The 56,327-nt window shown below is 72.2% G+C and carries 53 protein-coding genes (2 of these 53 cut by a window edge); 19 read left to right on the top strand and 34 right to left on the bottom strand.

Annotated elements, in window-relative coordinates; genetic code table 11:
• The 15 genes from bchI to bchF all read right to left on the bottom strand — a co-directional run.
• Positions 1–746, bottom strand: partial view of a magnesium chelatase ATPase subunit I gene (gene bchI, locus EOE48_RS05300; protein ID WP_246153970.1) — the 5' portion only. It extends 229 nt beyond the left edge of the window; 746 of the gene's 975 nt are visible here — the first part of the coding sequence; its start codon is at positions 744–746; the stop codon falls past the left edge of the window.
• Positions 747–1,182: 436 nt separating this feature from the next.
• Positions 1,183–2,394, bottom strand: coding sequence for a 5-aminolevulinate synthase (gene hemA / locus EOE48_RS05290; protein WP_127727731.1), 1,212 nt, complete (start codon positions 2,392–2,394; stop codon positions 1,183–1,185).
• A gap of 52 nt (positions 2,395–2,446) precedes the next feature.
• Entirely contained in the window at positions 2,447–3,229 is a 783-nt protein-coding gene (gene puhE, locus EOE48_RS05285; RefSeq protein ID WP_127727730.1) for a putative photosynthetic complex assembly protein PuhE, read from the bottom strand.
• Between the two features lie 7 nt (positions 3,230–3,236).
• On the bottom strand, positions 3,237–4,298 hold the full coding sequence (gene acsF / locus EOE48_RS05280; RefSeq protein ID WP_127727729.1) for a magnesium-protoporphyrin IX monomethyl ester (oxidative) cyclase: 1,062 nt from the start codon (positions 4,296–4,298) through the stop codon (positions 3,237–3,239).
• Positions 4,295–4,594 (bottom strand): hypothetical protein, encoded by a 300-nt coding sequence (locus EOE48_RS05275; RefSeq protein WP_127727769.1) that lies wholly within the window; start codon positions 4,592–4,594, stop codon positions 4,295–4,297. Before EOE48_RS05275 ends, acsF begins: the two co-directional genes overlap by 4 nt.
• Entirely contained in the window at positions 4,594–5,043 is a 450-nt protein-coding gene (gene puhC, locus EOE48_RS05270; protein WP_127727728.1) for a photosynthetic complex assembly protein PuhC, read from the bottom strand. Before puhC ends, EOE48_RS05275 begins: the two co-directional genes overlap by 1 nt.
• 10 nt (positions 5,044–5,053) lie before the next feature.
• Positions 5,054–5,737 (bottom strand): photosynthetic complex putative assembly protein PuhB, encoded by a 684-nt coding sequence (puhB, locus tag EOE48_RS05265; RefSeq protein WP_246153959.1) that lies wholly within the window; start codon positions 5,735–5,737, stop codon positions 5,054–5,056.
• Complete coding sequence (gene puhA / locus EOE48_RS05260) at positions 5,734–6,525, bottom strand: photosynthetic reaction center subunit H (protein WP_127727727.1); 792 nt, start codon at positions 6,523–6,525, stop codon at positions 5,734–5,736. Before puhA ends, puhB begins: the two co-directional genes overlap by 4 nt.
• Before the next feature lie 74 nt (positions 6,526–6,599).
• A complete protein-coding gene (locus EOE48_RS05255) occupies positions 6,600–7,871 on the bottom strand; it encodes an MFS transporter (RefSeq protein ID WP_425463623.1) in 1,272 nt (423 codons plus the stop codon).
• A 131-nt stretch (positions 7,872–8,002) separates the two neighbouring features.
• Entirely contained in the window at positions 8,003–8,704 is a 702-nt protein-coding gene (gene bchM, locus EOE48_RS05250) for a magnesium protoporphyrin IX methyltransferase (protein WP_127727725.1), read from the bottom strand.
• Positions 8,704–9,612 (bottom strand): ferredoxin:protochlorophyllide reductase (ATP-dependent) iron-sulfur ATP-binding protein, encoded by a 909-nt coding sequence (bchL, locus tag EOE48_RS05245; protein ID WP_127727724.1) that lies wholly within the window; start codon positions 9,610–9,612, stop codon positions 8,704–8,706. Before bchL ends, bchM begins: the two co-directional genes overlap by 1 nt.
• Positions 9,609–13,334, bottom strand: a complete 3,726-nt coding sequence (locus EOE48_RS05240) for a magnesium chelatase subunit H (protein WP_127727723.1) — start codon at positions 13,332–13,334, stop codon at positions 9,609–9,611. The genes bchL and EOE48_RS05240 overlap by 4 nt, the downstream gene beginning before the upstream one ends.
• Positions 13,309–14,874 carry a ferredoxin:protochlorophyllide reductase (ATP-dependent) subunit B gene (bchB, locus tag EOE48_RS05235; protein ID WP_127727722.1) on the bottom strand — a complete coding sequence of 522 codons (1,566 nt, stop codon included), beginning with the start codon at positions 14,872–14,874 and terminating at the stop codon, positions 13,309–13,311. Before bchB ends, EOE48_RS05240 begins: the two co-directional genes overlap by 26 nt.
• Before the next feature lie 4 nt (positions 14,875–14,878).
• Positions 14,879–16,141: a ferredoxin:protochlorophyllide reductase (ATP-dependent) subunit N gene (locus EOE48_RS05230; protein ID WP_127727721.1), complete on the bottom strand. Its 1,263-nt coding sequence runs from the start codon at positions 16,139–16,141 to the stop codon at positions 14,879–14,881.
• Positions 16,138–16,644 carry a 2-vinyl bacteriochlorophyllide hydratase gene (bchF, locus tag EOE48_RS05225; RefSeq protein WP_127727720.1) on the bottom strand — a complete coding sequence of 169 codons (507 nt, stop codon included), beginning with the start codon at positions 16,642–16,644 and terminating at the stop codon, positions 16,138–16,140. Before bchF ends, EOE48_RS05230 begins: the two co-directional genes overlap by 4 nt.
• 278 nt (positions 16,645–16,922) lie before the next feature.
• Here bchF and EOE48_RS05220 point away from each other — a divergent pair, with 278 nt between their 5' ends.
• From EOE48_RS05220 to EOE48_RS05185, 8 genes are all read left to right on the top strand, one after another.
• A complete protein-coding gene (locus EOE48_RS05220; RefSeq protein ID WP_246153958.1) occupies positions 16,923–17,798 on the top strand; it encodes a cobalamin B12-binding domain-containing protein in 876 nt (291 codons plus the stop codon).
• 80 nt (positions 17,799–17,878) lie between these two features.
• Positions 17,879–19,291: a transcriptional regulator PpsR gene (ppsR, locus tag EOE48_RS05215; protein ID WP_127727719.1), complete on the top strand. Its 1,413-nt coding sequence runs from the start codon at positions 17,879–17,881 to the stop codon at positions 19,289–19,291.
• A gap of 69 nt (positions 19,292–19,360) precedes the next feature.
• A complete protein-coding gene (gene chlG / locus EOE48_RS05210) occupies positions 19,361–20,263 on the top strand; it encodes a chlorophyll synthase ChlG (protein WP_127727718.1) in 903 nt (300 codons plus the stop codon).
• Positions 20,260–21,594, top strand: a complete 1,335-nt coding sequence (locus EOE48_RS05205) for a BCD family MFS transporter (RefSeq protein ID WP_127727717.1) — start codon at positions 20,260–20,262, stop codon at positions 21,592–21,594. Before chlG ends, EOE48_RS05205 begins: the two co-directional genes overlap by 4 nt.
• A 50-nt stretch (positions 21,595–21,644) precedes the next feature.
• The gene (locus EOE48_RS05200; RefSeq protein WP_127727716.1) at positions 21,645–22,820 is read left to right on the top strand and encodes a geranylgeranyl diphosphate reductase; all 1,176 of its coding nucleotides are present in this window, start codon (positions 21,645–21,647) and stop codon (positions 22,818–22,820) included.
• Positions 22,820–23,305 carry a TspO/MBR family protein gene (locus EOE48_RS05195; RefSeq protein WP_425463622.1) on the top strand — a complete coding sequence of 162 codons (486 nt, stop codon included), beginning with the start codon at positions 22,820–22,822 and terminating at the stop codon, positions 23,303–23,305. The genes EOE48_RS05200 and EOE48_RS05195 overlap by 1 nt, the downstream gene beginning before the upstream one ends.
• A gap of 226 nt (positions 23,306–23,531) precedes the next feature.
• Positions 23,532–23,801, top strand: coding sequence for a hypothetical protein (locus tag EOE48_RS05190; protein ID WP_127727714.1), 270 nt, complete (start codon positions 23,532–23,534; stop codon positions 23,799–23,801).
• Positions 23,802–23,821: 20 nt separating this feature from the next.
• A complete protein-coding gene (locus EOE48_RS05185) occupies positions 23,822–25,366 on the top strand; it encodes a c-type cytochrome (protein WP_127727713.1) in 1,545 nt (514 codons plus the stop codon).
• Positions 25,367–25,789: 423 nt separating this feature from the next.
• On the opposite strand, the gene EOE48_RS29085 is transcribed toward EOE48_RS05185, so the two are convergent.
• The 13 genes from EOE48_RS29085 to EOE48_RS05120 form a co-directional block, all read right to left on the bottom strand.
• Complete coding sequence (locus EOE48_RS29085) at positions 25,790–25,966, bottom strand: hypothetical protein (RefSeq protein WP_177303150.1); 177 nt, start codon at positions 25,964–25,966, stop codon at positions 25,790–25,792.
• Between the two features lie 284 nt (positions 25,967–26,250).
• A complete protein-coding gene (gene pufC / locus EOE48_RS05180; protein ID WP_127727712.1) occupies positions 26,251–27,297 on the bottom strand; it encodes a photosynthetic reaction center cytochrome PufC in 1,047 nt (348 codons plus the stop codon).
• A complete protein-coding gene (gene pufM / locus EOE48_RS05175) occupies positions 27,294–28,289 on the bottom strand; it encodes a photosynthetic reaction center subunit M (RefSeq protein WP_127727711.1) in 996 nt (331 codons plus the stop codon). The genes pufC and pufM overlap by 4 nt, the downstream gene beginning before the upstream one ends.
• A 49-nt stretch (positions 28,290–28,338) precedes the next feature.
• The gene (gene pufL, locus EOE48_RS05170; protein ID WP_127727710.1) at positions 28,339–29,163 is read right to left on the bottom strand and encodes a photosynthetic reaction center subunit L; all 825 of its coding nucleotides are present in this window, start codon (positions 29,161–29,163) and stop codon (positions 28,339–28,341) included.
• Positions 29,164–29,261: 98 nt separating this feature from the next.
• Positions 29,262–29,441, bottom strand: coding sequence for a light-harvesting antenna LH1, alpha subunit (gene pufA / locus EOE48_RS05165; RefSeq protein WP_099952105.1), 180 nt, complete (start codon positions 29,439–29,441; stop codon positions 29,262–29,264).
• Between the two features lie 16 nt (positions 29,442–29,457).
• Positions 29,458–29,688: a light-harvesting antenna LH1, beta subunit gene (gene pufB / locus EOE48_RS05160; protein ID WP_127727709.1), complete on the bottom strand. Its 231-nt coding sequence runs from the start codon at positions 29,686–29,688 to the stop codon at positions 29,458–29,460.
• A gap of 178 nt (positions 29,689–29,866) precedes the next feature.
• Entirely contained in the window at positions 29,867–30,085 is a 219-nt protein-coding gene (locus tag EOE48_RS05155; RefSeq protein ID WP_127727708.1) for a hypothetical protein, read from the bottom strand.
• 83 nt (positions 30,086–30,168) lie between these two features.
• Complete coding sequence (bchZ, locus tag EOE48_RS05150; RefSeq protein ID WP_127727707.1) at positions 30,169–31,644, bottom strand: chlorophyllide a reductase subunit Z; 1,476 nt, start codon at positions 31,642–31,644, stop codon at positions 30,169–30,171.
• Positions 31,644–33,182, bottom strand: a complete 1,539-nt coding sequence (gene bchY, locus EOE48_RS05145) for a chlorophyllide a reductase subunit Y (protein WP_127727706.1) — start codon at positions 33,180–33,182, stop codon at positions 31,644–31,646. The genes bchZ and bchY overlap by 1 nt, the downstream gene beginning before the upstream one ends.
• A 2-nt stretch (positions 33,183–33,184) precedes the next feature.
• A complete protein-coding gene (locus tag EOE48_RS05140; RefSeq protein WP_127727705.1) occupies positions 33,185–34,183 on the bottom strand; it encodes a chlorophyllide a reductase iron protein subunit X in 999 nt (332 codons plus the stop codon).
• Entirely contained in the window at positions 34,180–35,115 is a 936-nt protein-coding gene (gene bchC / locus EOE48_RS05135; RefSeq protein ID WP_127727704.1) for a chlorophyll synthesis pathway protein BchC, read from the bottom strand. Before bchC ends, EOE48_RS05140 begins: the two co-directional genes overlap by 4 nt.
• Before the next feature lie 133 nt (positions 35,116–35,248).
• Positions 35,249–36,406, bottom strand: coding sequence for a methyltransferase (locus EOE48_RS05130; protein ID WP_127727703.1), 1,158 nt, complete (start codon positions 36,404–36,406; stop codon positions 35,249–35,251).
• Positions 36,407–36,728: 322 nt separating this feature from the next.
• On the bottom strand, positions 36,729–37,613 hold the full coding sequence (locus EOE48_RS05120; protein ID WP_127727702.1) for a polyprenyl synthetase family protein: 885 nt from the start codon (positions 37,611–37,613) through the stop codon (positions 36,729–36,731).
• Between the two features lie 85 nt (positions 37,614–37,698).
• Here EOE48_RS05120 and crtD point away from each other — a divergent pair, with 85 nt between their 5' ends.
• From crtD to EOE48_RS05075, 9 genes are all read left to right on the top strand, one after another.
• On the top strand, positions 37,699–39,192 hold the full coding sequence (crtD, locus tag EOE48_RS05115) for a 1-hydroxycarotenoid 3,4-desaturase CrtD (RefSeq protein WP_127727701.1): 1,494 nt from the start codon (positions 37,699–37,701) through the stop codon (positions 39,190–39,192).
• A 2-nt stretch (positions 39,193–39,194) separates the two neighbouring features.
• Positions 39,195–40,088 carry a carotenoid 1,2-hydratase gene (locus EOE48_RS05110; protein WP_127727700.1) on the top strand — a complete coding sequence of 298 codons (894 nt, stop codon included), beginning with the start codon at positions 39,195–39,197 and terminating at the stop codon, positions 40,086–40,088.
• A 32-nt stretch (positions 40,089–40,120) separates the two neighbouring features.
• A complete protein-coding gene (locus tag EOE48_RS05105) occupies positions 40,121–40,660 on the top strand; it encodes a phosphate-starvation-inducible PsiE family protein (RefSeq protein WP_127727699.1) in 540 nt (179 codons plus the stop codon).
• Positions 40,661–41,156: 496 nt separating this feature from the next.
• Positions 41,157–42,017, top strand: coding sequence for an ABC transporter permease subunit (locus tag EOE48_RS05100; protein WP_127727698.1), 861 nt, complete (start codon positions 41,157–41,159; stop codon positions 42,015–42,017).
• Positions 42,014–42,709 carry an ABC transporter ATP-binding protein gene (locus EOE48_RS05095; RefSeq protein ID WP_127727697.1) on the top strand — a complete coding sequence of 232 codons (696 nt, stop codon included), beginning with the start codon at positions 42,014–42,016 and terminating at the stop codon, positions 42,707–42,709. Before EOE48_RS05100 ends, EOE48_RS05095 begins: the two co-directional genes overlap by 4 nt.
• A 58-nt stretch (positions 42,710–42,767) precedes the next feature.
• Positions 42,768–43,787, top strand: coding sequence for an NrtA/SsuA/CpmA family ABC transporter substrate-binding protein (locus EOE48_RS05090; protein WP_127727696.1), 1,020 nt, complete (start codon positions 42,768–42,770; stop codon positions 43,785–43,787).
• Positions 43,788–43,821: 34 nt separating this feature from the next.
• Positions 43,822–45,189, top strand: coding sequence for an NtaA/DmoA family FMN-dependent monooxygenase (locus tag EOE48_RS05085; RefSeq protein WP_127727695.1), 1,368 nt, complete (start codon positions 43,822–43,824; stop codon positions 45,187–45,189).
• 9 nt (positions 45,190–45,198) lie between these two features.
• Positions 45,199–46,443, top strand: coding sequence for an acyl-CoA dehydrogenase family protein (locus EOE48_RS05080; RefSeq protein ID WP_127727694.1), 1,245 nt, complete (start codon positions 45,199–45,201; stop codon positions 46,441–46,443).
• A 37-nt stretch (positions 46,444–46,480) separates the two neighbouring features.
• Positions 46,481–48,103, top strand: coding sequence for a rhodanese-like domain-containing protein (locus tag EOE48_RS05075; protein WP_127727693.1), 1,623 nt, complete (start codon positions 46,481–46,483; stop codon positions 48,101–48,103).
• 305 nt (positions 48,104–48,408) lie between these two features.
• On the opposite strand, the gene EOE48_RS05070 is transcribed toward EOE48_RS05075, so the two are convergent.
• On the bottom strand, positions 48,409–49,272 hold the full coding sequence (locus tag EOE48_RS05070) for an outer membrane protein (protein WP_127727692.1): 864 nt from the start codon (positions 49,270–49,272) through the stop codon (positions 48,409–48,411).
• Positions 49,273–49,862: 590 nt separating this feature from the next.
• On the opposite strand from EOE48_RS05070, the gene EOE48_RS05065 reads away from it, so the two are divergent.
• Together EOE48_RS05065 and EOE48_RS05060 are read left to right on the top strand one after the other, a co-directional pair.
• Positions 49,863–51,308 carry a DEAD/DEAH box helicase gene (locus tag EOE48_RS05065; protein ID WP_127727691.1) on the top strand — a complete coding sequence of 482 codons (1,446 nt, stop codon included), beginning with the start codon at positions 49,863–49,865 and terminating at the stop codon, positions 51,306–51,308.
• A 126-nt stretch (positions 51,309–51,434) separates the two neighbouring features.
• A complete protein-coding gene (locus tag EOE48_RS05060) occupies positions 51,435–52,496 on the top strand; it encodes a GGDEF domain-containing protein (protein WP_246153957.1) in 1,062 nt (353 codons plus the stop codon).
• A gap of 6 nt (positions 52,497–52,502) precedes the next feature.
• Here EOE48_RS05060 and EOE48_RS05055 read toward each other — a convergent pair whose 3' ends face one another.
• The 5 genes from EOE48_RS05055 to sufC form a co-directional block, all read right to left on the bottom strand.
• Entirely contained in the window at positions 52,503–52,883 is a 381-nt protein-coding gene (locus EOE48_RS05055) for a HesB/IscA family protein (protein WP_127727690.1), read from the bottom strand.
• A gap of 100 nt (positions 52,884–52,983) precedes the next feature.
• Entirely contained in the window at positions 52,984–53,349 is a 366-nt protein-coding gene (locus tag EOE48_RS05050; protein ID WP_127727689.1) for an SUF system Fe-S cluster assembly protein, read from the bottom strand.
• A gap of 7 nt (positions 53,350–53,356) precedes the next feature.
• Positions 53,357–54,601 carry a cysteine desulfurase gene (locus EOE48_RS05045; RefSeq protein ID WP_127727688.1) on the bottom strand — a complete coding sequence of 415 codons (1,245 nt, stop codon included), beginning with the start codon at positions 54,599–54,601 and terminating at the stop codon, positions 53,357–53,359.
• Positions 54,602–54,668: 67 nt separating this feature from the next.
• Complete coding sequence (locus tag EOE48_RS05040) at positions 54,669–55,991, bottom strand: SufB/SufD family protein (RefSeq protein WP_127727687.1); 1,323 nt, start codon at positions 55,989–55,991, stop codon at positions 54,669–54,671.
• A protein-coding gene (gene sufC / locus EOE48_RS05035) for a Fe-S cluster assembly ATPase SufC (RefSeq protein ID WP_127727686.1) crosses the window boundary here: on the bottom strand, positions 55,991–56,327 show its 3' end. 416 nt of this gene lie beyond the right edge of the window; the window shows 337 of its 753 coding nt (coding positions 417–753); its start codon lies beyond the right edge, outside the window — the gene reads right to left on this strand; its stop codon occupies positions 55,991–55,993. Before sufC ends, EOE48_RS05040 begins: the two co-directional genes overlap by 1 nt.

Below are 56,327 nucleotides of genomic sequence, written 5' to 3'. Positions count from 1 at the left end.
GCCTCCAGCACCGCGTCGGGCACCGCGACGCGGCCCAGGCGCTCGCGGGCCGAGACGATCTGCCGGCCGAGCCGCGCCTCCTCGCCGGCCCATTCGGCGGCGAAGCCGGCCGGGTCGCGCTCGTAGGCGTCGCGGCGCCTCACGATCGTCACCCGGCTCGCGAGGTCGGTCGGGGTCGCGACCTGGACGGCGAGGCCGAAGCGGTCGAGGAGTTGCGGACGCAGCTCCCCCTCCTCCGGGTTGCCGCTGCCGACGAGGACGAAGCGCGCCGGGTGGCGCAGGCTCAGGCCCTCGCGCTCGACGGTGTTGACGCCGGAGGCCGCCACGTCGAGGAGCAGGTCGACAAGGTGGTCCTCCAGCAGGTTGACCTCGTCGATGTAGAGGAAGCCGCGATTGGCCCGGGCGAGCAGCCCCGGCTCGAACGCCTTCTCGCCGGCCCCGAGCGCCCGGCCGATGTCGAGGGCGCCGACGACCCGGTCCTCGGTGGCGCCGAGCGGCAGGTCGACGACGGGCACCGGCACGGTCCGGGCGGCGAGGCCCTGCGGCCGGCGCGCGGCGCACTCGGCGCAGAGGGCGCCGGCCTCGGCGGGATCGCAGGCATACGGACATCCTTCCACCGCCCGCATCGGCGGCAGCAGGGCGGCGAGCGCCCGCACGGCGGTGGACTTGCCGGTGCCGCGGTCGCCGAAGACCAGCACGCCGCCGACCGAGGGATCGACCGCCGCGACCAGCAGCGCGCGCCGCATGGCGTCCTGTCCGACGATGGCCGCGAACGGATAGGGCGGGCGGGCCGCCGCCTCGGCGCGGATTCCGGGCTCCACGACGATCGGCTTCGAGAAGCCCGGCTTAGGAGCCCGCCGGGACAGGGCCGATGGGGTGGGGGCCACGGTGGGTCCTCGCGGGTGGGTCGTGCGGAGCAGGATCGGCCGGGGAAGCGGGATTGTCTAATGAAATTGACGGTCGATTTTGATGACAGCTACAGCACGGTTGCTTGCGAAAGAACCCTCCCCCCTCTGCGGGGGAGGGTGGTCCCTGCGTCAGCAGGGGTCGGGAGAGGGGCGGCGCGACGCTGGTCCAGGGGGAGCCCGTCACCACAGTCGCGATATTTCCGGATGGGTGGTTCCCCTCTCCCGCCCGGCTCCGCCGGGCACCCTCCCCCGCGGAGGGGGGAGGGTCGGGGCGTCACGCCGCCCGCGCCAGCCCGATCCGGCCCCAGATCGTGCCGAGCGCCCGCGCCAGATGGTCGATGTCGGCGTCGCTGTGCAGCGGCGAGGGGGTGATGCGCAGGCGCTCGGTGCCGCGGGGCACGGTGGGATAGTTGATCGGCTGGACGTAGATCGCGAACTCGTCGAGGAGCGTGTCGCTGATCTGCTTGCACAGCACCGGGTCGCCGACCATCACCGGCACGATGTGGCTCGGGTTGTCGAGGAGCGGGATGCCGATGGCCGAGAGCCGCCGGCGCACCGCCGCGACCCGGTCCTGGTGGCGGGCGCGCTCGACCCCGCTGGTCTTGAGGTGGCGGATGCTCGCCGCCGCGCCGGCCGCGATGGCGGGGGGCAGCGAGGTGGTGAAGATGAAGCCCGAGGCGAAGCTGCGCACGAAGTCGCACAGGGCCGTGGACGCGGCGATGTAGCCGCCCGAGACCGCGAACGCCTTGCCGAGGGTGCCCTCGATCACCGTGAGGCGGTGCATCAGCCCCTCGCGCTCGGCGATGCCGCCGCCGCGCGGGCCGTAGAGCCCGACGGCGTGGACCTCGTCGAGATAGGTCATGGCGCCGTGGGCCTCGGCGACGTCGCACAATTCGGCGATCGGCGCGATGTCGCCGTCCATCGAGTAGACCGACTCGAAGGCGACGAGCTTCGGCAGGGCCGGATCGACGAGGCGCAGCTTGCGGTCGAGATCCTCGGGATCGTTGTGGCGGAAGATGTGGCGCTCGGCCCGGCTCGACCGGATGCCCTCGATCATCGAGGCGTGGTTGTCCTCGTCGGAGAACACGACGCAGCCCGGCAGCTTCGAGGCCAGGGTGCCGAGCCCGGCCCAGTTCGAGACGTAGCCGGAGGTGAACAGCAAAGCCGCTTCCTTGCCGTGCAGGTCGGCGAGCTCGCGCTCCAGGAGCACGTGGTAGTGGTTGGTGCCCGAGATGTTGCGGGTCCCGCCCGCGCCGGCGCCGCAGCGGTCGATCGCCTCGTGCATCGCCCCGGTCACCGCCGGGTGCTGGCCCATGCCGAGATAGTCGTTCGAGCACCACACAGTCACCTCGCGGATGCCGTGGGCGCCGTGCTGGGTGGCGTAGGGAAACCGGCCGGCCAGCCGTTCGAGGTCGGTGAAGACCCGGTAGCGGCCCTCGCGGTGCAAGCCCTGGAGGGCGGCGGAGAACATGGCGTCGTAGTTCATCGAGCGTCCCCTTGTACGGTGTTCGTCCGGTCGTGTTCTTGTGGTTGTCGGCTCAGGGCGCCGCGTCGGCGCCGGGACGGCGGGCGGGCAGCCCCCAGCCCCAGAGCGCGGCCGACGGCAGCGGCAGCATCAGGAAGCCGTGCTCCAGGATCGCGAGCGCCATCAGCGTCGCCATCATGGTGTGGCCGGACCGTTTGAACGCCGAGGCGCTCTCGGTGACGGCGGGGTGCAGCAGCACCAGCAGGAAGCCGGTGGCGAGGATCATCGCCACCGGGAACAGCGCGTTCATCGGCGCCCGGCGGAAGAAGCTGCCGAGGTAGCGCAGATGCTCGGGCAGGAACTCGGCGTGCAGGTTGCGCACGCCGAGGAACAGGTTGAGGCGGGCGCTGAGGTTCATCCCCCACAGGACGAGGTAGGTCCACAGCGCCATCCGGTTCGGGCCGCCCGCCGTGAGCCAGCCGATCGCGACGGCGCCGAGGATGATCGCCGCCTCGTGCCACAGGTTCGTCGCCGCCGCGGCGCCGAACCGGGCGAGGCCGCGATCGGTCGGCACGCCCGGGGTTCGGCGGGGGCCGGCGAGATAGCCCATGTAGAAGGCCATCTCCTGCCAGCCCCAGACGATCAGCGCCGCCGTGAACGCCGCGTAAGCCCCCGCCTCGCTCTCCTGCGTCGCGCTCCAGGCCACCACCCACAGGGCGACCGCCAGCGCCAGCGTCGTCGCGCCGAAGCTCCAGGCATGGGTGCGGCGCGGCCGGTGGTTCAGCCAGAGGATCGCCCCGGTCAGGAACCACCAGATCACGACGGCATAGAGGATCGGCGCGGCGTAGTCGGACATGCGGGCGCTACCAGGCGGGGCTGAGGCGGATCTGCGCGGGCATCGGGTTGGCTTTCGCCGGCATCACCATCAGCCGCCCGAAGGCGAAGGCGGCCCGCGCAACGTGGCCGGCATGCCGGAGCCTGCCGACGATCCCGCCCCGTGCCTTCGCCTCCTCGATGCCGCGGGCGCAGGTCAGCAGCCGCTCCAGCCCGGCCCGGAAGCCCGGGTTGTCGATGTCGAGGGTGAGCGGAAACACCTGCCGCGAGATCTCCGACGTGATGGCGAAGACCTGGAAGTCGTACTCCTTCGGGTCCACCCCGAGTGCCTTGTGGAAGGCCGGCCGGCACTGGTCGCGCACGAACATCGTGCAGAACACGGCGAGCAGGAAGAACTTGATCCAGTAATAGTTGATGCCGGTGAGCAGCTTCGGATTGGCGCGCATCAGCAGCGCGAACGCCTCGCCGTGGCGGAACTCGTCGTTGCACCACTTCTCGAACCACTTGAAGATCGGGTGGAAGCGCTTGTCGGGGTGGCGCTCGAGGTGGCGGAAGATCGTGATGTAGCGGGCATAGCCGATCTTCTCCGACAGGTAGGTGGCGTAGAAGATGAACTTCGGCCGGAAGTGGGTGTACTTCTTGGCCCTGGTGAGGAAGCCGAGGTCGATGCCGACCCCGAAATCCTTGAGCGTGTCGTTGATGAAGCCGGCGTGGCGGGCCTCGTCGCGGCTCATGAAGCCGAACAGCTCGCGGATGTCCTTGTTCTTGGCCCGCTTGCGCATCTCGGCGTAGAGCACGCAGCCCGAGAACTCGGCGGTGATCGACGAGACCAGGAAGTCGAGGAATTCCTTGCGCAGCTCCGGATCGAGGCCGGACAGGTCGAGGTCGAAGTCGGAATTGCGCACGAAGTGGCGCTTGTTGGGGTCGCTGCGCATCTCGGCGATCAGCACGTCCCATTCGGCCCGCACCGGCTCGACATTCGTGCGGTCGAGTTCCTCGAAGTTCGTGGTGTAGAAGCGCGGGCTCAGGAAGGTGGTCTCCTGGGCCGACTTCGTGCTCTCGTTGGGGGTCTTCAGGGTCGTCGCGCTCATAGCCGCGTCCTTTCCGAGAAGCTGACTTCGTAGAGTTCGGTGAGCTCGAAATGGCCCGCGATGCGGGTCCACAGGCGCTCGACGGCGCCGGCGCGCACCACCGTGGCGGTGCGGCGCACCACGATCCGGTCGCCGTAGGGTACCGAGGTCGGGGCGTCGTGCACCGTCACCTCGTCGCCCGGGGCGATGAGCAGCCCGCCGTCGAGCGTGACGTGGGCGTGCAGGCTCTCGGCCGTCTGCTCGATCTCGACGGTGCACGGCACCTCGATGCGGCGCTTGCCGCCGAACCACTGCATCACGATGCGCCCCTCCCCTGTTCGAGCAGCCGCGCGAAGGCGGCCGCGTTGCCGAGCCCGAAGGCTTCGAGGTTGATCCGCCGGCCCGACGCCACGTCGTCGAGCGAGAGCGTGCCGTTGTCCCAGCGGGTGAGCCGGAACGGCGGGTCGCGCGGCAGGCCCTCGCGCAGGCGCGCCTGGGCCATCACCCGCAGGGTGGCGCGCAGGAACCCGTCCTCGCCGGGCTGGACCTCCGCCACGAGGCGGCCGCTGCCGGCCTCGCGCAGGGCGACGCGGCCGTCCGGCCGGTCCTCGACCGCGAGGTCGAGCACCTGGATCGCGGCAGCCGGCGGCATGTGGGTGGTGCCGACGCCGCTGGTGCGCCCGAACGCCACCGCGGCGAGCGAGAAGGCGACGAGGAGGCCGACATTACGCAGGAGCGGGCGCGGGACCGGGATGTCGTGGGCCATCGCCTCCCCCTCAGTGGCCGGCGGCCGCGAGGCGACCGGGCAGGACGGGCGCCGCCGCCGGGGCCGGCTGCACGGCCTGGACCGGCTGGCCGTTCGCCTCGGCGAGGGCCGCGGCGATGCGCTTGGCCACCGCCTCGGCCTCGGGCACGCAGCGCAGCATCGGCTCGGGCCGGGTCAGCCGCCACGGCCGGGCATGCGGCCACAGGTGCAGGTAGGCCAGCCGCACCCCGGGCTTGAGCCGCAGCGGCAGGTCGCCGCTGCCGTCGCCGAAGCGACGGAAGGACGCCGCCTCGATCTCCTTGAGCGGCAGGTTCACGTCCATCTGGAGCGCGATGCCGATGCGCAGCATCAGCCGCCGGTCGGTGAGGGTGTAGACCGTGGTGCGGCGCGCGCCCCAGGCGAGGGCGAACAGGATCGCCAGCGCGAGCGCCCCGCCGAGCAGCACCGGCAGGGCCGCGCCCGCCCGGCCGGTCGAGACCGCCTGGAACAGCGCCAGCCCGCCGAAATACAACCCGACGAGGTCGACGTGGAAGGCGCGGCGCGCGAGGCTGAGCAGCCCCGGACGGCCCTGCCACAGCAGGCGCTCGCCGGCGGGCAGCGGCCCCGGCAGGCCATCGGGGATCGGGCCCTGGACCGTGCCTTGGGGGATCGGGCCTTGGGGGATCGGGCGCTGGGGGATCGGCGTCGGCGTCACAGCAGCGGCTCCTGGCGGCCCTCGGTGGCGTAGAGCGTGCCGGCGCCGTAATAGGCCATGACCCGCTCCTCCTCCCGCAGGGTGATGCTGTCGGGGTCGCGCGGCTGCGGCACGCCGGCGAACTGCCGGGCGAGCAGGGCCTCGACGACGATCTTCTTGTGCCGGCTGAAGCGCTGCACGTCCGCGAAGGTCCAGGGGATCAGCACGGTGCGGTCGCGGGCGCCCTCCAGTTCCATCTCGTAGTAGCGCGGCAGCGACTCTCCGCGATCGACCCAGATCTCCGTCACGGTTCCGGCGAGCACGCCGTCGGCGCCGTAGACCGGCATGCCGCGGGGGTCGGGGTCGGACGCCGAGACGGTGAACTCGTCGGCGACGCGCATCGGCACGATGCGGTTCTTGCCCTCCCAGGTCAGGTCGGGGCGCTCGGCGCGCAGCGCGTAAGAGCCCGGGCCGACGCCGTCGGCGAGGCGGGAATCGTCGGTCGAGGTCGGCACGATCGGCGCGCCGGGCCAGGGTTCGAGCTTGACCGCCTTGAGCTCGCCGACCGGACCCTCGTGGGGGCGCGGCGCCAGCACGGTCGAGCCGTCGGCGAGCACGAAGGTCTTGGGGCTCGGCAGGAACAGCCAGTCCCAGCCCTTGAGCCCGCCATGGACCTCGGATTCGAGCGGGTAGCCCTCGCGGCGGTCCTCGCGGCGCAGGTAGAAGACCAGCCCGGCGAAGAAGAACCAGAACGCGTAGAGCACCACTTGCGCGACGTCGATGTAGCCTGTGATGGCACCCTTGGGCATGGTGGCCTCCTTCGAAAGCATTTTCCGGCGAAATGGACACCGTTTCGCCGAAGAAAACGCGTAAAAACAACAACTTAAGGCAGGGCCGGGCGGGCGGAAAGCGCGGGTTGACCGGGCCGGCGCACCAGCGGCCCGATCGCCACCAGGGTCGCGAACAGGAGCCCGATCTCGATGTGATAGACGACGAGGTAGCCGGTCGAGGCTTCGGCCAGCCCCTCGCCGAGGCGGCCCGAGACGGCGAGCGCCGAGCCGAGGTCGCGCAGGATGCCGCTCGCCGCGATGGCGGCGCCGGCGGCGGTGGCCTGGACGGCGCCCCAGGCGCCGAGCGCGAGGCCGGTCTGCTCCGGCTGCGCCCCGGCCATCGAGGCCGTGAGGGTGCCGTGGGCGAACAGCCCGCCGCCGAGGCCGATCAGCGCGACGCCGCAGGCGAACAGGCTCCCCGACCCGAGCGGCGCGGCAAAGACGACGGCCGAGAACGCCGCGATGCCGATGACGGCGCCGGCCGCCGCGACCCGGAAGGGATCGCCGCCGCGGTTGAGCCAGCGTGCAGCGGTGACGAGGCCGATCCCGCCCCCGACCGCCAGCACGGCGGTGAGCGCCGTGGTGGCGGCGACCGGCAGGTGCAGGATCTGGCCGCCGTAGGGTTCGAGCAGGATGTCCTGCATGCTGAACCCCGCCGTGCCGAGCCCGGTGGCGATCAGGCGGCGGCGGGCCAGCGGCTGCGTCGCATAGGACTCCCACGCCTCGCCGAAGCGGCGGGCCGGCGCCGACCGGCGGGAGGTGTCGCGCGGCTCCTGCTTCCACAGGGCGATGCCGTTGAGGACGAGGGTGGCGAGCGCTGCGCCCTGGATCACCTGGATCAGCCGGATCGCGGAAAAGTTCGCCAGCGCCAGCCCGAACACCACGGCGCTCGCCATCATGCCGGCGAGCAGCATGGCGCAGAGCAGCGCCACCACCCGCGGCCGGGCGTGGGCCGGCGCGAGATCGGTGGCGAGCGCCAGCCCGACCGTCTGGGTGGTGTGGAGCCCGGCCCCGACCAGCACGAAAGCGAGCGCCGCCGCCACCTGCCCGACCACGATCGGCCCGGTCGTGTCGCCCGACAGGATCAGCAGCGCGAACGGCATGATCGCGAAGCCGCCGAACTGCAGCAGCGTGCCGAACCACAGGTAGGGCACGCGGCGCCAGCCGAGCACCGAGCGGTGGGTGTCGGAGCGGAAGCCGACCAGCGCCCGGAACGGGGCGGCGAGCAGCGGCAGCGCCAGCATCACCGCGACGATCCAGGCCGGGACGTCGAGTTCGACGATCATCACCCGGTTGAGGGTGCCGATGAGCAGCACCGCCGCCATCCCGACCGTGACCTGGAACAGCGACAGCCGCAGCAGCCGGCCGAGCGGCAGCTCCGCCGTGGCGGCGTCCGCGAACGGCAGGTAGCGCGGGCCGAGTTCGGCCAGGGCCCGGATGAGGCGGCGGGTGCTGCTCATCGGCGCACCAGCTCCAGGGCGTTGGAGAGGTAGAAGCCGGAGGTGATCCGCCGGCTGCGGGCGAGGGCGAAGGGCGCGAGGCCCGGCTCCTCGCCGATGCGGCGGCGCAGGGCGCGCTCCCCGACCGGCTCGATCGCCGGGGCCCGGTCGCCGCGGGGAAACAGCCGGCCGGCGGCGTGCATGGCGGTGAGCAGCGGGGTGCGCGGCGCCACGGTGAACAGCAACGAGGCGCCGGTGCGGCGGCCGAGCAGGTTGAGCGCCCGCACGATGTCGGGGGTGCGGTAGTGGATCAGCGAATCCATCGCCACGACGTGGTCGAAGCGGCCGAGATCGTCGTCGAGCATGTCGCCGACCCGGAAGTCGAGGCGGCCGGGCAGCCGCAGGCCGGCATGACGCTCGTGCGCCAGCCCGACCAGGGTCGGCGACACGTCGACCGCCACGACCTCGGCGCCGCGGCGCGCCGCCTCGACGGCGAGCGCCCCGGTGCCGCAGCCGGCATCGAGCAGGCGCCGGCCGGACAGGTCGGCCGGCAGCCAGGACAGGAGTTCGGCCCGCATCGCGTCGCGGCCGGCGCGCACCGTGGCGCGGATGCGGCTCACCGGCGCGTCCGAGGTCAGCCGCGCCCAGGCCTCGACGGCGGTGCGGTCGAAATAGGTTTCGAGCTGGGCCCGGCGGGTGGCGTAGGTGGTGCTGGTCATCAGTCGAATCCCAGGAACTCGAACAGGTCGCGGTCCTTCATCGGCACCGCCGGCAGCGGCTCGACGCCGGCCCAGAGTTGCTCCGCCAGTTGCAGGTACTCCGCCTGCACCGCGAGCAGCTCCGGCGACGGGTCCATCTCGAACAGGGTCGCCTTCTTGAGGCGCGAGCGGCGCACCACGTCGAGATCGCGGAAATGCGCGAGGCGCTTGAGGCCGACCGCCGCGTTGAAGCGGTCGATCTCGTCGGTGGCGGACGAGCGGTTGGCGATGACGCCGCCGAGGCGCACGCCGTAGTTCTTCGACTTGGCGTGGATCGCCGCGACGATGCGGTTCATCGCGAAGATCGAGTCGAAGTCGTTGGCGGTGACGATCAGCGCCCGGTCGGCGTGCTGGAGCGGCGAGGCGAAGCCGCCGCAGACCACGTCGCCGAGCACGTCGAAGATCACCACGTCGGTGTCTTCCAGAAGGTGATGCTCCTTGAGCAGCTTCACCGTCTGACCGACGACGTAGCCGCCGCAGCCTGTGCCGGCCGGCGGGCCGCCGGCCTCGACGCAGCGCACGCCGTTGTAGCCCTCGACCACGAAATCCTCGACCCGCAGTTCCTCGGAATGGAACTGCACGGCTTCGAGCGCATCGATGACCGTGGGGGCGAGGCGCTTGGTCAGCGTGAAGGTCGAATCGTGCTTGGGGTCGCAGCCGATCTGCAGCACGCGCTTGCCGAGCTTCGAGAACGCGACCGAGAGGTTGGACGAGGTGGTGCTCTTGCCGATGCCGCCCTTGCCGTAGACGGCGAAGACCTTCGCGGTCTCGATGCGGATGTCCGGGTCGAGGGCGACCTGGAGACTTCCTTCTTGGCGCCCTTCGGGCGCGCGCTTCGCCGCGACGGGGTTTCGGATCGCGATGTTCATTCCGCAGCCTCCGCGGTGATGCCTTCGAGCCGGTCCTCCAGGGCCTCCTCGGCCCGGTCGAGGGCGGCGCGGGTCTCGGGGTCGGGGGTCCAGAAGCCGCGCCGGTGCGCCTCGATCAGGCGGTGGGCGACCTTGGCCGAGGCGGCGGGGTTGAGCGCCGCCATGCGCTCGCGCATCGCCTCGTCGAGGACGTAGGTCTCGGTGATGCGCTGGTAGATCCAGGGCGCGACGCCATCGGTCGTGGCCGACCAGCCCACCGTGTTGGTGAGGTGCTGGTCGATCTGGCGCACGCCCTCGTAGCCGTGGCCGAGCATGCCCTCGGCCCATTTCGGGTTGAGCATCCGGGTGCGGGTCTCGAGCGCGACCTGCTCGGAGAGCGAGCGCACCCGGCCCTCGCCCCGGGTCTGGTCGCTGATGTAGACGGGGACCGAGGTCCCTCGGGCCTTCGCCACCGCGCGGGCCATGCCGCCGAGCCCGTCGAAATAATGGTCGACGCTCGTCACCCCGACCTCGACCGAATCGAGGTTCTGGTAGGCGAGATCGACGCCCGCCAGCACCGCCTGCATCAGGGCGCGCCGGGGCTCGGGACGGCCGTCGCGGCCATACGCGAAGCTCTTGCGGCGCGAGAACGTCTCGCAGAGTTCGGCCTCGTCGTCCCAGCGCCCGGAATCGACGAGGTGGTTGAGGTTGGCGCCGTAGGCGCCCTCGGCGTTGCTGAACACCCGCAAGGCCGCGGTCTCGATGTCGATGCCGTGCGCGGCCTGGTGCGCCAGCGCGTGCTTGCGCACGAAGTTCAGCGCCTCGGGCTCGTCGGCGGTGGCGGCGAGGTAGGCGGCCTCGGCCAGCAGCTTCGTTTGCAGCGGTAGCAGATCGCGAAAGATGCCGGACAGGGTCGCCACGACGTCGATGCGCGGGCGGCCGAGGTCTTCGAGCGGGATCAGCACCGCGCCGCAGAGCCGGCCGTAGCCGTCGAAACGCGGCGCGGCGCCCATGAGCGCCAGCGCCTGCGCCACCGGCGCGCCCTCGCTCTTGAGGTTGTCGCTGCCCCACAGGACGAGCGCGATGCTCTCCGGGTAGGCGCCGCCGTCGGCGGCGTGGCGGGCGAGCAGCCGCTCGACCTGGGCGCGGCCGTCGGCCAGCGCGAAGGCGCTCGGGATCCGGTAGGGGTCGAAGCCGTGCAGGTTGCGCCCCGTCGGCAGGATCGCGGGCGAGCGCAAGACGTCGCCGCCGGCGACCGGGGGCACGAAGCGGCCGTCGAGGGCGCGCAGCAGGGCCGGAATTTCGTGGTCCTCGGCGAGCAGCCGGTCGGTCCCGGCGAGCGCCCGGAACGCCGCCAGGGTGGCGTCGTCGGCGCCGGGCCCGGCGGCCTCCTCGGGCGCCGCTCCGGCGACCAGCCGCTCGATGCCGGCGCGGTCGGGCACGAGGCCGTGGACGGACGAGGCGAGCGCCAGCAGCAGGTCGGCGCGCTCGGCCGCCGGGGTTCCCTGCCCGACCACGTGCAGCCCGTGCGGGATCAGGGTGTGTTCGAGTTCGATCAGCCGCACGCCGAGGTCGGCGATGCGGGTCTCGGCCTCCGTCCCCCACCCGTCGCCCTCGGCGAGGTCGAGGGCGAGGGCCTGGCCGTGGATCAGTACCGCGAGCTTGGCCCGCTCGGCGGCATCCTCCGGCGGCAGGGCGCGGCGGCGCTCCAGCGACGCCTTGAGGTCGATCAGCCCGCGGTAGAGCCCGGCCTGGGCGAGGCTCGGCGTCAGGTAGCTCACCAGCGTCGCGGCGGTCCGGCGCTTGGCCAGCGTGCCCTCTGACGGGTTGTTGGTGGCGTAGAGGTAGACGTTGGGCAAGGCCCCGATCAGCCGCTCGGGCCAGCACGCCGCCGACAGCCCGGTCTGCTTGCCGGGCATGAATTCGAGCGCCCCGTGGGTGCCGAAATGCAGCACCGCGTCGGCGCAAAAATCCTCGCGCAGGTAGCGGTAGAAGGCCGAGAAGGCGTGGGTCGGCGCGAAGCCGCGCTCGAACAGCAGCCGCATCGGGTCGCCCTCGTAGCCGAAGGCCGGCTGCACCCCGACGAAGACGTTGCCGAAGTGGGCCCCGAGAACCAGGATCCCGCCGCCGTCGCTCTGGTGGCGGCCCGGGGCCGGCCCCCACTGCGCCTCGATCTCGGCGAGGTGGGCCTCGCGCCGGACGTGATCGTCGGCGGAGATCCGGTGGGCGACGTTGGCCGGCGTGCCGTAGCGGGCGGCGTTGCCCTCCAGCACCCGGGCGCGCAGGGCATCCACGGTCTCGGGGATCTCGACCGCGTAGCCGTCCGCCTTCAGGCCGAGGAGCACGCGGTGGAGCGACTCCCACACCGACAGGAAGGCGGCGGTGCCGGTGGCGCCGGCATTGGGCGGGAAGTTGAACAGCACCACCGCGACCCGGCGCTCGGCCCGCGGGCGGGCGCGCAGGGCGACGAGCTTCGCCACCCGGTCGGCGAGGCGCGCGGCGCGCTCGGGGTGGACGGCCATGTCGCGGGACTGCGTCCCGTCGCGGGATCCCTCCGCGCGGGCGGCGCGGCCGCCGAACACCATCGGGGCGGTGGCGCCGTCGAGTTCGGGAATCGCCACCATCATGGTGGCCTCGACCGGCGACAGGCCGCGCTCGGAGACCTCCCACTGTTCGAGGCTCTGGAACTCGACCGCCTGGGCGGCGAGGTAGGGCACGTCGAGCCGCGCCAGCATCGCGCTCGCGGCGGCCGCGTCGTTGTAGGCCGGGCCGCCGACCAGCGAGAATCCGGTGAGCGAGACCAGCGCGTCGATCGCCGGCCTTCCGTCCCTCAGGAAGAACTTTTCCACCGCCGGGCGGTTGTCGAGGCCGCTGGCGAAGGCCGGCACGACCGAGAGCCCGCGGGCTTCGAGCGCCGCGATCACGCCGTCGTAATGCGCGGTGTTGCCGGCGAGCACGTAGGAGCGCATCAGCAGCAGCCCGACCCGGCCGGCCCTGCCCTCCGCCGGCAGCCGGTCGGGGCGCTCGGCAAGGCGGCCCGGCATCCGCGGGTGGTAGAGGCCGGTCTCCGGATAGGCGCGCGGCTCCTCGGCGGCGAGGCGCTGGCGCCAGCCCGCCCGCTCCCCGGCGGCGTAGCGGCCGGCGAGGAAGCGCACGAGGTTGACGACGTTCTCGTCCGAGCCGGCGAGCCAGTATTGCAGGGTCAGGAAGTAGGCCCGCACGTCCTGGGCCGAGCCCGGGATGAAGCGCAGGATCCGGGGGATCTGGCGGACCAGCGCCATCTGGCGCGCCCCGCCGCCGCTCGCGCCGCCGGGGCCCGACTTGCCGCGCAGGCGCTTGAGGAAGTCGAGCGCGCCGCGCTGCGAGCCGTCCATGGCGAAGCGGTTCATCCGGGTGGTGCGCACCACCTCGGCGGCGGACAGGCAGCCCACCATCGCGTCGCAATGCGGCCGGCGGGCGAGCAGCGCCGGCAGCACCGCCCGGACGTGCTCGTCCATGAACAGCATCGCCGAGAGCACGATGTCGGCCCGGGCGATGTCGGCGCGGCAGGAGTCGAGGGCGGCGGGGTCGGTGTCCCACTCGGCGGCGGCGTGGAAGCCGAGGATCAGCCCGGGGGCGGTCTGCGCCAGCACCCGGCGCGCCCGCTCCACCGCCCCGGCGAGATGGTTGTCGAGGGTGACGACGACGACGCGCAGCTCCGGCAGCGCGCCCGGCCCCTCACCGGCTGAAATGCGCTTTGGCATCGTACAGGGTCTCGACGGTGATGAGCGGGAGCGCCCGCTCGCGGGCGTAGCGTTCGGTGTTGCTCCGGGCCTTGCCGCGGACGAAGAACGGCACCTTCTTGAGTTCGCGCTCGGCCTCGATCGCCCACACCACCGGCCCGGCGGCGGGCGCCGCGGCGAGCACGGCGGTCGCGGCCTCGGCCTCGGCCTCCTCGCGTGGCCGGCCGCCGAGATGCGAGGGAGCCACGCCGAGGTGAGAAGGGGCTACGCCGTCATGGAATTCCGGGTCGTCCCGGAACATCGCGAGAAGATGCTCCTCCAGCCCCATCATCAGCGGGTGGACGAAGGTGTCGAACAGGACGTTGGCGCCCTCGAAGCCCATCTGCGGCGCGTGGCGGGCCGGCACGTCCTGGACGTGCATCGGCGCCGAGATCACCGCGCAGGGAATGCCGAGCCGCTTGGCGACGTGGCGCTCCATCTGGGTGCCGAGCACCAGTTCCGGCTGCGCCGCCGCGATCGCCGCCTCGACTGCGAGGTAATCGTCGGTGACCAGCGCCTCGATGCCGTGGGCCGCCGCCTCCGCCCGCACCTCACGGGCGAGCTCCCGCGAATAGGTGCCGAGCCCGACGAGGGTGAAGCCGATCTCGTGGGTCGCGACCCGCGCCGCCGCGATCGCGTGGGTCGCGTCGCCGAAGACGAAGACCCGCTTGCCGTTGAGATAGGTCGAATCGACCGAGCGGGCGTACCACGGCAGCCGCGACCCCTCGCCGTCGAGGACCGGGGCCGGATTGACGCCGGCGAGCGCCGCCACCGCCTCGACGAAGGCGCGCGTGCCCCTCACGCCGATCGGCGCGGTCTCGACGAAGGGTTGGGCGTGGGTGCGCTCCAGCCACTGCGCCGCGCTGCGGGCGATCTCCGGGTAGAGCACGACGTTGAAGGCGGCCTCGCCCAGGCGTCCGAGGTCGGCCGGCGTGGCGCCGAGCGGCGCCGTCACGTTGACGGCGATGCCGAGGTCCCCGAGCAGGCCGCGGACTTCCCGCAGGTCGTCGCGGTGGCGGAAGCCGAGGGCGGTGGGCCCGAGGATGTTGCAGCTCGCCCGGACCCGCGGCGCGGTGGCGGGCGGGCCGGCGAGTGCCCGCACCAGCCGGTAGAAGGTCTCGGACGCGCCCCAGTTCTCCTTCTTCTGGTAGGCGGGCAGTTCGAGCGGGATGACCGGGATCGGCAGGCCGAGCGCCCGGGCGAGCCCGGCCGGATCGTCCTGCAGCAGTTCCGCCGTGCACGAGGCGCCGACGATCATCGCCTGCGGGCGGAAGCGCTCGTAGGCGTCGCTCACCGCCTGCTTGAAGATCTCGGCGGTGTCGGCGCCGAGGTCGCGGGCCTGGAAGGTGGTGTAGGTGACGGGCGGGCGGGCGCCGTGCCGCTCGATCATCGTGAACAGCAGGTCGGCGTAGGTGTCGCCCTGCGGCGCGTGCAGCACGTAGTGCAGGCCGCGCATCGCGGTGGCGACCCGCATCGCGCCGATGTGAGGAGGTCCCTCGTAGGTCCAGAGCGTGAGCTGCATCGCCTCAGGCCTCCAGCCGCGCGCGGCGCGCGAGGGGGCGGGTGAACAGCCCGGCGAGGTCGCCGGCCTGCTCGTAGCCCTGGATCGGGGTGAACAGCAGCTCGATCGACCACTTGGTCGGCAGGTCCTCGGCCTCGAGCGGGTTGGCGAGGCCGAGGCCGCACACTGTGAGGTCGGGCCGCGCCGCCCGGCAGCGGTCGAGCTGGTCGTCGAGGCTCTGGCCTTCCGTCACCGCGGTGCCGTCGGGCAGCAGCGCCAGATCCTCGGCGAGATGGCCCCGGTGCAGATAGGGTGTGCCGACCTCGATCAGCTCCGCGCCCATCTCCCGCGACAGGAAGCGGGCGAGCGGCACTTCGAGCTGCGAATCGGGGAAGAAGAACACCCGCCGGCCGGAAAGCCGCTCCCGGTGGGCGGCGAGCGCCCGCGCCGCCCGGGCCCGGCCGGGCTCCGTTGCCGCGGCGAGACGGGCGGGCGCCACGCCGAAGGCGCGGGCGGCGGCGGCGAGCCACAGGCTCGTGCCCTCGGCCCCGAGGGGGAACGGCGCCGGGATGCGGGTCGCACCCCGGCCTTCGAGCGCCCGGGCGGTGTCCGTGAGGAACGGCTGGGCCAGGATGTAGCGGGTGCGCGGGCCGACCGGGGCGCGGTCGGCGGCGCGGCGTCCGGGCAGGAACCGCACAGGCCCGATGCCGAGATCGGAGAACAGCCGCGCGAACTGGTCCTCGACCACGTCGGCGAGCGCCCCGACGACGACGAGCGAGGCCTCGTCGGTGCGCGGCAGGTCCGGCACCAGGGCGGCGAGGCAGGCATCCTCCCCTTGCGTGAACGTCGTCTCGATGCCGCTGCCGGAATAGCTCAGCACCCGCACGTCCGGGGCGAAGTCGGCCGAGAGGCGCGCGGCGGCGCGGCCGAGGTCGAGCTTGATGACCTCGGACGGGCACGAGCCGACGAGGAACAGAAGCTTGATGTCCGGCCGGCGCTCCAGCAGGCGGCGCACCACCCGGTCGAGTTCCTCGTGCGCGTCGGCGAGGCCGGCGAGGTCCCGCTCCTCGATGATCGCGGTGGCGAAGCGCGGCTCGGCGAAGATCATCACGCCGGCGGCCGACTGGATCAGGTGGGCGCAGGTGCGCGAGCCGACGACGAGGAAGAACGCGTCCTGAATCTTGCGGTGCAGCCAGACGATGCCGGTGAGGCCGCAGAACACCGCCCGCTGGCCGCGCTCGTGGCGGATCTCGGGGCCGCAGGCGAGTGGGCTCGCGAGCGCCGTCATCGTGCCGCCTCCATCGCGGAGGACAGCCGTCCTTGGACCGGCGCCTGCAACCGGGCGGTGCGCAGCTTGAGCAGGAACTGGCCGGCATTGACGACGTAGGTGGCGTAGGCCGCGAGCGCCAGCAGCATCAGCCCGGAGGTGCCGAGGGCGCCGGTCGCGAGCGCCGCGAGGTAGGCGGTGTGCAGGGCCAGCACCAGCATGCTGACCACGTCCTCCCAGTAGAAGGCCGGCGCGAACAGGTAGCGCCCGAACACCGCCTTCTCCCACAGGGAGCCGGTGACCAAGATCGCGTAGAGGGCGAGGGTCTTGGCCACCACCGAGGCGTTGGCGAGGGCCGCGCCCTCCCCGGTCGAGAGCGTGCGCAGGACGAGCGCGAGGCTGACGAGGAAGATCGCGAACTGGACCGGGGCGAGCACGCCCTGGACCAGGGTCCAGGGCGAGGCGTCCCGGCGTCGCCGCTCGGCCTCGCTGTAGAGAAACGGCCGGTCCGTGGACGTCGCCATCGCGCCTGCCCTCACTTCCGCCCTGTCCGGCCCGCGTTCGCCGTGGATGCCGATGGGAGAAGCCTAGGACCGCCGCCGGCCGAGTGTCAACCTAGGTTGACAGTTAACCCGGATGACATTCCGGAGAGCATGCCGCGAAAGTGCCTTGCGGCAACGCGCCGGAGATGTATCCTGCAGAGAACCCCGGATAACGCCGTCGTGAGGACGACGCTCCCAATCCAGAAAAGCCGACGCAAAGTCGAGCAAAGCCGATTTTCCTGCGCATCGGGGAGGTGCCGGTGGGGGATCAAGCACAATCCGGCACGCTGCCCGGCGCGATGCCGATCCGCGGCGACCGGAGTTTTCGCGACCGGTCTTCGGCCGTCGAGGCCCGGCGGCGCCTGCGCTGGCGGGATGACCTTGCGCAGGTGGTCGAGACCGAGATCATTCCGCGGCTGATGCTGGCCCATCGTGGCGAGGCCCGGCCGCGGCGCGCCTCCACGCGCGTCGCCGGCCCTGACGACGTCGCCCGGCTCACCGCCGTGATGCTGGCGCCCGAGGACCGCGACGCGGTCTCGGAGATCCGGACCCTGCTCGACGACGGGATGGCCGCCGAGGAGGTCCTGACCGGCCTGCTGGCGCCCACCGCGCGCCATATCGGCCGGCTGTGGGAGGAGGATGTCTGCGACTTCGTCCAGGTGACCACCGCGATGGCGCGGCTGCGCCGCCTCGTCCACGACCTCGAGACGCTCTGCCTCGATCCGCGGCCGGTCGACCCGGCGAGCCGGCGCGTCCTGCTCCTGCCGGCTCCCGGCGAGACCCACACCTTCGGCCTGACCCTCGCGGCCCATTTCTTCGCGGCGGCCGGCTGGGAGGTGGCGACGAGCCTCGACGCCCAGCTCGCCGAGGCGCTGGACCGCCTGCGGGGCGAGTGGTTCGACGTCGTCGGCCTGTCCCTGTCCTGCGACGTCTGCTTCGACCGGCTGGTCGCGGCGGTCCCGGTGCTGCGGCGCGCCTCGCGCAACCGCGACCTGCGGCTGATCGTCGGCGGCCCCGCCTTCCACGGCCGTCCCGACCGCGTCCGGCTCGCCGGGGCCGACGCATCCGTCGACGATGCGCGCGAAGCCCCTGAAATCGCACGAAGCTTGCTTGATCTGAGGATTAGAGCCTGCTGAAAGACCTGTTCGATGCGGTCGGCATACGTTGGTGGCCCTTGAACAGACCCGTGAGCCCTGCTGCGAAGGAATCTTTCGCGGTGCTTCGAGACGCCGTCTCCCGCCTCGATCCCCGGACGACGGGCAGCCTCGTCGCTGCAGCCAGCGACGTGTCGCTGGTGGTCGACGGCGAGGGCGTGATCCGCGACGCCGCGTTCGGGGCCGACGGCCTGTCGGAGGAGGCGGGCGAGACCTGGCTCGGCCGGCGCTGGATCGACACCGTCACGGTGGAGAGCCGCCCGAAGGTCGCGAGCCTGCTGGAGGATGCCGGGCTCGGCGCCGTGACGCGCTGGCGGCAGGTCAACCACCCCTCCGCCCAGGGCGGGGCCGACGTGCCGATCCGCTACGCCGCCCTGCGCATCCCCGACGACGACCGCATCATCGTGATCGGCCGGGACCTCAGGGCGCTCTCGGCCCTGCAGCAGCGGTTGGCCGAATCACAGCAGGCGCTGGAGCGCGACTACGCCCGCCTGCGCAGCGCCGAGACCCGCTACCGGGTGCTGTTCCAGCTCGCCGGCGAGCCGATCCTGATCGTCGATGCGAGCACCCGCCGCATCACCGAGATCAACCCGGCCGCCGCCCGGCTCCTCGGCCGGGCGACGAAGCGCATCGTCGGGCGCGACCTCGTCGACCTGTTCGAGCCGGAGGGCGCCCGTGCCGTCCAGGCGCTCCTCGTCGGCCTGCGCCTCACCGGGCAGGCCGAGGACCTCTCCGCCCGCCTCGCCCAGCGGCGGGGCGAGGCGCGGGTCTCCGCCACCTTGTTCCGCGAGGAATCGGGCTCCAGCATCGTGGTGCGCCTCGCCGTCGTGGCGCCGGCCGCGAGCCCGGCGGCGACGCGCTCGGGGGCGCTCGAGGTCATCGAGGCGATGCCGGAGGGCTTCGTCGTCACCGACCGCGAGCGGCGGATCGTCGGGGTCAACGCCGCCTTCCTCGATCTCGCGCAGCTCGCCACCGAGCATCAGGCCAAGGGCGAATCGCTGGAGCGCTGGCTCGGGCGCGAGGGCACCGAGATCGGCACCCTGTTCGCGACGCTCGCCGAGCACGGCTCGGTCCGCCACTTCGCCACCGTGATCCGCGGCGAGTTCGGCGTGGTCGAGGAGGTCGAGGTCGCGGCGGTCTCGGTGCCGGGCGGCGGCAGGCCGTGCTTCGGCTTCACCCTGCGCACCCTGCCCCGGCGCGTCGCCGCGGTGGCGCCGGGCGGGCGCGAACTGCCGCGCTCGGTCGAGCACATGACCGAACTCGTCGGCCGCGTCTCGATGAAGGCGCTGGTGCGCGAGACCACCGACCTGATCGAGCGCCTGTGCATCGAGGCGGCGTTGCGCATCACCCACGACAACCGCGCCTCGGCCGCCGAGATGCTCGGGCTGAGCCGGCAGGGATTCTACGCAAAGATGCGCCGCTACGGCCTCGGCGACCTCGACGGCGCCGAGGAGCCGGAGGAGAGCGAGAGCTGACCGGGGGACCGGCGTCCGCGAGTGTAAAGTTTACTTGACACTCGCCCGGGGCGGTCCCACCCTCCCGGCATGACGACCGAGCGCCTGCCGAAGCCTCTCGCGGTTCCCGCGCCGCGCGCGCTGCTGGAACTGCTCAAGCCGATCACGTGGTTCGCGCCTATGTGGGCCTTCGCCTGCGGCGTGGTCTCGTCGGGGGTCGCGGTCGGCGGGCGCTGGCCGGTGGTGCTCGCCGGGATCCTGCTCGCCGGACCGCTGGTCTGCGCCACCAGCCAGGCGGCCAACGACTGGTTCGACCGCCACGTCGACGCCATCAACGAGCCGCACCGGCCGATCCCCTCGGGCCGCATCCCCGGCCGCTGGGGCCTCGCGGTGGCGGTGGCCTGGACGCTGCTGTCGCTCGCGGTCGCGTCCCTGCTCGGGCCCTGGGTGTTCGGCGCGGCGGTGTTCGGCCTCGCGCTCGCCTGGATCTACAGCGCGCCGCCCCTGCGGCTGAAGCGCAACGGCTGGTGGGGCAACGCCGCCTGCGGCCTGTGCTACGAGGGCCTGCCGTGGTTCACCGGCGCCGCCGTGATGGGCGCGGCCCTCCCCGACGGGCGCGTCCTCCTGCTCGCCGCCCTCTACAGCCTCGGCGCCCACGGCATCATGACCCTCAACGACTTCAAGTCGATCGAGGGCGACCGGCGCACCGGGATCCGCTCGCTCCCGGTCCAGCTCGGGCCGGACCGCGCCGCCCGCCTCGCCTGCCTCGTCATGGCGGCGCCGCAGGTCGCCGCGGTCGCGGCGCTGGCCGCCTGGGGCGCGCCCTGGCACGCGGCCCTCGTCGCCGCTCTGCTCGCCGGCCAGGGGACGCTGATGCGCCGCTTCCTCGCCGACCCGCACGGTCGCGCCGCGTGGTACAACGGCACCGGAACGCTGCTGTTCGTGCTCGGCATGCTGACTGCGGCGCTGGCGCTGCGCGGGGGCGTCGCGTGAGCCCGGCCGCCGCCTTCGGCTGGGGAACCATCCTGCGCCTCGGCCTCGTCCAGACCGCGCTCGGCGCGATCGTGGTGCTCATCACCTCGACCCTCAACCGCGTGATGGTGGTGGAGCTGGCGCTCCCCGCCGCCCTGCCCGGCGGGCTGGTGGCTCTGCACTACGCCGTGCAGGTGCTGCGCCCGCGCTGGGGCTACGGGTCGGATCTCGGCCGGCGGCGCACGCCGTGGATCGTCGGCGGCATGGCGCTGCTGGCGCTCGGCGGCGTCGGCGCCGCCCTCGGGACGACCCTCGTCGCGACGCATCCGGTGGCCGGCTTCGCGCTCCTCGTCCTGTCGTTCCTTGCCGTCGGCATCGGGGTCGGGGCGGCCGGCACCTCGCTGCTGGTCCTGCTCTCCACCGGCGTCGCGCCGCACCGCCGGGGCGCGGCGGCGACGATCGTCTGGATCATGATGATCGCCGGCTTCGTCGTCACCGCGCCTACCGCCGGACACCTCCTCGATCCGTTCTCGGAATCCCGCCTCGTCGCGGTGTCGGGCGGCGTCTCGCTGATCGCCTTCCTGGTCGCCCTCGCGGCTGTGTGGGGCCTCGAGCCGCCGCGGCCCCCCGGCGGGGCCCGGCCCGGGCCGGCGCGGCCGTTCCGCCTCGTCCTCGCCGAGGTCTGGGCCGAGCCGCAGGCGCGCCGATTCACGGTGTTCGTGTTCCTGGCGATGCTCGCCTACAGCGCGCAGGAACTGATCCTCGAACCCTTCGCCGGCCTCGTCTTCGCGCTGTCGCCGGGCGCGACCACGAAGCTCGCCGGGCTCCAGAACGGCGGCGTGCTGGCCGGCATGGTGGTGGTCGCCCTCGTCACCGCCAACGGGCGCGGGCCCCTCGCCTCGCTGCGGCTGTGGACGGTCGCCGGCTGCCTCGGCTCGGCCGGCGCGCTCGCGGCGATCGCGGCCTGCGGATTCGGCGGACCCGGCATGCCGCTTCGTACCTGCGTCGCCGCGCTCGGCCTGTTCAACGGGATCTTCGCGGTGGCGGCGATCGGCTCGATGATGGCGCTCGCCGGCACCGGCGGCGCGCCCGGCGGCGAGAGCCGCCACGGCACCCGGATGGGCGTCTGGGGCGCGGCGCAGGGCCTCGCCTTCGGCCTCGGCGGCTTCCTCGGCGCGGCCGGCGTCGACCTCGCGCGGCTCGCCTTCGACACGGTGGTGCCGGCCTACGCCACGGTCTTCGTGATCGAGGCGGTCCTGTTCCTCGCTGCCGCCGGGCTGGCCCTCGGGATCGGCCGGCCGGAGCCCGGGAAGCGACCACTCGGCGGGTTGGCGATGAGGCACGCGGTCTGACCAACGATCCGGCCGGCGAGCACCGGTCCGGACAACCCGGAGGCACGGCCATGGACGAGGCGATCCTCGATGCGGTGGTGGTGGGGGGCGGTCCGGCCGGGGCGACCGCGGCGACCGATCTGGCGCGGCTCGGCCGCCGGATCGTGCTGCTCGACCGGGCCGGGCGCATCAAGCCGTGCGGCGGCGCGATCCCGCCGCGGCTGATCCGCGACTTCGCAATCCCCGACGAGCTGCTGGTGGCGAGGATCCGCGCCGCCCGCATGGTCTCGCCGCGGGAGCGCGCGGTCGACATGCCGGTCGGCGATGGCTTCGTCGGCATGGTCGATCGCGGGCCCTTCGACGAGTGGCTGCGCAACCGCGCCGCCCTCGCCGGCGCCGAGCGGATCACCGGCACCTATCTGCGGCTGACCCGCGAGGCGGGCGTGGTCACGGTCCATTACCGCGACGCCGGCGGGGCCGAGGCGCGGCTCTGCACCCGCCTCGTCATCGGGGCGGACGGCGCCAACTCGGCGGTCGGGCGCCAGGAGATCCCGGCCCACGCGCGGATGCGGCAGGTCTTCGCCTACCACGAGATCGTGCGCACCCCGCCGGCCGGCGCCTTCGAGGCGGCGCGCTGCGACGTCTACTACCAGGGCGTGCTGTCGCCGGACTTCTACGCCTGGATCTTCCCGCACGGCGACACGCTCAGCATCGGCACCGGCAGCGCCCGCAAGGGGTTCTCGCTCCGCGGCGCGGTCGGGCGGCTGCGCGCCGCGACCGGGCTCGACCGCGGCGAGACCCTGCGCCGCGAGGGCGCGCCGCTGCCGCTGAAGCCCCTGAGCCGGTTCGACAACGGCCGCGACGTGCTGCTCACCGGCGACGCCGCCGGCCTCGTCGCCCCGGCCTCCGGCGAGGGCATCTACTACGCCATGGTCGGGGGCCGCCTCGCGGCCGAGGCCGGCCACGCCTTCCTGACGACCGGCGACGCCCGGGCCCTGGCGCAGGCGCGCCGCCGCTTCCTCAAGGCGCATGGCCGGGTGTTCTGGATCCTGCGCCTGATGCAGACGGTGTGGTATCGCAACGACGGCCTGCGGGAGCGCTTCGTCAGCATCTGCCGCGACCCCGACGTGCAGTCGCTCACCTGGGACGCCTACATGAACAAGGAACTGGTGCGGGCGCGCCCCGCCGCCCACGCACGGATCTTCTTCAAGGATCTCGCCCATCTGTTCCGCTGGGTCTCGCCGTGATCGAGGCGCTCGGAGGACGCTGGGGCCCGATCGCGGTGGCGGCGGCGTCGGCGATCGTGGTCGCGGGGGCGGGGGCATGGCTCACGACGCTCGGCCCCTGGTACGCGAGCCTGCGGGTGCCGTCGTGGAAGCCGCCCGACTGGGCGTTCGGCCCGGTCTGGACCACGATCTTCACCCTCACGGCGATCGCCGGCGTGATGGCCTGGAACGCCGCGCCGGAGGGGCCTGAGCGCGGGTGGCTGCTCGCCGCCTTCGCGCTGAACGGCGTGCTCAACATCGCCTGGAGCGGCCTGTTCTTCCGCCTGGAACGGCCGGACTGGGCGCTGATCGAGGTCGCGGCGTTGTGGCTCTCGGTCGCCGTGCTGATCGTGGCGGTCGGGTGCCATTCCGGCCTCGGTGCGGTGCTGCTCGTGCCCTACCTCGTCTGGGTCGGCATCGCCGCCGCGCTCAACTGGTCGATCGTGCGGCTGAACGGACCGTTCTGAGCCGGCTCGCCATACCGGACCTTGCGGATGCCGCAGCGCCCAAACTCGCATGCTGCACCGCACTTGGCGAGACCAGGGCTCGGCGCCGCTGCGACATCGTGAACCGTGGCGTCATTTCGACGATCCAGCACGATGTTTTGACCTCTGCGGGACTGGAGCCCCGCGTTTTCTAGGTTAGTTCCCCGATCGACTGTGCAAGCCTCGGCATTGCCAGGAGGGCTCGACCGTGCCGGACGTCCTCGCCAGCGGTTCGCTCGTCGACCTCGCGCTCGTCCTGGTCGCGGCGGAGGCCGGCCTGCTGCTGCTGTGGCGCCGCCGGCGCGGACCCGGCCGGGCGGCGCTCCTTGTCAACCTCGCTTCGGGCGCCTGCCTGATGCTGGCCCTGCGCGCCGCCCTCGCGGGCGCCCCCGGATTCTGGCTCGCCGCCGCCCTCGCGGGAGCGGGCGCCGCCCACGTCGCCGATCTCTGGCTGCGGCTGCGTTCCGCCGCCCGATAACCACAACCGGAGGAAGCCCCATGCGTCGCATCACGGCCCTGGCCCTCGGCACCAGCGCGCTCGCCCTCGCCGCCGGCGCGGCGCTGGCGCAAGGCGCGGCGCCCCCCGACCTCGTCGAGAAGGGCCGCTACCTCGCCACGGCGGGCGACTGCGTCGCCTGCCACACCGCACCCGGCGGCAAGCCCTACGCGGGCGGGCTCTACATCAACTTCCCGGGCGGAATCGGCAAGCTGTCGACGCCGAACATCACCCCCGACAAGGAGACCGGCATCGGCGCCTGGAGCGACGACGAGTTCAAGCGCGCGATGCACGAGGGCATCACGCGGAGCGGCAGCTACCTGTACCCGGCGTTCCCGTTCCCCTGGTACACCCGCATGACCGACGACGACGTGCGGGCGATCAAGGCCTACCTGTTCTCGCTGGAACCGATCAACGCACCGCGGAAGCCCGCCGACATCGCGTTTCCGTTCAGCATCCGCGAGGGGCTGCTGGCGTGGCGGCTCGCCTTCTTCACCGCCGGCCGCTTCGAGCCCGACCCGAAGGCGACCGAGCAGGTCAACCGCGGCGCCTATCTCGTCGGCGGCCCGGGCCATTGCGGCGCCTGCCACAACGGCAGCAAGCTCGTCGGCGCCTCGCAGTGGAGCGGCTACCTCGAGGGCGGCTCGATCGACGGCTGGTACGCGCCGAACCTGTCGGGCGACGACAAGGAGGGGCTGGGCCTGTGGAGCGAGGACCAGCTCTTCACCTACCTCAAGACCGGCGCGGCGCCGGGCCGGGCCGGCGTCGTCGCCGGGCCGATGCGGCAGGTGATCGAGGAAAGCCTGAGCAAGATGAGCGACGGCGACGTGCGCGCCATCGCGGCCTACCTCAAGACCCTGGCGCCCAAGCCCACCTACACGCCGGACGTGCGATCCGAGTTCAAGTCCGCCTCGACGGCGCCCGGCGCCGACACCTACCTCAACCGCTGCGTCGCCTGCCACCGGCCGGACGGCCAGGGCATGCCGGGGGCGATTCCGCCGCTCGCCGGCAACGGCGCGGTGCTCGCCAAGGGTCCCGAGACGGTGATCCGGGTGATCCTCGGCGGCCTCGACGCCAAGGGCGACTACGCGGCGATGCCGGCGGTCGGGGTCGGCATGACCGACGCCGAGATCGCGGCGGTGACGAACTACGTCCGCCAGACCTTCGGCAACGAAGCGCCGCCGACCGCCGAGCCCGGTCAGGTCGCGGCCCTGCGCGCCGAGACCCAGACGATGCTCGCCGGCAACGCCGCCTGCGAGACTGTCTCGGATCCGACGCTCGCCGAGGCGCTCAAGCAGGCCGACGCGGCCGGCCAGCTCAAGGACATCAAGGCCGAGCAGATGCTGCCCCGCATCGCCACCCTGCTGCCCGCGATCCGGCAGGCCGCCCCGCAGGCCGGTTCGGCCGCGCTCGTCAACGGGCTCACCGCCACGTTCTGCCAGGTGGCCGACCGCAAGACCGTCGGGCTCGACTGGTCGACGGCGCTCGGCACCTTCGCGGGCGTGGTCTACGGGCAGTTGAAGAACCCGAGCCGGGTGGACAAGTAGGGGTTTCGGCTGCCTTGGATTGTACCCTCCCCCGCTGCGCGCGACCATCCGGGGAAAATTCCTTTTAAGATCAAGCGCGGGATCCCCTCTCCCGAGTGGGAGAGGGGTAGGGGTGAGGGTGGAGACGGCTCCAAAAAGAACACCAACGGTCGAGCTGCGCAGCTCGACCGTTGGTGGATGAATTTGAACCCGAGCCACCCTCACCCCCGGCCCCTCTCCCACTCGGGAGAGGGGAGATGCGCCATTTCTTTTCCCCAGAGCGCCCCCTGCCCTCTGCATGCGAGGACGCCTATTTTCCGAAGGGTGGCGACCCCGTTGGCGGGGGCCATCTGGATCAGCGTCGCGATCCCCTCTCCCGGCTCGCATCCGCTCGCCACCCTCCCCCGACAGAGGGGGGAGGGTCCATATCGGCGCGTCGACCCGCTACCGCGGATCCACCCCCTGGTGCGGCCGCGGCGCGCCGCCGTGGTGATCGGTGAAGCTCGACCGCTCGCCGGTCTCCTTGGCGCGCTGGACCCGCATCCGCTGCCAGATCAGGAACAGGATGACCAGCGCGAAGGTCGTGAAGGCGAGCATGTAGATCAGGCCGGAATCGCCCATGGCCGTTGCCTCCGAAGGCGCCCCACGGGCGCTGGTTGACGGGACGCGCCGCCGGCCGGACGGACCGCCGCAACACGCACCTGACCAACTCGCGGGACCCCGCGACCTGCCGATGCGGCAAATCGTCGTCAGTCGAAGCTGAAGACCCGCGGCGCCGTGTCGAAGTAAACCAGCCGGACCTCCAAAAAATCCGATCGCGCGTCATCGGTTTTGCACGTGCGAAAAGGCCCCGGTTCGGATCCGAACCGGGGCCTTCTGCTTTGTCGGCGTGCCGGAAGCGGCCCTTATTGGGCCGGCGCCATCGGCCCGCCGGCGAGCTCGGGATAGTCCTTGAGCATGCTGGCGCCGTTGAGCGGCTTGGCGAGGCCCTGGTGGCAGGTGGTGCAGTTGGCCTTCGGTGCGTCGCCCTCCGGCCCGAGCCGGGCCTCGGGCAGCACCGGCGTCAGCGGCGTGATGAAGTGGCCGTTGATGTCGCGCACCATCCGGATGCCGTGCCAGGCGGTCACGCGCTTGGGCGTGCTCTCGTGCCAGGACGAGAAGGCGCGGCTGTTGTGGCAGTAGGTGCAGTTGACGCCCAGACTCTCCGACATGTGGATCATCAGGGAGTACGTCAGCTCGGCGTCCTGGATCGGCTTCGACGGGCTCGTCGGCAGGGCCGTGGTGGCGGCGACCCGAACCGCGTTCTGGTCGATGTCCGGGTTGCCGAGCAGGGTCTTGTAGGGGTCGTAGTTCAGCGAGGTCAGGCCGGCCTCGGGCGCCGGGTGGTTCTGTCCGCCGTCCCGGGCCGCGAAGCCCTTCGCGTGCGGCGGGCCGGGATTGTCGTACCACACCGCCTGCGGCACCGGGTTGCCGCGGTGGCAGGTGTAGCAGGTCACGCCGGTCTCGCCGACGTGGTTCTTCCAGTCCGAGTTGATGTGGCGGACCATCCGGAGCATCGAGCGGGCGACCGTCTTGGCGTAGACGCTGTCGTCGGCCATGTTCTCGACGTTGTGGCAGTAGGCGCAGCCCTGCTCGGGCGCGACCCATTCGGTGATCGAGACCATCACGCGATTGAACTGGTCGGCCGTGAGGTCGTTCAGCACCTGCACGTTCTGGTAGACCTGGGTCGCCGGCTCGCCGCCGGGGGGCGCCGGGTCCTGCGGCGCGGGCGCGGCGTTGGCCTCGATCTTCGCCGCGAGGGTGCGGGGGTTCTGCACCTGCACCATGCCGGTACCGCGGAACCCGGTCTGTTCGGAGCGCACCGGCGGGCGCGTCCAGCCCGCGGTGCCGAACATCGCGCCGGTGAGCAGCACCGCCACCACGACGCCGAGGATCTGAAGGGTCAGCTTCATGGCGTGCCTCCCGGAGCCGCGAGGGGCGAGGTGGCCAGGGGATCGACCACCGGCCCGTAGACCGTCGGATAGCTCGGGGCGACGCCGTGCTTGACCGCCCAGAGGTACCAGTTGTCGACCACGGTGCCGGTGAGCAGGATGCCGATGCCGCCGGTCAGCGTGGTCAGGAACGCGAACCACCACAGCCAGCGATGGACCGATTCCATCGTGGCGTTGAAGCCCATGGTCCAGCGCCAGAACAGGGCGGCGCGCTCGGTCGCGGTGCCGCGGTCGACGATCTGCTCGATCTCGCGCTCGCCGCCGTAGCGGCTCACCGCCAGGATGGTGGCGCCGTGCATCGCGAACAGCATCGTCGATCCGTACAGGAACACGATCGAGAGCATGTGGAACGGGTTGTAGAACAGGTTGCCGTAGCGCAGCGAGAACGCCGCGGTCCAATCGAGGTGCGGGAAGATCCCGAACGGCACCGCCTCGCTCCAACTCCCCATCAGGATCGGCCGGATGAAGCCGAGGACGAGGTAGAGCCAGATCGCCGAGGCGAAGGCCCAGGGCACGTGGTAGCCCAGCCCCAGCGCCCGGGCGCGCCGGAACAGCCGCACCCACCACAGCAGGATCGAGGCGGTGAGGAAGAACCCGGCCATCAGCCACCAGCCGCCCTCGGCGAGCGGCGGCAGGATCTTGAGCCCGTATTCGGGCCGCGGCGGCTCCAGGGCGAGCCACGGGAGCTGGCGCACGAACTGCACCGGATCCCAGTTCACCGAGGCCCACATGTTGAGGCCGATGATCTCGATCGCGATGAAGCCGCAGGCCAGCGACATCGTGCCGAGCGTGCCGAGATAGATCGGTCCGATCTGGGCGTTGCCGACGAGGCCGGCGAGGTAGCTGAAGCCGCCCTGGCCGACGCGGTTCTCGATCTCCGGGATCTCGACGCCGGCTTCCGGATGGAGCGGGTGGACCTGCACCTGCGTGTAGATGTTCTGGTAATACCCCATGGCGGCGGATGCCTTCTGACGGGTGACGTCTCGGGAGGACGGGCTGGGCTCAGCGCCAGATCGGCAGGCTCAGCCACCAGCCCCACCATTCGGGCCAGCCGCGGGTCCAGAACGGGCCGCTGATGACGATGCAGACCGCGCTCCAGAACCCGGCCGAGAGGGCCAGGAACAGGCCGAGCCGGTGGATGCCGAGCGTGCCGATCGAGTAGCCGATCGTATCGCGGAAGTAGGTGTCCTCGTGCTCGGGGGTCTTGACCACCTCGCCCTTGCCGGGATTGACCGAGGACAGGATCAGCGAGCCGTGCAGCGACAGCGCGAAGGTCGTCGTGAAGAAGAACGTCACAGCGAGCATGTGCGCGGGATTGTAGTGGAAGTGGAGGTACTGGTATCCGACGTTCGACACCCAGTCGAGGTGGCTGAGTATCCCGTAGGGGAAGCCGTGGCCCCAGGCGCCCATCAGCATCGGGCGGACCACCACCAGCGTCACGTAGGCGGCGATCGCCACCGAAAAGGCGAAGGGGACGTGATATCCGATGCCGAGCTTGCGGCAGATCTCGACCTCGCGCAGGGCCCAGGATCCGAAGGACCCCACGGCGCAGAAGGTGATGATCTGCCACAGGCCGCCCTCGCGCAGCGGCGCCAGCGCCAGCCCGTACTTGAGGTCGGGCGGCGCGATGTTGATCTGCCAGACGTTCCAGGTCGGCCCGAGCGCCGCGCCCCAGACGATCAGGCCGGTGCCGAGCAGGGTGAAGAACAACCCCGTGACCCCGAAGAAGCCGACGTAGAACGGCCCGGCCCAGAAGTCGAACAGGTCGCCGCCGAGCAACGTCCCGCCGCGGACCCGGTATTTCCGCTCGAAATTCAGCATGGCCATGGCGCGGCCCTCCCGTCCGCTCGACGTGCGTGGTGACCGCGGACGGTCGGTCCGTCCGCGGCGCGGGGCGCCCGCGCGGGCGCCCGGTCCCGCTGCCGTCAGGTCGGCAGGACGAGGCTGTGGGCGATCTCGGCCTTCTTGGCCGCGGGCCCCTCCAGCCAGTTGAACCGGTTGGTGCTGAGCAGGATGAAGTGGATGATCAGCGCGAGCACGAACAGGAAGGTGAACAGGGCCACCAGGGTGCGGCGCGGATCGAACAGAAGCCAGACCTTGTGCATGACGGATCCTCCCTCTTCACGCGATGAAGGGCAGCAGGCCGTGGGCGGCGTAGGTCACGCCGTCCGTCAGCGACGAGTAGCCGTTGGGCCCGGGCAGCCAGGGCCGCCACAGCCAGACGAGGAAGTGCGCGACGACCGCGATCGCCGTGAAGATGATGAAGCTGGTGACGAAGATGCCGTGAAACTCCTTCGCCTCCTCTTCGGTGAGTCCTGAGAGTACGCTGGGTTTGTCCATGCCGTTGGCCATTGCCGAACCTCCGGATGCGGGACCGCGCGGGGATTCCCGCGCGGGGGTTGCCCGGCCGTGACGGTCGGGCGGTCTCCCCGCCGCCGTCGCCGGCGGCGGAAACTCGGCCCAGCGGGCATCGGCCCGGGCGGGCTTAGCCCGAGGTGCCTCAGCCCAAGGTGCCTCAGCCCAAGGTGCCTCAGCCCATGAAGGCGAAGGGGATCGCCGAGAGCGCCATCGCGCGGGCCTCGCCGAACACCGAGCGGCGCGGCAGAGCGGCGGCCCCGGGGCGCAGGCGCTGCACGACGGCGGCGACCAGGAAGACCGGGTAGGTCGCCGCCAGGATGGTCCGGAACTGGACCGCCTCGGACCGGGACCGCGACACCGCGACGAACGGACGGACTGCTTCGGATCTCATGGCTTCGGCTCTCCTCCGTTCCCGCCTGCGCGGGAGCCATTGCGGGGTGACCGGCGCGGCGGCCGCGCCGGCCGGCACGGCGGTCAGGCCGCCGCGAGCGAGGCGCGGGCGCGCTCGACGCAGAGTTCGGTCACGCGCTCGGACCCGGCCCGGCTCGCCTCGCGCTCGGCGGCGTCGCGCAGGCGCTTGGCGAACGAGATCCGCACCAGCACCGGGCTCGCCTCCACCGAGGCGTCGAGGCGCTCGCGCGCGTCGTCGTCCCACGGGAGCGCCGAGCCGGTCGAAGAATGCGGCGCGCGGGCCGGCGTCGCCTCGACGGCGTCGAGGTCGCGCGACAGCGGCAGGATGTGGAAGAGCGCGTCGAACAGCGCGTTGCACACCTCCTGCACGAGGTAGGTCGCGCCCGAATACCCCATGAACGGCGTGCCGGTGTGCCGGCGCACCACCGCGCCCGGAAACGAGGCCGGGATGAACACCGCCCTCCCGCCGCATTCGGCGAGGTAGAGCCGCTCGTTGTAGGAGCCGAACAGCACCAGTGGCGGCGTCTCGCGGATCGCCTGCCGCACCGCCGCGTTGTCGGGCTTGGTGCCGGCGGTGCGCGAGACCGCGAACCGGCACGGCAGCCCCATCTCGTCCTCGAGGAAGTGGCGCAGGCCCCGCGCATAGGTGTCGGTCGCGACGATTCCGAAGCTCGCCGAGGCGAAGAAGTCCTGCGTCACCGAGCGCCACAGGTCCCATAGCGGCTTGAGCGTCGTGTGCTTCTCGCGCTCGATGAACGGCTCGGGATCGACGCCGAGGATCTCGCCGAGCGCCCGCAGGAACTTCGTCGTGCTGTGCACCCCGATTGGCGCATGGAGGTAGGGCCGGTCGAGGGCCTCGCAGAGCAGGCGCCCGAACTCGCGGTAGAGGCAGATGTTGGCATCGGCCTCGACGAGGCGCGGGATGTCGGAGAGATGGGTGCCGAGCGGGAAGACGAGGTTCACCTCGGCGCCGATGCCCTCGACGAGGCGCCGGATCTCGGCGAGGTCGGAGGGCATGTTGAAGGTGCCGTAGGCCGGGCCGATCAGGTTGACCCGCGGCTTCACCCCGGGGGCGCGTTCGGGCCGCGGCGGGATCACACCCTTCTTGCCGGCCTTCTTCGCCCCGTATTCGTGCCAGAGCCAGGACAGGGCGCGGTCGGCGGCCTGCCACTGATCCTCGTCGATGGTACGCGACAGGAAGCGCTGGAGGTTGGTGCCCTCCGGCGTCACGCCGCCGCCGATCATCTCGGCGATCGAGCCGGTGACGACGACGCTGGGCTGCGCCGGATCGAGCGTCGCGTGGGCGCGTCGCATCGCCCCTTCGGTGCCGTGGCGGCCGAGTTCCTCCTCGGCCAGGCCCGTGACGACGATCGGCAGCTCGTGCGGCGGCAGCGCGTCGGTGTAGTGCAGCACCGAGGTCACCGGCAGGTTCTCGCAGCCGACCGGGCCGTCGATGACGACCTGGAGCCCCTTCACCGCCGTGAAGACATAGACGGCGCCCCAGTAGCCGCCGGCGCGGTCGTGGTCGAGGACGAGCATCAGGCCATCTCCCCGATCGGTTTCTCGGGTGCGGCGCGCTTCACCGCCGCGCGCTTCTTCGGCACGTCCTGCCAGATCCCGGCGGCGTGGCCCTCGCCGACGCCGGCGAAGAACGACCGCATGGCGTCGAACCGCGCGGCTTGCGCCATCGCCCCGTTCACCACCTGGGCCAGCGAGCCGGCACCGGCGACGCCCATCAGCGGGCGGGCCGAGATCAGGTTGGTGAAGTAGAGCGCGGGAATCGCCCGCTCCTTGGCCTTCTGCACCACCGGGGTGGTGCCGATGGCGAGATCGGGCCGGTATTCCTCGACCGCCGCGAGATCGTGCTCCAGCGAGGCGCGGAACCGCACCCGGCAGCCGCGCTGCTCCAGCCAGTCGCGGTCGGCCTCGGCGAACGGCGTCCGCGGCAGGGCGGTGCCGACGTAAGGCACCTCGGCGCCGCTCTCGACCAGAAGGCGGGCCACCAGCAGTTCCGAGCCCTCGTAGCCCGAGAGCGTGATCCGGCCGCGGATCGGATTCGCCGCGAGCGCCCCCCGGATCGCCGGCAGGAACCGGTTCTTGGCCGCCTCGACGCGGGCGCGGGCGACGCCGCAGGCCTGCCCGACCGCGTCGAGCCACGCGGCGGTGCCGTCGTGGCCGACCGGCGCGGAGCCGAAGGCCGGCCGGCCCGCCGCCTCGAACTCGCGCAGGCACGCGGTGTAGAACGGGTGGATCGCCGCCACCGCCGTGCCGTCCAGCGCCGCGTAGAGCTCGCGCCATTCCCGCGTCGGCACCACCGGGCCGGCGCTCAGGCCGAGCGGTTCGAGCAGCGCGCCGATCTGCACCGGGTCGGCCGGGAACATCTCGCCGAGCAGCGCGACGGTCGGACGCCCGTCGCGGCCTCGCGTCGGCGTCCCTTCGCGGGGCGCCGCGACGGGGCCCAGCTCCGCCTCGGTCCGCGCGACCCGCAGCATCGCGCCGGCGAGCACATCCTTGGCCTCGGCATGGGTCGGCACGCCGAAGCCCGGCACGTCGATGCCGATGATCCGCACCCCGTCGATCTCCCGCGGCAAGAGCCGCAGCGGCACGCCGGAGGCGGTCGGCACGCACAGGTTGATGACCACGACCGCGTCGTGCAGCGCCGGGTCGGCGGTGGCGTGGACCGCGTCGCGGATGTCCTCGAACAGCTTGCCGGTGACGAGCGTCTCGGAGTTGAACGGCACGTAGCCGACCGTGCGGCGCGCGCCGTAGAAGTGCGAGGTGAAGGTCAGCCCGTAGACGCAGCAGGCCGAACCCGAGAGGATCGTCGCGGTGCGGCGCATGCGCAGGCCGACCCGGAGCGAGCCGAAGGCCGGGCACATGCTCTGCGGCTGGTCGTGCGGGCCGGTCGGGTAGTCGCGCTTGAGGGCGTCCAGGGTCTCGCCCATGCCGGCGGCCTGCGCCGCCTCGCGCATCGCCGCCTTGCCGGAATGGCAGCCGTGGCCGTCCTCGCGGGTCGCCGCGAGATTCACCGGGCCGCTCCGGGCGCGCAACGCCGCGATGTCCAGGGAGGCACCCATGGTCACACCGTCTCGTAGACGACTTCGAGGGACGGCCGGATCTCGACCGGGCGGCCGCGCATGTCCGCGTCGCTCGCGGGATCGAGCACCACCCCGCGCCCGACGGCCTCGCCCTTGAACAGGCCGAGGAGCGCGTCCTGCGACAGCGGCGTCGGCCGGTGCGGCAGGGCGGAGCCGATGTTGTCGGCGAGTTCGGCGAAGAGGGGCCCCCAGCGCCCGTCCGGGCGGCCGATGATCTCGTAGTTCGCGCTCTTCCGGCGGATGTCGTCGTCGGCCGGGATCGAGGCGAGGATCGGGATGCCGGCCGCTTCCGCGAAGGCCTGCGCCTCGCCGGTGCCGTCGTCCTTGTTGATGACGAGGCCGCCGACGCCGACGTTGCCGCCGAGCTTGCGGAAGTATTCCACCGCCGAGCAGACGTTGTTGGCGACGTAGAGCGACTGCAGGTCGTTCGAGCCGACGACGATGACCTTCTGGCACATGTCGCGGGCGATCGGCAGGCCGAAGCCGCCGCAGACCACGTCGCCGAGAAAGTCGAGCAGGACGTAGTCGAAGCCCCATTCGTGGAAGCCGAGCTTTTCCAGCAGCTCGAAGCCGTGGATGATGCCGCGCCCGCCGCAGCCGCGGCCGACCTCCGGCCCGCCGAGTTCCATCGCGAACACGCCGTCGCGCTTGAAGCAGACGTCGCCGATCGCCACCGCCTCGCCGGCGAGCTTGCGCCTCGTCGAGGTCTCGATGATCGTCGGGCAGGCCCGGCCGCCGAACAGCAGCGAGGTGGTATCGCTCTTCGGGTCGCAGCCGATCAGCAGCACCCGCTTGCCCTGCTGGGCGAGCATGTAGGACAGGTTGGCGAGCGTGAAGCTCTTGCCGATGCCGCCCTTGCCGTAGATCGCGATGATCTGGGTCTCGCGGGTCGCCGCGGTCGGGACCGGGTCCGGCGGGATCGCGGCCTCGGCGCGCAGGATCGAGGCTTGGAGCGCGGCGCCGTTCAGCGAAGCGTTCATGGCTGTGCTCTCCAGTCGAGGACCATCTTGAGGCAGTCGGCATCGCCGAACGCCGTGCGGTAGGCCGCCTCGGCCTCGCCGGCCGGGCGCCGGTGGGTGACGAGGCCGTCGAGGGACAGGGCGCCGGAGCCCGCGAGCGCCGCCACGGCGTCGAGGTCGCCGGGCTGCCACTGCGCCGCGACGCGGATGCGCGCCTCGCGCAGGAAGGCCGGCGGGAACGCGAACGAGAGCGGCGCCTCGTAGAAGCCGGCCAGCACCACCTCGCCGCCCGGGGCGAGCCGGGCGATCAGGCGGTCGAGGAGGCCGGCATCGCCGCTGGCGTCGATGACGCGGGCATAGGACGTCTCGTCCTGATCCGGGTCGATCACCTTGTAGCCGGTGCCGGCGCCGCGGCGGGCGGGATCGCGCTCCCACACCACCGGGTCGAGGCCGTCGATCCGCGCGATCCGCGCCAGCAGCCGCCCGAGCACGCCGTGCCCGACGATGAGCTGGCGTCCCCGGCCCTCGCTGCCGGCGAGGGCGTGATGCGCGGTGGCGGCGAGCGCCAGCAGGATGCCGCGCTCGCCGAGGGAATCGGGGATCGGCCGCAGCCGGCTGCCGGCGGCGACGAGGTGCGAGGCGGCGCCGCCGAACAGCCCGCGGACCGGGCCGAAGCAGCGCGCCCCCGGCACGAACACCGTCTCGCCGACGCGGCGGCCGGATTCCGGCCCGGCCTCGACCACCCGGCCGATCGATTCGTAGCCCGGCACCAGCGGATAGCCCATGCCGGGAAAGTCCGGCATCCGGCCCGACCACAGCAGGCGCTCGGTGCCGGTGCTGATGCCGCTCCACGCGACCTCGACGGTCGCGTCGGCGGGTCCGGGCGCGTCGAGAGCCAGCCGGGCGAGGCCGAGGCGTTCGGGACGGTCGAGGATCACGGCCTGCGCGTGCATGCGGTACGGCCCCTCCGCGAGTGCGGACGAAAGCCGCTCGAAGCGGCATTCGTCATCCTAAATGGGCGTCTATTGGTGTCAAGTTTACTTTACACTCATGAGACGGAACCGCGGCCTGCCGGTGGGAGGACCATCAGGTCGGCGTGCGAGCCGCGAGCAGGCGCACCAGCATCGGACGCCGGGTCGGGCGCTCGCGGATGCGCGCGAATCCGGCCTCGGCGAGCAGGCCCGAGAGTTCGGCGGCGGTCCGCGGCCGTCCGCTTCCCATCGCCAGGAGGTAGAACCCGAAATAGGCGTCCCCGATCGGCTCGGCCCCGGGCGTGCCGGCCATCGGCTCGGCGAGCAGCAGCGTGCCGCCCGGCGGCAGCGCGGCGCGGACCGCCTTCAGCAGGGCGAGGGCGGGTCCGTCGTCGTGATCGTGGACGACCCGTACCAGCGACACCACGTCGGCGCCGCGGGGCAAGCCGTCATGGAAGCTGCCGCCGAGGGCGGTGGCGCGCCCGGACAGGCCTTCCTGGGCGAAGCGCCGCGCGGCGCGTTCGGCGACCGGCGGCAGGTCGAACAGCGTGACGGCGAGGGCCGGTGCATGGCGCGCCGCCTCGACCGCGAAGGCGCCCTCGCCGCCGCCGACATCGAGGAGCCGGGCGTGGCAGGCGAGCGGGTAGGCGTCGAGGATGTCGCGGGCGACCAGCGCCTGCGAGGCGCCCATGAGGGCGCCGTAGGGCGCCACCGCCGCCTCGCCGACGCCGGCCGGGTCGTCGGTGCCGGCATAGGCCCAGTAGCCCGACAGCCGCGTCGGCTCAGCCTGGCCGCGCAGCAGCGCCACCGGATCGCGCAGGTCGTCGTACAGCATGGCGTGGTGGGCGACCATCGCGGCGACGGACGGGTTGCCGAGGAGCGCCGCCCCGAGATCGCCGAGGGCGAAGCGGCCGTCGCGCAGGGCGGTCAGCAGCCCGAGGGAGGCGGCGGCGCGCAGGAGGCAGAGCGCCCGGTCGGGCGGCAGGTCGAGGCGCCGGGCCAGCGCCTCCGGGGCGAGCGGCCCGTCGGCGAGGAGGCGGAACAGGTCCAGCCGCAGGCAGGCGGCGAGCACCTGGGCGTAGACGAAGCCGGCGCAGAGGTCGAACAGCGCCCGGGCGTTGCGCCGGGCGATGCCCCGGGTCGGCGGGAAGGCGGCGGCGAAACGCTGGAAGCGCGGGCTGGCGATCAGGCGGTGGCGCAGGGCGAGGAGGCGGTCGCGCCAGGGGAGTGACGCGACCGGGGTCGCCGGAAGGGCGTGGGGGACGGGTTTCATCGCCCTCCCCCCTCTGCGCGGAGCCGTCCGGGGAAAGGTGTGTCGCGGGCAATCTCCTCTCCCCGCGGGCGGGGAGAGGGCCGACGACACCTTGTCGTGTCGTCGGCAAGCGGAGGCGGAGCGAGGGTGAGGGGGTGGGGCCGGAAGAGGCTCCTCCGGAAACACCCCCTCACCCTCGCCCTTCGGGCTCGCTGTCTGCACGACAAGGTGCAGACAGCCCTCTCCCCGCCCGCAGGGAGAGGGGACACCCGCGCCTTTTCCTGTCGCCGGATAGCCCTGCACAGAGATGGGAGGGTTCGGTGACGAGCCACCCCGGCTATCCCTACGCCACCAGGCTCTGCGCCAGCCGCGCCGGCAGGAAGAGCCGGGTCTGGGCCAGGATCTCGGCCCGCAGGGCCTCGATGCCGGGACAGTCGGGAATCACCTCCATCGCCTCGTGGGCGAGGTCGGACAGGCGGCGCAGCGCCCCGTCCATGCCGAGCAAAGCCGCCGCGTTGGGGCGCCCGAGCGTCACGTCGCGGCCGACCGGCTTGCCGACCTCCTCCTGGCGGCAGGCGACGTCGCGCAGGTCGTCGGCGACCTGATAGGCCTCGCCGAGATATTCGCCGAGCAGCCGCCACCCCATCGGCTCGGACCCGGCCGCGGCCGCCCCCGTCACGGTGGCGGCGGCGAACAGCGCGCCGGTCTTGGCCTGCTGGTAGACCGACAGGCCGACCTGCGGTTCGGATTCCCAGGCCTGCCCGGCGACGATCCCGGCCGGCGAGCCGACCGCCCGCGCCACCAGCCCGACCAGGGCGGCGAGGCGCGCCGGCGACCGGGCGGCGCCCCGCGCCAGGGTCTCGAAGGCGAGCACGATCAGCGCGTCGCCGGTGAGCAAGGCCACCGGCACCCCGTAGGCGACGTGGACCGAGGGCTTGCGCCGGCGCTCGGCTGCGTCGTCGAAGCACGGCAGGTCGTCGTGGACCAGCGAGGCGCAGTGCAGGAGTTCGATCGCCGCCGCCGCCGCGTCGGAGGCGGCCGGGTCGTCGTCGCCGCAGGCACGGGCGACCGCGAGGCACAGCCGCGGCCGGATGCGGTGCCCGCCCGGAAACACCGCGTAGCGGATCGCCTCGGCGAGGCGCGGCGGCGCGCCGGGCGCCTCGGCGAACGACACGGCCACGTCCAGGGTCCGCTCGATGCGACGACCGTCGTCAAACTGGCCTTCCATGGCGTCTCTCCCGCATCTGTCATTTCGTTTGAACATTACGGAGTGTCATTTTAGATTGACACTTCCCGGGCAGGAGATCAACGGCGTGCCGGACGAACGGGTGGTGGTGATCGGGGCGGGGATCGGCGGGCTCGTCGCTGCGCTGACGCTCGCCGCCGCCGGCCTGCCGGTGACGCTGGTCGAGAAGGAGGCGACGCCCGGCGGCAAGATGCGCCGGGTCGCGGCCGGTCCCTGCCGCGTCGAGGCCGGTCCGACGGTCTTCACCATGCGCTGGGTGTTCGAGGAAATTTTTTCCGAGTGCGGGGCCGATCTCGGCGCCCGGGTGGCGTTGAGCCCGGCGGCGATCCTCGCCCGTCACGCCTGGAGCGCGGGCGAGCGGCTTGACCTGTTCGCCGATCCCGCCCGCTCGGAGGCCGCCATCGCGGATTTCGCCGGTGCACGGGATGCCGAGGGGTTCCGGCGCTTCCGCGCCCGGGCCGGCGAGATCTACCGCACCCTCGAAGGCCCGTTCATCCGCGGCCAGCGGCCGAGCCCGGTCGACCTCGCGATGCGCGCCGGGCCGTGGGGGATGGGCGGCCTGATGCGTATCCAGCCGTTCACGACGATGTGGACGGCCCTGTGCGAGCATTTTCGCGATCCGCGCCTGCGTCAGCTCTTCGGCCGCTACGCCACCTATTGCGGCTCCTCGCCGTTCTCGGCCCCCGCGACCCTGATGCTCGTCGCCCATGTCGAGATGGAGGGCGTGTGGACCGTCGAGGGCGGGCTGTCGCGCCTCGCCGCCGCCGTGGCGGACCTCGCCGCCGAGCGGGGAGCGGACCTGCGCTACGGGGTGGGCGCCGAGCGGATCGAGGTCGCGGGCGGGCGGGTGGCGGGCGTGACGCTGACGACCGGCGAGCGGCTGCCGGCGACCCGGGTGGTGGCGAATGCCGACGCCGCCGCCCTGGCGGACGGGCTGTTCGGGCGCGAGCCCGCCCGGGCGGTCGAGCCGGTCCCGGCGTCCGAGCGCTCGCTCTCGGCGGTGACCTTCGCGTTGGCGGGCCGGCCCGACGGCTTCCCCCTGGTGCGCCACAACGTGTTCTTCTCGCCCGATTATGCCGCCGAATTCGCCGACCTGACCCAGGGCGCCCGCCTGCCGCGGGATCCGACCGTCTACGTCTGCGCGCAGGAGCGCGGCGATCACGGCCTGCCGGATCGCGGCGACGGCGCATCCCCCGAAGCCCTGCTCTGCCTCGTCAACGCGCCCGCGCGCGACGCCCCGCTATCCCCGGAGGAGATCGCCCGATGCCACGACACGATGAGCCGACGGCTCTCCGCCTGCGGCCTGACGATCGCCGAGACGGCCAGGACCACGACGACGCCGACGGAGTTCGCCCGGCTTTTTCCGGCGACGGGCGGGGCGCTGTACGGGCGGGCCTCGCACGGCTGGATGGCGTCGTTCCGCCGGCCGGGGGCGCGCACGCGGCTGCCGGGCCTCTACCTCGCGGGGGGGAGCGTCCATCCGGGGCCGGGCGTGCCGATGGCGGCGCAGTCGGGCCGGCTGGCGGCCGCGAGCGTGCTGCGGGACCTCGGTTCGACCTGAGCGTGCCGCCCGGCGGCTATGCCTGGTGGTACGTCGACGGGGTCAGCGACGACGGCCGCCACGGCCTCACGGTCATCGCGTTCCTCGGCAGCGTCTTCTCGCCCTACTACGCCTGGAGCGGGCGGGCCGACCCGCTCAACCATTCCGCCGTCAACGTGGTCCTGTACGGCCGGCCCGGCGCCTGGGCGATGACCGAGCGGCCCCGCGGCAGCGTCGCGCGCGACGCGACCTCGCTGGCGATCGGCCCGAGTTCGCTGCACTGGGACGGCACCACCCTGACGATCCGGGTCGCGGAGGTGACGAGCCCCCTGCCCTCGCGCCTGTCCGGCACGATCCGGGTGCGGCCGGCCGGGATTACGCCGGGCCCGTTCACCCTCGACGCCGAGGGCCGCCACCGGTGGTGGCCGCTCAGCCCGGCCTCGCGGATCGAGGTCGCGTTCGACCGCCCGTCCCTGCGCTGGAGCGGCGACGCCTATTTCGACACCAACGACGGCGACGTGCCGCTCGAGGATTCGTTCCGGAGCTGGACGTGGTCGCGCTCGACGCTCAAGCGCGGCGCCGCGATCCTCTACGACGTCGAGCGCCGCGACGGCAGCCGCCAGGACCTGTCCCTGCGCTTCGATCCGGACGGCACCCCGCAGCCGATCGAGCCGCCGGTGCCGGCGCGGCTGCCGCCGACGCTGTGGCGCCTACCGCGCGCGACCCGCAGCGACGACGGCGCGGCCTCGGTGCTGCGCCGCTTCGAGGACGCGCCGTTCTACTCGCGCTCGCTGCTCTCGGCCCGGATCTGCGGCGAGGCGGTGCGGCCGGTGCACGAGGCGCTCGACCTCGACCGGTTCACCAACCCGCTGGTGCGCCTGATGCTGCCGTTCCGCATGCCGCGCGCCCCGCGCTGACTCAAACCCTCCAGAGCGGGAGACCCGACCCCATGGCCCAGGACGCGAAGGCGGGAGACAAGGCGGACGATTCCGACGAGGAAGGCGGGCGGCTGACGCGGCTCTCCGCCTTCGTGTTCCTGCACACCGAGCACGCGATCTACGCCGCCCTCGGCGTGCTGCTGGCGATCACGGCGGTGATGGCGCTGCTCGACGCCGCCGGGATGACCGGCAAGGCGATCCTGTCGGTCGGCGGCGCCTCGCAGCTCCTCGACGTGGTCGACCGGCTGCTGTTCCTGCTGATGCTGGTCGAGATCCTGCACACCGTGCGGGTCTCGATGCGCTCGGGCCGGCTGACCTGCGAACCGTTCCTGATCGTCGGCCTGATCGCGTCGATCCGGCGGGTCCTGGTGCTGACGCTCCAGACCGCCGAGGCGATGCACGCCGCCGACTGGTCGCCGCAGAAGGAGGCGCTGTTTCGCGCCTCGATGATCGAGCTCGGGGTGCTGGCCGGGCTGATTCTGGTGATGGTGGTGTCGATCTTCCTGCTCCACCGCGCCCGGGACGACGAGAAGCCGGCCGGGGTCGAGTAGGCCCCGGGCGGATCGCAGCCGCCGGGCCTGCAACCGGCACGGCCCGTGCGGCATTGGTAATGGCCGGTCGTGGTGCAACTCAGGGAGGTTTCGATGGGCCTGCTGTTCTTCCTGGTCTTCGTCTGTCCGTGGATCGTGGTGGCGGTCGTCTCCAGCCGCGGCCAGCTGATGAAGCCCAAGCCGTTCTGACCGAGCCGTTCTGATCGAGCCGTTCCGACGCCCGGGAGGTCTCCCGGCGTCCGATCGACATGAGGGCGCCGTCACGGCGGGAGAGTCGCCGTGCGGACCGTCCTCATGTCGAACGGACCGGTGCATCCGGTCTCTCCGACCTCGGTCGAGGCCCGTCCGCGCCGGTTCTCGATGACGGGACGGCGATCCGGCATGGCCCCGGTCTTTCCGCGCCGTTTTAGTTTACAAAGTCGATCGACTAAAATACGAACGCAGGATGCGATGAGGGATGCGGCCGACGCGTCCCGCGCACCGGAAGCGATCGTTCATGGCCGTCGACCTCACGAGCGAGAAAACCGAAGCGATCACGGGCTTGCTGCACGGGCAGCCGCGGTCGGCCGGAGAGTGGACCTGGAGCGGGCGCGAACTCGTCGCGATCTCGTGGCTCGCGCCTCTCGCCTTCGCGCTGGGCTGGGAAACGCTGTGCCGGTTCGGCGGCGTGAACCCGCAGGTGATGCCGGCACCGAGCGCGGTCCTGGCGACCGCCTGGACGCTCGCGGCGGACGGCACGCTGTTCGTCCATCTCGGCTACAGCCTCGTGCGGGCGGCGACGGGCTTCGTCGTCGGCGGCGGCATCGGCTTCGGGCTCGGCGTGCTCGTCGGCTTCTCGCGTCTCGCCGAGGCACTCCTCGACCGCTCGATCCAGATGGTCCGGGCGATCCCGTTCCTCGCCCTGCTGCCGCTGGTCATCGTGTGGTTCGGCGTCGACGAGGCCGGCAAGATCTTCCTGGTCTCGCTCGGCGTGCTGTTCCCGATCTACATCAACACCGTGCTGGGCATCCGTCAGGTCGACCCGAAGCTGATGGAGGTCGCCAAGGTGACCGGCCTGAGCCTGCGCGGGCGCATCACGAAGATCATCCTGCCGGGCGCGATGCCGTCGATCCTCACCGGCGTGCGCTACGCCCTCGCGGTGGCGTGGCTGGCGCTCGTCATCGCCGAGACCATCGCCACCACGAAGGGCGTCGGCTTCCTCGCGATGGATGCCCGCGAGTTCCTCCAGACCAACGTCATCGTGCTGACCATCGTGATCTACGCGGCGATCGGCGTGCTCGCCGACAGCGTCGCCCGGGCCCTGGAGCGCCGGCTGCTCGCCTGGCACCCGAACTACGCCGGGGAGGCTCGCCGATGAGCGCCGCCGTCACCGTCCGGGGCCTGCGTCGCCGCTACGGCGAGCGGGTCGTGATCGAGGGCCTGGATCTGCGGATCGAGACCGGCGAGTTCGTCGCGATGCTGGGCGAGAGCGGCTGCGGCAAGACCACCCTCCTGCGGGCGCTGGCCGGCCTCGACCCGGTCGATGGCGGGCGCATCGACGGCCCGTCGCAGCCCGCCGTGGTGTTCCAGGAGCACCGCCTGCTGCCCTGGGCCCCGCTCTGGCAGAACGTCGCCCTCGGGATCGAGACGCCGCAGGCACGGGAACAGGCGGTGGCGGCCCTGCGGGAGGTGGGGCTGGCCGGGCGCGAGGGCGACTGGCCGCGCAACCTCTCGGGCGGTCAGGCCCAGCGGGTGGCGCTGGCACGCGCCCTGGTGCGCGAGCCGCGGCTGCTGCTCCTCGACGAGCCCTTCGCCGCCCTCGACGCCCTGACCCGGATCAGGATGCACGACCTCATCGAGGATCTCGTCGCGCGCCACCGGCCGGGGGTCCTCCTGGTCACCCACGACGTCGACGAGGCGATCGCCATCGCCGACCGCATCCTGGTGATGCGCGGCGGCCGGATCGCCGCCTCCTACGACGTGGACGCCGAGACTGCCGCGGGACCGTCCGCCCTGCGCGCCAAGCTCCTCGGCGAACTCGGCGTCGTCCTGCACGACCGCGCCGCCTGATCCCCCGACCCTTCCCGAATCCGGACCGGCCCGGCGCCGGCCCACAGGACCCTTCCGCATGACCCGTTCAGACGATTTCGGCCTCGACCGGCGCCGCCTCCTCCAGGGAGCCGGGCTGGCGCTCGGCGCTGCCGCCCTCGGATCCGGCCGGATCCTGGCTCAAGAAGCCCGGGCGCAGGGCGCAGGAACCCGCAACACCGACACCGTCCGGCTCGGCTGGGGCCGCGGCGGCCTGCCGCTGATCGCCCGCGAGCGCGGCGAGTTCGAGAAGAGCCTCGCGGCGCAGGACATCACGGTAAAGTGGGTCGGCCCGTTCCCCAACCACGCGCCCTCGCTGCAGGCGGTGGTCGGCGGCAGCGCCGATTTCGGCTTCTGGGGCAGCACCACCCCGGCGCTCGCCGCGATCCTCGCCGGCTCGCCGCTGGTCTTCACCAACTACAACGTCTATTCGCCGCGCTCGACCGCGATCATCGTCAAGAAGAATTCCGGCATCGATTCGGTCAAGGATCTCGCCGGCAAGAAGGTCGCGGTGAACCGCTCGGGGCTCGGCGAGTTCCTGCTGGTCGCGGCGCTGGAGAAGCACGGCGTCGACCGCAGATCAGTCGAGTTCGTGTATCTCAATCCGCCGGATGCCTCGCCGGCCTTCGGCCAGGGCCGGGTCGATGCGTGGTCGATGTGGACACCGGCCGTCGACATCGCCCGCGACCAGTACGGTGCCAAGGACATCTTCTTCGAGGGCCGGGACCTCGATTTCCTGATCGACTACTCGTCGCTCGTCTCCCTGCGCGACTTCACCACCAGGAACTCCGCCCTCGTGCGGGCGGTGATCGACGCCTATGCCCGCGAGGGCCGCTGGATCAGCGACAACCCGGTCGAGGCCGAGACCATCGCCCAGCGGGAGGGCAAGTACGGCGACGCCGTGCGCGACCACCTCGCCGGCTACAAGCGGCAGAACCGGTTCTACGAGGCCGACGACGCGGCCTTCCTCGCCGACTTCCAGAAGGCGGCCGACTGGCTCGCCGACCGGGCGATCCTGCCGAAGCGAGTCAACGTCGCCGACCATTCCGTGCGGGTCTGAACCCTCCATCCCCCTTTCCGCCCGGAGCGCGCCCATGCCCTCTCCCAAGAAACCCGTCCGCCTCGGCGTCAACGTCCTCGCCTCCGGGCGCCACGACGCCGCGTGGAAGACCCTGCCCGACCCGGCCTCGCTGTCCACCGACATCGATGCGTTCCTGCGCATCGCCAGGGTGGCCGAGCGGGGCAAGATCGACGCGCTTTTCCTCGCCGACGGTCCCGGCGGCCTCGTCGAGGAGGCGCTGCACCGGCCCTGGCGCGCCCTCGATCCGGTGACGCTGCTCGCCGCCCTGTCGCAGGCCACCACCCATATCGGCCTCGTCGCCACGACCTCGACGATCTTCGGTCACCCCTATGTCGTGGCCCGCCAGATCGCCTCCCTCGACCACATCAGCAAGGGCCGGGCGGCCTGGAACATCATCACCAGCCAGACCCCGGTGGCGCTCGCCGCCTACGGCCTGCCGCACGGCTTCGACCAGGACGAGCGCTACCGGCGCGCCACCGAGTTCGTCGAGATCGTCACGGGCCTGTGGGACTCGCTGCCCCGGGACGCGATCGTCGCCGACCGCGACCGCCACGTCTTCGTCGACCCGGCGCGGGTCCGCCCGGTCGCGGTCGAGGGCCGCCACTTCAGCGCCCGGGGCGCCCTGTCGGCCCCGGTCGGGCCGCAGGGGCGGCCGGTGATCTTCCAGGCCGGGCAGTCGGAGGACAGCAAGGCGTTCGGCGCACGCTACGCCGACGCCCTGTTCACCGGCCAGCGCCTGATCGGGCCGGCGAAGAAGTTCTACGCCGACGTGAAGGCGCTCGCCCGCGGCCAGGGCCGCGACCCTGCTCAGCTCCTCGTCATGCCGGGGCTGTTTCCGATCGTCGGCAGCACCGAGGAAGAAGCCCTGCGCCGCAAGGCCGACCTCGATGCCGGCCTCGACATCGAGTTCCTGCGCGGCGAACTCGCCCGCCACTTCGCCCTCGACCCCGACGACCTGCCCCTCGACGCCCCCCTCCCCTACGACCGGATCGAGGCCGCGGAGCCGCGGGTGCCGATCGCCTCCCGCTGGCCGCGCAGGCAGATTCTCGCCGAGGCGGTCGAGCACGGCTGGACGGTGCGGCAGGCCGCGCTCAGCAACATCGTCGGCGGCCACCGGATGATCGTCGGCACGCCGGAGGCGGTCGCTTCCGACATCCTGCACTGGCTCGACGCCGACGCCGCGGACGGGTTCAACCTCAACGTCGACGTCCAGACGAGCGGGCTCGAGGACATCGTCGACGCGGTGCTGCCGCTCCTGCGCAAGGCCGGGCGGTTCCGCGACGAGTACACGGGCCAGACCCTGCGCCACCATCTCGGCCTCGACCACTCCGTCGATCCGCGCGACGCCGCGCCGGTGCGACGCACCGGCACCGGGCGATAGGAGCGCGCCATGCTGCAATCCCACCGGTTCGACCCGGCCGCCGCGACCCGGCCGGACTGGAGCCCGGTCACCCGCCGCCTCGGCCTCGACGGGGTCTTCGCCGGCTTCGCCGAGGGGGCGGCGGCCCGCGACGTCGCGCGCGCCCCGATCGTCGCCGAGACGGCGGAGCTGAAGGCGCGCGGCTTCGGCGCCGTGCGGCTCCCCCGCGAGAGCGGCGGCGCGGGGGTGAGCCTGCCCGAGCTGTTCGCGCTCGCCCGCGACCTTGCCGGCGCCGACCCGAACATCGCCCACGTCTTCCGCAACCACTTCTTCGCCGTCGAGCAGCACCGGAAGACGCCGGGCGATCCGTTCTCGGCCCGCATCCTGGCTCTCGCCGCGGAGGGGCGGATGTTCGGCAACGCCGTGTCGGAGGCCGGCGGCGGCCCGGCCGGCAGCCGCGGGCAGGTGCCGGGCGCGCGGCTGATGCGGGACGGCGGCGGCTACCGGGTCTCCGGCCGCAAGATCTACTCGACCGGCAACCTCTATGCCGACCACCTCTTCGTCTCGGCGGTCGAGGACGGCAGCGGCCGGACCGTGCAGTTCCTGGTTCCGACCAGTGCCCCGGGCGTGATCCTCGACGACGACTGGACCGGGTTCGGCCAGAAGCTCACCGGCTCGGGCACGACGGTGTTCGAGGACGTGGCGGTCGCCCCCGGCGACCTGTTCGCGGTCCCCGAGCGGGCCGGGGGCGAGCCGTACCTCTACGGCTTCACCTTCCACCAGGTCTACCTGACGGTGGTGATCTCCGGCATCGTCACCCGCATCCTCCAGGATGCGCTGGCACTGGTGCGGGGCCGGTCGCGCAACTACTACCACGCCCTCGCCGAGCACCCTTCGGGCGAGCCGGAGATCCAAGCGGTGATCGGCCGCATCGCCGCCTACCGGGCCGCGATCCTCGCGGTGACCGACCGGGCCGTCGCGGCGCTCGACCTCGCCTGGGCCCGGGCGGCGCAGCCCGACGCCGAGGCCCTGTCGATCGCCGGCAGCATCGCGGCGGCCGAGGCCAAGGTCGTGACCGACGAGGTCGCGGCGACGCTCGCGGGCCTGCTCCTCGACGTCGGCAGCGGCAGCGCCGTCGCGACCGAGCGCGCCCTCGACCGCCACTGGCGCAACCTGAAGGTCGTCGCGGCGCACAACCCGCGGATCTACAAGGAGCGCGTGGTCGGCGACCACTACCTCAACGGCGCCCTGCCGCCGACGGGAGCGTTCTTTTGAGCGAGGACCTGCCGCACACCGTCACCATGAGATCCCCATGACCAGGACCATCACCGCGCGGGACCTGCGCGCCCACTGGGCCGAGGGCCGCGAGATCGCGCTCCTCGACGTGCGGGAGGAGGGCCCGTTCGCCGAGGCGCATCCGCTCTTCGCGCTCAGCGTGCCGGTGAGCGAGATCGAGACCGCGCTGCCGCCGCTGGTGCCGCGTCTGTCGGCCCCGGTCGTGGTCTACGACGACGGCGAGGGCTACGCCGGGCGGGCGGCCGCCCGGATCGCCGCCCTCGGCTACCGCGACGTCGCGATCCTGGAGGGCGGGCTCGCCGCCTACGCCCGGGTCGGCGAGGTCTACCGCGACGTCAACGTGCCGTCGAAGGCGTTCGGCGAACTGGTCGAGGCGATCCGCCACACGCCGTCGCTGCCCGCGGCCGAGGTGAAGCGCCTCCTCGACGCGCAGGACGACGTCGTGGTGGTCGATGCCCGCCGCTTCGAGGAGTTCGCCACGATGAGCATCCCGGGCGGCCGCAGCCTGCCCGGGGGCGAACTCGTCTACCGCATCCGCGAGGCCGCGCCCTCCCCCGGGACCCTCGTGGTCGTCAACTGCGCCGGGCGCACCCGCAGCATCATCGGCACCCAGAGCCTCGTCAATGCCGGCCTGCCCAACCGGGTCGTGGCCCTGCGCAACGGCACGATCGGCTGGACGCTGGAGGGCCTGACGCTGGAGACCCGCCGCTCCGAGCGCGCCCCGGCGCCATCGGCGGAGACGCGCGCCTGGGCCCGCGAGCGCGCCGCCGCCTGGGCCGCCCATGTCGGCGTGCCGGCGATCGGGGCGGACGACCTCGCCCGGTTCCGCGCCGAGGCCGAGGCGCGCACGCTCTACACCCTCGACGTGCGCGACCCCGCCGAGCATGCGCAGCGCCATCCGGCGGGCTTCGCCTCGGCGCCCGGCGGGCAGCTCGTCCAGGCCACCGACGAGTGGCTCGGGGTGCGCGGCGCCCGGGTCGTGCTCTACGACGACGACGGCGTGCGCGCCCGGATGGCGGCGTCGTGGCTGGTCCAGATGGGCTGGGACGCCTTCGTGCTGGCCGAGGGCGCGGTCCTGCCCGGCGTCTTCCCGGTGCCGGAGGCGCCCCGGGCGGACCTGCCGGCCGGGCCGGCGCTGACGCCGGACGCCCTGGCGGACCGGGCCGATGCCACGGTGGTCGATCTCGCCCGCAGCCCGGCCTACCGGCGCGGCCACGTCCCGGGCGCGTGGCACGCCTCCGGGCCGGCGCTGGCGCGCGACCTCGCCGCCCTGCCGGGCGACGGCCCGATCGTGCTGACCTCGCCGGACGGCCGGGTCGCCGCGGCGAACCTCGCCGAGGCGCAGGGCGCGACGGCCCGCCCGGTGCGGCTGCTCGCCGGCGGCACGGCGGCGTGGGCGGAGGTGGGCAAGCCGCTCGAGACCGGGGGCCGCTTCCTGTCGGAGCCGGCTGACATCTACAAGCGGCCCTACGAGGGCACCGACAACGCCCGCGCCGCGATGCAGGGCTACATCGACTGGGAATTGCAGCTCGTGGCGCAGCTTGCCAATGACGGTATCGCCCGCTTCCACGTCGCGCGCGCGACCGCTGCATCGAGCGAGGATCGGTCCTCCGCGGTGGGGGGGGCGTCGCTGGACTGACGGCGTTGGCGGACGGCCGCACGACCCCCGGCCGTTCGCGTCGGAGCCTCGCTCACGACATCGCTTCGCGCTGCGGACGTCATACGATTTTTGATTGATCGCTTTGCGATGCGAAAATCGGCTTCGCTCAGGTGGGCGGAGCCTGCGATGCTGCCGCTCGCCCCCGAGGCGGTGTGCCCCAGGCGGCTCGCGCCGGATGGGCCCGCGGGACGGGCTCGCGGGCAGGCTCTCCAACGCGGAAAGCCCGGCCTTTCGGCCGGGCTTCCACGTGGTGCGATAAGGGATCCCGCTGAGGGAACCGGGTCCTACCAGGTGCCGAACTTGTAGTTCAGGCCGGCGCGGACGACGGCGAACTCGGTGTCGCGGCGGGCCTGCGCCGACTGAACCACGACCACGCCCGGGCTGCCCAGGCCGATGACGGTGCCGGCGTTGTTGACCGCGAACGCGCCGTTCAGGCTGTTGCCGCGATCGAGGTTCACGTACAGGCCTTCGACCTTCACCGTCACGGCCGACGACTTGAAGAAGTTCAGGAACGAGTCGGTGGGCAGGGCGTACTCGACGCCGCCGCCGACGGTCCAGCCGGTCTTGAAGTCGTCGGTCGAGGTGTTGGGCAGGCCGAAGTCGCGACCGCCGCCCGAGCCGTAGGCGAAACCGCCGGTGGCGTAGACCAGGGTGCGGTCCCAGGCGTAGCCGAGGCGGCCGCGCACGGTGCCGAAGAAGTCCAGGCCCGAGATGCCGGCCGGGTTGAACACCTGCTGGGCGGCCAGCGGGCCGGTGGCGCTGAAGCGGTTGCGGTCACGGCCGAAATCGACGTACTGGGCGTCCGCCTCGAGGCCGACGACGATGCCCGAGCCCGGGGTGAACTGGTAGTTGTAGCCGATCTGGCCGCCGCCGACGAAGCCGTCCGACGAGCGCTGGCTCGGGAAGGCGATGACGGTGGGGGTGGTGACGAGGCCGGTGGCCGGGCCGACGCCGACGATGGTGGCGCGGTTGTTGTCCTCGGTGGCGAAGCCGTAGCCGGCGTTGAAACCGGCGTAGAAGCCGGTCCAGGTGAACACCGGCACCGGCGTGAACACCGGCGGCGGCGCAGCGCGGCGCGGAAGGTCGGCGGCCGAGGCGGCGGCGGTGAGGCCGGCGAGGGCCACGGAGGCGAGGAGAATCTTCTTCATTTGTGACTGGTCCTGGTTGGCGAAAGCCGGCGCGCTTGTATCCCTGGCCCGGCGTCCGGTCTGTCGCTTTCCTGCAACAAGGCAGGCTTTTACCGGACCGCAGGTCAACAAAAGATGAAATTCCGTCGCCGCGGTCTTCGATTTTCGCTCGATCCTGGAAAGAACGAGTTAACCATAACATTTGATTGAACGAGTGCCCGTCTCGGCCTGCCGCCCCCCGCATTGGCGGGGCGTTTCGTCCGAACGGCGATCATCCTCCGCTGTCGGTCCGCGGCGAAGGGGCAGCGTGCGAGCACGAGCCGTCGGTGTTGGGGAAGGTCGAGCCCGGGAGACGGCTCGGCTCCGCCTGTCCGCGCCTTCGGGATCCCACCGGTTTTCCGTCCGCCGGCACCGAATGCGCTTGACAAGTCTCGCGGTTTCGGGCGTGTCCCTGGGGCCGGCGCGACTTCGGCGCGCCGCCGCAATGGCATGATCGTGCACAGTCCCTTCGCGCGTAGCAGGTTGTGCAACCAACCTGCGCCCAGGCCGTTGCCGGGATGGATCTTCCCGCGCCGGCCGGCCCAGGCCGCGCGCAACGGTTCGCATACGGAATGTCATTCGCAGAACTGGGTTTGAGCGACAAGGTCCTGCAGGCCGTCACGGAGTCGGGGTATACGACGCCGACGCCGATCCAGGCCCAGGCCATCCCCCACGTGCTCGGCCGCCGCGACGTCCTCGGCGTCGCGCAGACCGGAACCGGCAAGACCGCCGCCTTCACCCTGCCGATGCTGACCATGCTGGAGCAGGGCCGGGCACGCGCCCGCATGCCCCGCACCCTGGTCCTCGAACCGACGCGCGAACTCGCCGCGCAGGTGGTCGAGAACTTCGAGCGCTACGGCAGCAACCACAAGCTCAACGTCGCTCTGCTGATCGGCGGCGTCTCGTTCGCCGATCAGGATTCCAAGATCACCCGCGGCGTCGACGTGCTCATCGCGACCCCGGGCCGGCTGCTCGACCACTTCGAGCGCGGCAAGCTGCTGCTGTCCGGCGTCGAACTGCTGGTGATCGACGAGGCCGACCGGATGCTCGACATGGGGTTCATCCCCGACATCGAGCGCATCGTGAAGCTGGTGCCGTTCACCCGCCAGACGCTGTTCTTCTCGGCCACGATGCCGCCGGAGATCCAGCGGCTCGCCGACGACTTCCTCCACAATCCGGTCCGGATCGAGGTCGCCCGTCCGGCCTCGACCGCCTCGACCATCACCCAGCGGCTGGTCGCCACCGGGGCCGAGGGGCACCAGAAGCGCAAGACCCTGCGCAAGCTGATCCGCGCCGCCGAGGATCTGAAGAACGGCATCATCTTCTGCAACCGCAAGCGCGACGTGGCGCAGTTGCAGAAATCGCTGTCCAACCACGGCTTCACCGTCGCCGCCCTGCACGGCGACATGGACCAGCGGGCCCGGATGGCCGCTCTCGACGCCTTCCGCTCGGGCGAGATCCCGCTGCTCGTCGCCAGCGACGTCGCGGCCCGCGGCCTCGACATCCCGGCGGTGAGTCACGTGTTCAACTTCGACGTGCCGCACCACGCCGAGGACTACGTCCATCGGATCGGCCGGACCGGCCGGGCCGGTCGCAGCGGTGCCGCCTTCACCCTCGTGGGACGCGGCGACGAGAAGTCCCTGGCGGCGATCGAGAGCCTGATCGGCCAGCCGATCGGCTGGGAGGCGGGCGACCTCTCCACCCTGTCCGCGGACGACGAGTCCGACGAGCCGCGGGCCCGGCGCGGCCGCGAGCGCTCCACCCGCGGGCGCCGCGACGAGCCGCGGGGCGAGCGCCGGGACGAGCCCCGCAACCCGCGTCGCGCCGAGGCGGAGCGTCGCGTCGACGCGCCGAACCGGGTCAGGGGCCGGCGGAGCGAGGAACGCCCCCGCCCGGCTCCGGCACGCCCCCCGCGCGAGGCCGACGCGATGCCCGAGGCCGAGATCGGCCTGGGCGGGCACATCCCCGCCTTCCTCCTGCGTCCGATTGTCCTCAAGAAGAAGAACGACCAGGAGTAGCAGACCGCTGGTTCGGCTTTTTACCGGTGCCGATCTGGTCTTAACCGCTTCTCTACCTGCCGCCTGTATGACCCAGACGTGGGCGCCCCGTCAGCACGACGGGGGGCTGATGGTGGGAGAAGCCGGGTGAGTGAACTGTCCCAGGCTGACATCGAGCGCAGCTTCCTGTTCGGACAGCGAGCGACCGAGCTGATGAAGGCCTACGGCTCCTCGGCCGATCCCCGCAGCTACGCGGTCTGGTACAGCTACGTGTCGGGGGCGCAGCCCCTGCTCAACGAAGCCGTCAAGCGCCTGACGACCGAGCACGGCACGCTGAGCTCCGCCAGCATCGACCAACTCTACGAGACCTATATCGACGGCCGCCGCCTGACCGCCGAGGCCGAACGTACCGGGGCCGGGGTCATCACCGAGATCGATCAGATCATGGAGATGCTCGAAGTCGCCCTCGGCTCGACGATGCGCTACGGCGCCTCGCTGCAGGCGATCTCCCAGGATCTCAGCGGGCCCACCGTCAACCGCGCCCGGGTGCGCGAGATCGTGTCGTCGCTGGTGGTGGCGACGCGGGACGTGGCGGCCAACAACCGCACCCTCGAAGCCCGGATGCGCGAGAGCCGGGCCGAGATCGAGACCCTGCGCGAGACCCTGGAGGCCGTGCGGGTCGAGTCCCTCACCGACCCCCTCACCGGGATCGGGAACCGCAAGCATTTCGACGAGATGCTGCGCAAGGTGGTCGACCATTCGACGATGCAGGGCCATCCCGTGAGCCTGATCGTGATCGACATCGACCACTTCAAGCGGTTCAACGATCTGTACGGGCATCTCACCGGCGATCAGGTGCTGCGCCTCGTCGCCGTGACGATGCGCGAGACCGTCGAATCCGGCGCGATGCTGGCCCGGTTCGGCGGTGAGGAATTCGGCGTGATCCTCACCGGCGGCAACGGCGATTCCGCCCGCCTCGCGGCGGAGCGGATCCGCACCAGCGTGATGGGCCGCGAACTGGTCAAGCGCTCGACCGGCGAATCGCTCGGCCGGGTGACGGTCTCGGTCGGCCTCGCCAGCATCCGCCGGGGCGACACCGCGGTGTCGCTGCTGGAGCGGGCCGACCACTGCATGTTCCTGGCCAAGCGGTCGGGCCGCAACCGGGTCGTCGACGACACCATGACCGGCGACCTCGACGACGTCGCCTGAGCGGCGTCAGACCCGCGCGGCGTCCATCACCCCCGGCGCCGCCGGGGTGATCGCGACCGACTCGCCGCAGCCGCAGGCCGAGGTCTGGTTCGGGTTGTTGAACACGAACTGCGACGACAGCTTGTCGGTCTTGAAGTCCATCTGCGTGCCGAGCAGGAACAGCACGGCCTTGGGGTCGATGAACACCCGCACGCCGCGATCCTCGACCATGTCCTCGCCGGGCCGGCGCGCGTCGGCGTATTCCATCGTGTAGGCCATGCCGGCGCAGCCGCCGTTGCGCACGCCGAGGCGCACGCCGGCGATCGGCTGGTCGGCATCCGCGATGATGCCCCGGATGCGCTCGGCGGCGGCGTCCGTGAGCGTGATGACCTTGAAGCTCGGTGCCATGGGGAACGGTCTCTCCGACGTCCGGGTTCAAGGCCCGGGCAGGTGAGGGTATCGGGACCCTGATGATAGGTGGTCGCAGGGCGGCTTGCCAGCCGCCGCGTCACCACATGTCGAGGGCGACGCGGGCCTCGTCGGACATCCGGCTCTGGTCCCACGGCGGGTCGAACACCATCGTGACGGTGCAGCCCTGCACGCCGGGCACCGCCGAGACCGCGTTCTCGACCCAGCCCGGCATCTCGCCGGCGACCGGGCAGCCCGGCGCCGTCAGAGTCATGTCGATCGCGACGTTGCGGTCGTCGCCGATGTCGACCTTGTAGATCAGGCCGAGCTCGTAGATGTCGGCCGGGATCTCGGGATCGTAGACGGATTTCAGCGCCGTCACGATGCCGTCGGTGAGCTGGTCGAGTTCCTCGGGCGGAATCGCCGAGGCGGCGACTTGCGGCCCGTGCGGGGTCGTTGCGGTCATGGGTTCCTCACGCGAACATCATCTCGGCCTTGGCGAGGGCCGCCACCAGGGCATCGACGTCGTCGGTGGTATTATACAATCCGAACGAGGCACGACAGGTCGAGGTCGCGCCGAAGCGGGCGAGCAGCGGCATCGCGCAATGGGTGCCGGCCCGCACCGCGACGCCCTGGCGGTCGATCACCGTCGCGACGTCGTGGGCGTGCGCGCCCTTCATCTCGAACGAGACGACCGCCCCCTTGCCCTTGGCGCGCCCGATCAGCCGCAGGCTGTTCATCGCGCCGAGCCGCTCCATCGCGTAGGCGGTCAGCGCCGCCTCGTGCGCCGCGATCCTGTCCTGGCCGAGCGCCATCATGAAGTCGAGGGCGGCGCCGAGGCCGACCGCCTCGACGATCGCCGGCGTGCCGGCCTCGAACCGGTGCGGCGGCTCGTTGTAGGTGATCGCGTCCTGGGTGACGGTGTGGATCATCTCGCCGCCGCCCTGGTAGGGAGGCAGCCGCTCCAGCCACTCCTTCTTGCCGTAGAGCACGCCGATCCCGGTCGGGCCGTAGACCTTGTGGCCGGTGAACACGAAGAAGTCGCAGTCGAGGTCCTGGACGTCGATGCGCTGGTGGACCGCGCTCTGGGCGCCGTCGAGCAGCACCGGAACGCCGTGGTCGTGGGCGATGCGGACGATGTCCTTGGCCGGCGTCACCGTGCCGAGCACGTTCGACATGTGGGTGATCGCCACCATCTTCGTGCGCGGCGTGAACAGCGTCTCGTACTCGTCGAGCAGGAAGTTGCCGTCGTCGTCCACCGGCGCCCACTTGATGACGGCGCCGCGGCGCTCGCGCAGGAAGTGCCACGGCACGATGTTGGAGTGGTGCTCCATGATCGACAGGATGATCTCGTCCCCCTCCCCGATCAGGCCGGCCCAGCCCATCGAGGAGGCCACGAGGTTGTAGGCCTCGGTGGCGTTGCGGGTGAGGATGATCTCGTCGGTCGAGCGGGCGTTGAGGAACACCCGCGCTGATTCGCGCCCGCCCTCGAAGCCCTCGGTCGCGGCGTTGGCCATGAAGTGCAGGCCGCGATGGACGTTGGCGTAGGCGGTTTCCATCGAGCCGACCATCGCGTCGATGACGGCGCGCGGCTTCTGGGCCGAGGCGGCGTTGTCGAGGTAGATCAGCGGCTTGCCGTAGACCGTCTGCGACAGGATCGGGAATTGCGCCCGGATCGCCGCGACGTCGTAGGGGGTCTGGGAGGCGGGTGCGGTCATGGATTGCTCGTGTGAAGGGAGCGCCGGGGCGAGGATGCAGGCGGGGCCGCGCACGGCCCCGCCGCGTTCATCCCCGGGCCGCCAGCCAGGCCTCGATCCGGCCGATCAGTTCCGCCCGGGCGCCCTCGTGCGAAACCGCTTCCACGGCCTCGCCGACGAAGGCCTGGACCAGCAGGCTCTCGGCCACCGCCCGCGGCAGGCCGCGGGCCATGAGGTAGAACAGCAGGTCGTCGTCCGGCGCGCCGCAGGTGGCCCCGTGGCCGCAGGCGACGTCGTCGGCGAAGATCTCCAGTTCCGGCTTGTTCATCATCTGACCGTCATCGGTCAGGAGCAGGCAGTCGGATTTCATCTTGCCGTCGGTCTGCTGCGCGACCTGCCGGACGATGATCTTGCCCTGGAACACGCCGGTGGCGTCGCCGTCGATCACCGTCTTGAACATCTCGCGGCCGACGCCGCCCACCGCCGCGTGGTCGGCGAGCAGGGTCGAATCCGCGAGCTGGCCGGCCCCGAGCAACGCCGCGCCGTTGACCACCGCGTTGGCGTTCTCGCCGGCGACGTGCAGGTAGATCTGGTGGCGCGACAGCACGGCGCCGGTGACGAGGTTGACCGTCTCCAGCCGGGCCTCGGCGTCGAGCCGCACCGACAGGGTCGAGAGCGCGACCGCGGCGCGCCCCTCGGCGTTGAGCCGGGCGTGCCGGAAGTCCGCGCCCTCACCGATGCGCACGTCGAGGGCGTCGTTCGGCTGGTAGGCGACCCCGTCCGGCCCCTCGTGGCTCTCCAGCAGGGTGAACTCCGCGCCGGCACCGAGTTCGACCAGGACGCGGGTCGCGGTCGAGAACGCCGTCGCGCCGGCGCCGACGAAGCGCAGGTGCACCGGCATCGCCGGCCTGGCGCCCTCGGCCACCGAGATCAGCGCGCCGTCGGCGAGGAACGCCGTGTTGAGCTGGTAGACCGGGTTCTCGCGGGCCTGCTCGACCGGGGCGAGGCGCTTGAGGCGCGCGTCGCCCTGCGCCAGGGCCGCGTTGAGCGGAGCGACCGTGACGCCCTCCGGCAGCCGGTCGAGATCCGACAGGGCGGCGACGAGGTGGCCGTTGACGAAGGTCAGGCGCACGGCCTCGATCTTCGCGAAGCTGGTGGCCCCGGCGACGGCGGCCTTCGCCGCGTCCTCGGCCGGCGCCTCGGCGGGCGGAGCCGCCTCGGTGATCGCGGCGCGCAGGTCGGTGTACTTGAACGCCTCGACCCGCCGGCTCGGCAGGCCGGTCGCCTCGAAGAAGCGGAACGCCTCCTCGCGGCTGATCGCCTCCTCGGTGGCGAAGCTCTTGCGGGCCGACTCGAACAGCTTCGACAGGCCGGCCTCGGCGGGGGAGCGGAGGTTGGTGACGTCGGCCATCACGCGGCCTCGCCGGTGCGGTACTCGGCGTAGCCGGACGCCTCGAGTTCGAGCGCCAGTTCCTTGCCGCCGGTCTTCACGATCTGGCCCTTCGACATGACGTGCACGGTGTCGGGCACGATGTGGTTGAGCAGCCGCTGGTAGTGGGTGATGACCAGGAACGAGCGGCCCTGCGCCCGCAGCGCGTTCACGCCCTCGGACACGATGCGCAGCGCGTCGATGTCGAGGCCGGAATCGGTCTCGTCGAGGACGCAGAACTTCGGCTCCAGCAGCGCCATCTGGAGGATCTCCATGCGCTTCTTCTCGCCGCCGGAGAACCCGACGTTGAGGGCGCGC

It is taken from the genome of Methylobacterium oryzihabitans (genome assembly GCF_004004555.2).
Taxonomy (GTDB): Bacteria; Pseudomonadota; Alphaproteobacteria; order Rhizobiales; family Beijerinckiaceae; genus Methylobacterium; species Methylobacterium oryzihabitans.
This window is presented reverse-complemented; position numbering and strand designations above follow the sequence as displayed.

Excerpts from the sequence above, each read along its gene's own strand:
- bchF (WP_127727720.1), bottom strand. The coding sequence starts at position 16,644 with ATGGCGACGTCCACGGACCGGCCGTTTCTCTACAGCGAGGCCGAGCGG.
- pufB (WP_127727709.1), bottom strand. The coding sequence starts at position 29,688 with ATGGCCAACGGCATGGACAAACCCAGCGTACTCTCAGGACTCACCGAA.
- EOE48_RS05085 (WP_127727695.1), top strand. The coding sequence starts at position 43,822 with ATGCCCTCTCCCAAGAAACCCGTCCGCCTCGGCGTCAACGTCCTCGCC.
- bchM (WP_127727725.1), bottom strand. The coding sequence starts at position 8,704 with ATGACCAGCACCACCTACGCCACCCGCCGGGCCCAGCTCGAAACCTAT.
- EOE48_RS05120 (WP_127727702.1), bottom strand. The coding sequence starts at position 37,613 with ATGGAAGGCCAGTTTGACGACGGTCGTCGCATCGAGCGGACCCTGGAC.
- EOE48_RS05070 (WP_127727692.1), bottom strand. The coding sequence starts at position 49,272 with ATGAAGAAGATTCTCCTCGCCTCCGTGGCCCTCGCCGGCCTCACCGCC.
- EOE48_RS05075 (WP_127727693.1), top strand. The coding sequence starts at position 46,481 with ATGACCAGGACCATCACCGCGCGGGACCTGCGCGCCCACTGGGCCGAG.
- EOE48_RS05050 (WP_127727689.1), bottom strand. The coding sequence starts at position 53,349 with ATGACCGCAACGACCCCGCACGGGCCGCAAGTCGCCGCCTCGGCGATT.
- EOE48_RS05255 (WP_425463623.1), bottom strand. The coding sequence starts at position 7,871 with ATGGCGGCGGTGCTGCTCATCGGCACCCTCAACCGGGTGATGATCGTC.
- EOE48_RS05230 (WP_127727721.1), bottom strand. The coding sequence starts at position 16,141 with ATGACGGCGCTCGCGAGCCCACTCGCCTGCGGCCCCGAGATCCGCCAC.
- EOE48_RS05065 (WP_127727691.1), top strand. The coding sequence starts at position 49,863 with ATGTCATTCGCAGAACTGGGTTTGAGCGACAAGGTCCTGCAGGCCGTC.
- puhE (WP_127727730.1), bottom strand. The coding sequence starts at position 3,229 with ATGTCCGACTACGCCGCGCCGATCCTCTATGCCGTCGTGATCTGGTGG.
- pufC (WP_127727712.1), bottom strand. The coding sequence starts at position 27,297 with ATGAAGCTGACCCTTCAGATCCTCGGCGTCGTGGTGGCGGTGCTGCTC.
- bchB (WP_127727722.1), bottom strand. The coding sequence starts at position 14,874 with ATGCAGCTCACGCTCTGGACCTACGAGGGACCTCCTCACATCGGCGCG.
- EOE48_RS05045 (WP_127727688.1), bottom strand. The coding sequence starts at position 54,601 with ATGACCGCACCCGCCTCCCAGACCCCCTACGACGTCGCGGCGATCCGG.
- EOE48_RS05185 (WP_127727713.1), top strand. The coding sequence starts at position 23,822 with ATGCGTCGCATCACGGCCCTGGCCCTCGGCACCAGCGCGCTCGCCCTC.
- chlG (WP_127727718.1), top strand. The coding sequence starts at position 19,361 with ATGACGACCGAGCGCCTGCCGAAGCCTCTCGCGGTTCCCGCGCCGCGC.
- puhC (WP_127727728.1), bottom strand. The coding sequence starts at position 5,043 with ATGGCCCACGACATCCCGGTCCCGCGCCCGCTCCTGCGTAATGTCGGC.
- puhA (WP_127727727.1), bottom strand. The coding sequence starts at position 6,525 with ATGCCCAAGGGTGCCATCACAGGCTACATCGACGTCGCGCAAGTGGTG.
- EOE48_RS05080 (WP_127727694.1), top strand. The coding sequence starts at position 45,199 with ATGCTGCAATCCCACCGGTTCGACCCGGCCGCCGCGACCCGGCCGGAC.
- EOE48_RS05095 (WP_127727697.1), top strand. The coding sequence starts at position 42,014 with ATGAGCGCCGCCGTCACCGTCCGGGGCCTGCGTCGCCGCTACGGCGAG.
- EOE48_RS05100 (WP_127727698.1), top strand. The coding sequence starts at position 41,157 with ATGGCCGTCGACCTCACGAGCGAGAAAACCGAAGCGATCACGGGCTTG.
- hemA (WP_127727731.1), bottom strand. The coding sequence starts at position 2,394 with ATGAACTACGACGCCATGTTCTCCGCCGCCCTCCAGGGCTTGCACCGC.
- EOE48_RS05200 (WP_127727716.1), top strand. The coding sequence starts at position 21,645 with ATGGACGAGGCGATCCTCGATGCGGTGGTGGTGGGGGGCGGTCCGGCC.
- pufL (WP_127727710.1), bottom strand. The coding sequence starts at position 29,163 with ATGGCCATGCTGAATTTCGAGCGGAAATACCGGGTCCGCGGCGGGACG.
- EOE48_RS05140 (WP_127727705.1), bottom strand. The coding sequence starts at position 34,183 with ATGAACGCTTCGCTGAACGGCGCCGCGCTCCAAGCCTCGATCCTGCGC.
- EOE48_RS05055 (WP_127727690.1), bottom strand. The coding sequence starts at position 52,883 with ATGGCACCGAGCTTCAAGGTCATCACGCTCACGGACGCCGCCGCCGAG.
- EOE48_RS05130 (WP_127727703.1), bottom strand. The coding sequence starts at position 36,406 with ATGAAACCCGTCCCCCACGCCCTTCCGGCGACCCCGGTCGCGTCACTC.
- EOE48_RS29085 (WP_177303150.1), bottom strand. The coding sequence starts at position 25,966 with ATGGGCGATTCCGGCCTGATCTACATGCTCGCCTTCACGACCTTCGCG.
- pufM (WP_127727711.1), bottom strand. The coding sequence starts at position 28,289 with ATGGGGTATTACCAGAACATCTACACGCAGGTGCAGGTCCACCCGCTC.
- EOE48_RS05240 (WP_127727723.1), bottom strand. The coding sequence starts at position 13,334 with ATGCCAAAGCGCATTTCAGCCGGTGAGGGGCCGGGCGCGCTGCCGGAG.
- pufA (WP_099952105.1), bottom strand. The coding sequence starts at position 29,441 with ATGCACAAGGTCTGGCTTCTGTTCGATCCGCGCCGCACCCTGGTGGCC.
- acsF (WP_127727729.1), bottom strand. The coding sequence starts at position 4,298 with ATGAGCGCGACGACCCTGAAGACCCCCAACGAGAGCACGAAGTCGGCC.
- bchL (WP_127727724.1), bottom strand. The coding sequence starts at position 9,612 with ATGAACATCGCGATCCGAAACCCCGTCGCGGCGAAGCGCGCGCCCGAA.
- bchZ (WP_127727707.1), bottom strand. The coding sequence starts at position 31,644 with ATGCTCGTCCTCGACCACGACCGCGCCGGCGGCTACTGGGGCGCCGTC.
- EOE48_RS05090 (WP_127727696.1), top strand. The coding sequence starts at position 42,768 with ATGACCCGTTCAGACGATTTCGGCCTCGACCGGCGCCGCCTCCTCCAG.
- EOE48_RS05155 (WP_127727708.1), bottom strand. The coding sequence starts at position 30,085 with ATGAGATCCGAAGCAGTCCGTCCGTTCGTCGCGGTGTCGCGGTCCCGG.
- bchY (WP_127727706.1), bottom strand. The coding sequence starts at position 33,182 with ATGGGTGCCTCCCTGGACATCGCGGCGTTGCGCGCCCGGAGCGGCCCG.
- EOE48_RS05105 (WP_127727699.1), top strand. The coding sequence starts at position 40,121 with ATGGCCCAGGACGCGAAGGCGGGAGACAAGGCGGACGATTCCGACGAG.
- bchC (WP_127727704.1), bottom strand. The coding sequence starts at position 35,115 with ATGCACGCGCAGGCCGTGATCCTCGACCGTCCCGAACGCCTCGGCCTC.
- EOE48_RS05040 (WP_127727687.1), bottom strand. The coding sequence starts at position 55,991 with ATGGCCGACGTCACCAACCTCCGCTCCCCCGCCGAGGCCGGCCTGTCG.
- EOE48_RS05275 (WP_127727769.1), bottom strand. The coding sequence starts at position 4,594 with ATGCAGTGGTTCGGCGGCAAGCGCCGCATCGAGGTGCCGTGCACCGTC.